This is a genomic window from Cryobacterium sp. MDB1-18-1 (genome assembly GCF_004402735.1).
GTDB classification, from domain to species: domain Bacteria; phylum Actinomycetota; class Actinomycetes; order Actinomycetales; family Microbacteriaceae; genus Cryobacterium; species Cryobacterium glucosi.
Genome location: NZ_SOFR01000011.1, coordinates 1 through 56,074, shown reverse-complemented (window position 1 = coordinate 56,074; position 56,074 = coordinate 1). Strand labels below are relative to the sequence as shown.

At 69.3% G+C, this 56,074-nt stretch carries 52 protein-coding genes, 3 tRNA genes and 1 pseudogene (1 of these 56 cut by a window edge); 20 read left to right on the top strand and 36 right to left on the bottom strand.

Annotation, left to right across the window (positions count from 1 at the left end; all coding sequences use genetic code 11):
- On the bottom strand, positions 1 to 1,343 hold the 5' portion of the coding sequence (locus E3O50_RS02500; protein ID WP_134446303.1) for an ATP-dependent Clp protease ATP-binding subunit. It extends 1,183 nt beyond the left edge of the window; 1,343 of the gene's 2,526 nt are visible here — the first part of the coding sequence; its start codon is at positions 1,341 to 1,343; its stop codon lies off the left edge, out of view.
- A gap of 207 nt (positions 1,344 to 1,550) precedes the next feature.
- On the opposite strand from E3O50_RS02500, the gene E3O50_RS02495 reads away from it, so the two are divergent.
- Positions 1,551 to 2,771: an AI-2E family transporter gene (locus E3O50_RS02495; protein WP_134446302.1), complete on the top strand. Its 1,221-nt coding sequence runs from the start codon at positions 1,551 to 1,553 to the stop codon at positions 2,769 to 2,771.
- 22 nt (positions 2,772 to 2,793) lie between these two features.
- On the opposite strand, the gene E3O50_RS02490 is transcribed toward E3O50_RS02495, so the two are convergent.
- Positions 2,794 to 4,119 (bottom strand): amidohydrolase, encoded by a 1,326-nt coding sequence (locus E3O50_RS02490; RefSeq protein ID WP_134560060.1) that lies wholly within the window; start codon positions 4,117 to 4,119, stop codon positions 2,794 to 2,796.
- A 125-nt stretch (positions 4,120 to 4,244) separates the two neighbouring features.
- On the opposite strand from E3O50_RS02490, the gene E3O50_RS02485 reads away from it, so the two are divergent.
- On the top strand, positions 4,245 to 5,399 hold the full coding sequence (locus E3O50_RS02485; protein ID WP_347233269.1) for a pirin family protein: 1,155 nt from the start codon (positions 4,245 to 4,247) through the stop codon (positions 5,397 to 5,399).
- Between the two features lie 41 nt (positions 5,400 to 5,440).
- On the opposite strand, the gene cls is transcribed toward E3O50_RS02485, so the two are convergent.
- The 16 genes from cls to tilS form a co-directional block, all read right to left on the bottom strand.
- Positions 5,441 to 6,904 (bottom strand): cardiolipin synthase, encoded by a 1,464-nt coding sequence (gene cls, locus E3O50_RS02480; RefSeq protein WP_134446300.1) that lies wholly within the window; start codon positions 6,902 to 6,904, stop codon positions 5,441 to 5,443.
- Between the two features lie 6 nt (positions 6,905 to 6,910).
- On the bottom strand, positions 6,911 to 7,084 hold the full coding sequence (locus tag E3O50_RS19010) for a hypothetical protein (protein ID WP_166787248.1): 174 nt from the start codon (positions 7,082 to 7,084) through the stop codon (positions 6,911 to 6,913).
- A 12-nt stretch (positions 7,085 to 7,096) separates the two neighbouring features.
- Positions 7,097 to 7,309 (bottom strand): hypothetical protein, encoded by a 213-nt coding sequence (locus tag E3O50_RS02475; RefSeq protein WP_134446299.1) that lies wholly within the window; start codon positions 7,307 to 7,309, stop codon positions 7,097 to 7,099.
- Positions 7,310 to 7,314: 5 nt separating this feature from the next.
- A complete protein-coding gene (gene lysS, locus E3O50_RS02470) occupies positions 7,315 to 8,880 on the bottom strand; it encodes a lysine--tRNA ligase (RefSeq protein WP_134446298.1) in 1,566 nt (521 codons plus the stop codon).
- A gap of 107 nt (positions 8,881 to 8,987) precedes the next feature.
- Positions 8,988 to 9,878: a pantoate--beta-alanine ligase gene (panC, locus tag E3O50_RS02465; protein WP_241975451.1), complete on the bottom strand. Its 891-nt coding sequence runs from the start codon at positions 9,876 to 9,878 to the stop codon at positions 8,988 to 8,990.
- Entirely contained in the window at positions 9,875 to 10,678 is an 804-nt protein-coding gene (locus tag E3O50_RS02460; protein WP_134560058.1) for a DUF2520 domain-containing protein, read from the bottom strand. Before E3O50_RS02460 ends, panC begins: the two co-directional genes overlap by 4 nt.
- Positions 10,675 to 12,378 (bottom strand): PH domain-containing protein, encoded by a 1,704-nt coding sequence (locus E3O50_RS02455; RefSeq protein ID WP_134446296.1) that lies wholly within the window; start codon positions 12,376 to 12,378, stop codon positions 10,675 to 10,677. The genes E3O50_RS02460 and E3O50_RS02455 overlap by 4 nt, the downstream gene beginning before the upstream one ends.
- Positions 12,375 to 12,845 carry a PH domain-containing protein gene (locus E3O50_RS02450; RefSeq protein WP_174774641.1) on the bottom strand — a complete coding sequence of 157 codons (471 nt, stop codon included), beginning with the start codon at positions 12,843 to 12,845 and terminating at the stop codon, positions 12,375 to 12,377. Before E3O50_RS02450 ends, E3O50_RS02455 begins: the two co-directional genes overlap by 4 nt.
- A 115-nt stretch (positions 12,846 to 12,960) precedes the next feature.
- Positions 12,961 to 13,446, bottom strand: a complete 486-nt coding sequence (locus E3O50_RS02445; protein ID WP_134446295.1) for a DUF3180 domain-containing protein — start codon at positions 13,444 to 13,446, stop codon at positions 12,961 to 12,963.
- Entirely contained in the window at positions 13,443 to 13,946 is a 504-nt protein-coding gene (folK, locus tag E3O50_RS02440) for a 2-amino-4-hydroxy-6-hydroxymethyldihydropteridine diphosphokinase (protein WP_134446385.1), read from the bottom strand. The genes E3O50_RS02445 and folK overlap by 4 nt, the downstream gene beginning before the upstream one ends.
- Positions 13,947 to 14,041: 95 nt before the next feature.
- Positions 14,042 to 14,407, bottom strand: coding sequence for a dihydroneopterin aldolase (gene folB / locus E3O50_RS02435; protein ID WP_134446294.1), 366 nt, complete (start codon positions 14,405 to 14,407; stop codon positions 14,042 to 14,044).
- Entirely contained in the window at positions 14,404 to 15,210 is an 807-nt protein-coding gene (gene folP, locus E3O50_RS02430) for a dihydropteroate synthase (RefSeq protein ID WP_134446293.1), read from the bottom strand. Before folP ends, folB begins: the two co-directional genes overlap by 4 nt.
- On the bottom strand, positions 15,207 to 15,776 hold the full coding sequence (gene folE, locus E3O50_RS02425; RefSeq protein WP_134560056.1) for a GTP cyclohydrolase I FolE: 570 nt from the start codon (positions 15,774 to 15,776) through the stop codon (positions 15,207 to 15,209). Before folE ends, folP begins: the two co-directional genes overlap by 4 nt.
- A 7-nt stretch (positions 15,777 to 15,783) precedes the next feature.
- Complete coding sequence (gene ftsH / locus E3O50_RS02420; RefSeq protein WP_134560054.1) at positions 15,784 to 17,796, bottom strand: ATP-dependent zinc metalloprotease FtsH; 2,013 nt, start codon at positions 17,794 to 17,796, stop codon at positions 15,784 to 15,786.
- Between the two features lie 87 nt (positions 17,797 to 17,883).
- A complete protein-coding gene (gene hpt / locus E3O50_RS02415; RefSeq protein ID WP_134560052.1) occupies positions 17,884 to 18,435 on the bottom strand; it encodes a hypoxanthine phosphoribosyltransferase in 552 nt (183 codons plus the stop codon).
- Positions 18,416 to 19,654 carry a tRNA lysidine(34) synthetase TilS gene (gene tilS, locus E3O50_RS02410; protein WP_134560050.1) on the bottom strand — a complete coding sequence of 413 codons (1,239 nt, stop codon included), beginning with the start codon at positions 19,652 to 19,654 and terminating at the stop codon, positions 18,416 to 18,418. Before tilS ends, hpt begins: the two co-directional genes overlap by 20 nt.
- A 45-nt stretch (positions 19,655 to 19,699) precedes the next feature.
- Between tilS and E3O50_RS02405 the strand changes: the two genes are divergently transcribed.
- Positions 19,700 to 20,191: an inorganic diphosphatase gene (locus tag E3O50_RS02405; RefSeq protein WP_134446288.1), complete on the top strand. Its 492-nt coding sequence runs from the start codon at positions 19,700 to 19,702 to the stop codon at positions 20,189 to 20,191.
- 217 nt (positions 20,192 to 20,408) lie between these two features.
- On the opposite strand, the gene E3O50_RS02400 is transcribed toward E3O50_RS02405, so the two are convergent.
- Together E3O50_RS02400 and E3O50_RS02395 are read right to left on the bottom strand one after the other, a co-directional pair.
- Positions 20,409 to 21,824, bottom strand: a complete 1,416-nt coding sequence (locus E3O50_RS02400; RefSeq protein WP_134561769.1) for a C40 family peptidase — start codon at positions 21,822 to 21,824, stop codon at positions 20,409 to 20,411.
- On the bottom strand, positions 21,817 to 23,214 hold the full coding sequence (locus tag E3O50_RS02395) for a M23 family metallopeptidase (RefSeq protein WP_134564544.1): 1,398 nt from the start codon (positions 23,212 to 23,214) through the stop codon (positions 21,817 to 21,819). The genes E3O50_RS02400 and E3O50_RS02395 overlap by 8 nt, the downstream gene beginning before the upstream one ends.
- 251 nt (positions 23,215 to 23,465) lie before the next feature.
- Here E3O50_RS02395 and E3O50_RS02390 point away from each other — a divergent pair.
- The 3 genes from E3O50_RS02390 (at position 23,466) to E3O50_RS02380 (ending at position 23,850) form a co-directional block, all read left to right on the top strand.
- Positions 23,466 to 23,538, top strand: a tRNA-Glu gene (locus E3O50_RS02390).
- A 97-nt stretch (positions 23,539 to 23,635) separates the two neighbouring features.
- A tRNA-Asp gene (locus tag E3O50_RS02385) sits at positions 23,636 to 23,709 on the top strand.
- A 68-nt stretch (positions 23,710 to 23,777) separates the two neighbouring features.
- Positions 23,778 to 23,850: transfer RNA gene (locus E3O50_RS02380), tRNA-Phe, on the top strand.
- Positions 23,851 to 24,153: 303 nt separating this feature from the next.
- Here E3O50_RS02380 and E3O50_RS02375 read toward each other — a convergent pair.
- Positions 24,154 to 24,333 (bottom strand): hypothetical protein, encoded by a 180-nt coding sequence (locus E3O50_RS02375; RefSeq protein WP_134559234.1) that lies wholly within the window; start codon positions 24,331 to 24,333, stop codon positions 24,154 to 24,156.
- 566 nt (positions 24,334 to 24,899) lie between these two features.
- Positions 24,900 to 25,205: a hypothetical protein gene (locus E3O50_RS02370; protein ID WP_134559232.1), complete on the bottom strand. Its 306-nt coding sequence runs from the start codon at positions 25,203 to 25,205 to the stop codon at positions 24,900 to 24,902.
- 207 nt (positions 25,206 to 25,412) lie between these two features.
- Between E3O50_RS02370 and E3O50_RS02365 the strand changes: the two genes are divergently transcribed.
- The gene (locus E3O50_RS02365; protein WP_134559230.1) at positions 25,413 to 25,826 is read left to right on the top strand and encodes a hypothetical protein; all 414 of its coding nucleotides are present in this window, start codon (positions 25,413 to 25,415) and stop codon (positions 25,824 to 25,826) included.
- 544 nt (positions 25,827 to 26,370) lie between these two features.
- Here E3O50_RS02365 and E3O50_RS02355 read toward each other — a convergent pair.
- Positions 26,371 to 27,423 carry a DMT family transporter gene (locus tag E3O50_RS02355; RefSeq protein ID WP_134559226.1) on the bottom strand — a complete coding sequence of 351 codons (1,053 nt, stop codon included), beginning with the start codon at positions 27,421 to 27,423 and terminating at the stop codon, positions 26,371 to 26,373.
- 72 nt (positions 27,424 to 27,495) lie between these two features.
- Between E3O50_RS02355 and E3O50_RS02350 the strand changes: the two genes are divergently transcribed.
- The 4 genes and pseudogenes from E3O50_RS02350 to E3O50_RS02340 all read left to right on the top strand — a co-directional run bounded on the left by E3O50_RS02350 (position 27,496) and on the right by E3O50_RS02340 (position 29,647).
- Positions 27,496 to 28,398: a LysR family transcriptional regulator gene (locus E3O50_RS02350; protein ID WP_134446279.1), complete on the top strand. Its 903-nt coding sequence runs from the start codon at positions 27,496 to 27,498 to the stop codon at positions 28,396 to 28,398.
- A gap of 65 nt (positions 28,399 to 28,463) precedes the next feature.
- Positions 28,464 to 28,610, top strand: a pseudogene (locus tag E3O50_RS19550) (sigma factor); the annotation flags it as partial.
- Between the two features lie 164 nt (positions 28,611 to 28,774).
- Complete coding sequence (locus E3O50_RS19545; protein WP_241975366.1) at positions 28,775 to 29,305, top strand: sigma factor-like helix-turn-helix DNA-binding protein; 531 nt, start codon at positions 28,775 to 28,777, stop codon at positions 29,303 to 29,305.
- 105 nt (positions 29,306 to 29,410) lie between these two features.
- Positions 29,411 to 29,647, top strand: coding sequence for a hypothetical protein (locus E3O50_RS02340; protein ID WP_134559224.1), 237 nt, complete (start codon positions 29,411 to 29,413; stop codon positions 29,645 to 29,647).
- 139 nt (positions 29,648 to 29,786) lie between these two features.
- Here the strand turns inward: E3O50_RS02340 and E3O50_RS02335 are convergent, their stop codons facing one another.
- Entirely contained in the window at positions 29,787 to 30,467 is a 681-nt protein-coding gene (locus E3O50_RS02335) for an NUDIX domain-containing protein (RefSeq protein ID WP_134559222.1), read from the bottom strand.
- A gap of 143 nt (positions 30,468 to 30,610) precedes the next feature.
- On the opposite strand from E3O50_RS02335, the gene E3O50_RS02330 reads away from it, so the two are divergent.
- Both E3O50_RS02330 and E3O50_RS02325 read left to right on the top strand, forming a co-directional pair.
- Positions 30,611 to 31,597 carry a DUF389 domain-containing protein gene (locus E3O50_RS02330; RefSeq protein WP_134559220.1) on the top strand — a complete coding sequence of 329 codons (987 nt, stop codon included), beginning with the start codon at positions 30,611 to 30,613 and terminating at the stop codon, positions 31,595 to 31,597.
- Positions 31,598 to 31,896: 299 nt separating this feature from the next.
- Positions 31,897 to 32,481: an acyltransferase gene (locus E3O50_RS02325; RefSeq protein WP_134559218.1), complete on the top strand. Its 585-nt coding sequence runs from the start codon at positions 31,897 to 31,899 to the stop codon at positions 32,479 to 32,481.
- 15 nt (positions 32,482 to 32,496) lie between these two features.
- Here the strand turns inward: E3O50_RS02325 and pip are convergent, their stop codons facing one another.
- From pip to E3O50_RS02275, 10 genes are all read right to left on the bottom strand, one after another.
- Complete coding sequence (gene pip / locus E3O50_RS02320; RefSeq protein ID WP_134559216.1) at positions 32,497 to 33,453, bottom strand: prolyl aminopeptidase; 957 nt, start codon at positions 33,451 to 33,453, stop codon at positions 32,497 to 32,499.
- Positions 33,454 to 33,471: 18 nt separating this feature from the next.
- Positions 33,472 to 34,200, bottom strand: a complete 729-nt coding sequence (locus E3O50_RS02315) for a response regulator transcription factor (protein WP_134559214.1) — start codon at positions 34,198 to 34,200, stop codon at positions 33,472 to 33,474.
- Complete coding sequence (locus E3O50_RS02310) at positions 34,197 to 35,546, bottom strand: histidine kinase (RefSeq protein ID WP_134559212.1); 1,350 nt, start codon at positions 35,544 to 35,546, stop codon at positions 34,197 to 34,199. The genes E3O50_RS02315 and E3O50_RS02310 overlap by 4 nt, the downstream gene beginning before the upstream one ends.
- A gap of 97 nt (positions 35,547 to 35,643) precedes the next feature.
- Positions 35,644 to 36,522 carry an ABC transporter permease subunit gene (locus E3O50_RS02305; RefSeq protein WP_134559210.1) on the bottom strand — a complete coding sequence of 293 codons (879 nt, stop codon included), beginning with the start codon at positions 36,520 to 36,522 and terminating at the stop codon, positions 35,644 to 35,646.
- A complete protein-coding gene (locus E3O50_RS02300) occupies positions 36,519 to 37,538 on the bottom strand; it encodes an ATP-binding cassette domain-containing protein (RefSeq protein WP_134559208.1) in 1,020 nt (339 codons plus the stop codon). The genes E3O50_RS02305 and E3O50_RS02300 overlap by 4 nt, the downstream gene beginning before the upstream one ends.
- A gap of 173 nt (positions 37,539 to 37,711) precedes the next feature.
- Positions 37,712 to 39,802: an acyl-CoA dehydrogenase gene (locus E3O50_RS02295; RefSeq protein ID WP_134446381.1), complete on the bottom strand. Its 2,091-nt coding sequence runs from the start codon at positions 39,800 to 39,802 to the stop codon at positions 37,712 to 37,714.
- A gap of 225 nt (positions 39,803 to 40,027) precedes the next feature.
- Entirely contained in the window at positions 40,028 to 41,830 is a 1,803-nt protein-coding gene (gene recQ / locus E3O50_RS02290; protein WP_241975367.1) for a DNA helicase RecQ, read from the bottom strand.
- 392 nt (positions 41,831 to 42,222) lie between these two features.
- Positions 42,223 to 42,852, bottom strand: a complete 630-nt coding sequence (locus E3O50_RS02285) for a copper resistance CopC family protein (RefSeq protein ID WP_134446270.1) — start codon at positions 42,850 to 42,852, stop codon at positions 42,223 to 42,225.
- Positions 42,853 to 42,861: 9 nt separating this feature from the next.
- Positions 42,862 to 43,578, bottom strand: coding sequence for a YcnI family protein (locus E3O50_RS02280; RefSeq protein ID WP_134559206.1), 717 nt, complete (start codon positions 43,576 to 43,578; stop codon positions 42,862 to 42,864).
- A 100-nt stretch (positions 43,579 to 43,678) separates the two neighbouring features.
- Positions 43,679 to 44,401 carry a hypothetical protein gene (locus E3O50_RS02275; protein WP_134559205.1) on the bottom strand — a complete coding sequence of 241 codons (723 nt, stop codon included), beginning with the start codon at positions 44,399 to 44,401 and terminating at the stop codon, positions 43,679 to 43,681.
- Between the two features lie 117 nt (positions 44,402 to 44,518).
- Between E3O50_RS02275 and E3O50_RS02270 the strand changes: the two genes are divergently transcribed.
- The gene (locus E3O50_RS02270; protein WP_241975365.1) at positions 44,519 to 45,493 is read left to right on the top strand and encodes an EamA family transporter; all 975 of its coding nucleotides are present in this window, start codon (positions 44,519 to 44,521) and stop codon (positions 45,491 to 45,493) included.
- Positions 45,494 to 45,671: 178 nt separating this feature from the next.
- On the opposite strand, the gene E3O50_RS02265 is transcribed toward E3O50_RS02270, so the two are convergent.
- Positions 45,672 to 47,912: a DEAD/DEAH box helicase gene (locus E3O50_RS02265; RefSeq protein WP_134559203.1), complete on the bottom strand. Its 2,241-nt coding sequence runs from the start codon at positions 47,910 to 47,912 to the stop codon at positions 45,672 to 45,674.
- A 318-nt stretch (positions 47,913 to 48,230) separates the two neighbouring features.
- Between E3O50_RS02265 and E3O50_RS02260 the strand changes: the two genes are divergently transcribed.
- From E3O50_RS02260 to E3O50_RS02250, 3 genes are all read left to right on the top strand, one after another.
- Entirely contained in the window at positions 48,231 to 49,355 is a 1,125-nt protein-coding gene (locus tag E3O50_RS02260) for an FUSC family protein (RefSeq protein ID WP_134446266.1), read from the top strand.
- Positions 49,356 to 49,512: 157 nt separating this feature from the next.
- Complete coding sequence (locus E3O50_RS02255) at positions 49,513 to 50,724, top strand: lytic transglycosylase domain-containing protein (protein WP_134564543.1); 1,212 nt, start codon at positions 49,513 to 49,515, stop codon at positions 50,722 to 50,724.
- A gap of 178 nt (positions 50,725 to 50,902) precedes the next feature.
- A complete protein-coding gene (locus E3O50_RS02250) occupies positions 50,903 to 51,277 on the top strand; it encodes a hypothetical protein (RefSeq protein WP_134446264.1) in 375 nt (124 codons plus the stop codon).
- An 8-nt stretch (positions 51,278 to 51,285) separates the two neighbouring features.
- Here E3O50_RS02250 and E3O50_RS02245 read toward each other — a convergent pair whose 3' ends face one another.
- Positions 51,286 to 52,068 (bottom strand): IclR family transcriptional regulator, encoded by a 783-nt coding sequence (locus E3O50_RS02245; protein ID WP_134560431.1) that lies wholly within the window; start codon positions 52,066 to 52,068, stop codon positions 51,286 to 51,288.
- Between the two features lie 107 nt (positions 52,069 to 52,175).
- Between E3O50_RS02245 and hutH the strand changes: the two genes are divergently transcribed.
- The 3 genes from hutH to E3O50_RS02230 all read left to right on the top strand — a co-directional run bounded on the left by hutH (position 52,176) and on the right by E3O50_RS02230 (position 55,948).
- Positions 52,176 to 53,801: a histidine ammonia-lyase gene (hutH, locus tag E3O50_RS02240; RefSeq protein ID WP_134560429.1), complete on the top strand. Its 1,626-nt coding sequence runs from the start codon at positions 52,176 to 52,178 to the stop codon at positions 53,799 to 53,801.
- Between the two features lie 138 nt (positions 53,802 to 53,939).
- Entirely contained in the window at positions 53,940 to 54,587 is a 648-nt protein-coding gene (locus E3O50_RS02235; protein WP_134560427.1) for a response regulator transcription factor, read from the top strand.
- Positions 54,588 to 54,601: 14 nt separating this feature from the next.
- Positions 54,602 to 55,948, top strand: coding sequence for a sensor histidine kinase (locus E3O50_RS02230; RefSeq protein WP_134560425.1), 1,347 nt, complete (start codon positions 54,602 to 54,604; stop codon positions 55,946 to 55,948).
- The last annotated feature ends 126 nt before the right edge of the window (positions 55,949 to 56,074 follow it).

The window sequence follows — 56,074 nt, the reverse complement described above, 5'->3', positions numbered from 1 at the left end:
CGCAGGCCGGCGGCCTTCTCGAAGTCCTGGTCCTCGATCGCGGTCTCCTTCGCGGCGCGGACGACGGCGATCTTCTCGTCGAATTCGCGCAGCTCGGGCGGGCTCGACAGGATCGAGAGGCGGAGGCGCGCGCCGGCCTCGTCGATCAGGTCGATGGCCTTGTCCGGGAGGAACCGGTCGGACACGTAGCGGTCGGCGAGGTTCGCCGCGGCCACGAGGGCGCCGTCGGTGATGGACACCTTGTGGTGCGCCTCGTACCGGTCGCGCAGTCCCTTGAGGATGTTGATGGTGTGAGGAAGGGACGGCTCCGCGACCTGGATCGGCTGGAAGCGGCGCTCGAGCGCGGCATCCTTCTCGAAGTGCTTGCGGTACTCGTCGATCGTCGTCGCACCGATCGTCTGCAGCTCACCGCGGGCGAGAAGCGGCTTGAGGATCGACGCCGCGTCGATGGCGCCCTCAGCGGCACCGGCACCGACGAGGGTGTGGATCTCGTCGATGAAGATGATGATGTCGCCGCGGGTGCGGATCTCCTTGGTGACCTTCTTCAGGCGCTCCTCGAAGTCACCGCGGTAGCGGCTTCCGGCGATGAGCGAGCCGAGGTCGAGCGAGTAGAGCTGCTTGTCCTTGAGCGTCTCGGGCACATCACCCTTGACGATGGCCTGGGCGAGGCCCTCGACGACAGCGGTCTTGCCGACGCCGGGCTCCCCGATCAGGACCGGGTTGTTCTTCGATCGCCGGGACAGGATCTGCATGACCCGTTCGATCTCTTTCTCACGACCGATCACGGGGTCGAGCTTGTTCTCGCGCGCGGCCTGGGTGAGGTTACGGCCGAACTGGTCGAGAATCTGGCTGCCCGCCGGTCCGCTCGCCGTCTCGTTGGCACCGACCTGGACCTGCTCCTTGCCCTGGTAGCCGGACAGGAGCTGGATGACCTGCTGGCGCACCCGGTTGAGGTCAGCGCCGAGCTTGACGAGCACCTGGGCGGCGACGCCTTCACCCTCGCGGATGAGGCCGAGCAGGATGTGCTCGGTGCCGATGTAGTTGTGGCCGAGCTGCAGGGCCTCACGGAGGCTCAGCTCGAGCACCTTCTTGGCGCGCGGCGTGAACGGGATGTGCCCGGTCGGCTGCTGCTGGCCCTGGCCGATGATGTCCTGGACCTGCTCGCGCACGGCGTCGAGCGAAATGCCCAGGCTCTCGAGGGCCTTGGCGGCGACGCCTTCACCCTCGTGGATCAGCCCGAGCAGGATGTGCTCGGTGCCGATGTAGTTGTGGTTGAGCATCTTGGCCTCTTCCTGGGCCAAAACGACGACACGACGAGCTCGGTCGGTAAATCTCTCAAACATGTGATCACTCCCTTGGCACCAGGGGCAGGTGTGGCGCCGATACATCGAGAGTAACGAGGGAAGCAACCAAAGCGCGCCTCTGTTCGCCGCAGGCGTGACGGATGTCTGCGGCCGGCAATCCTTGCGGCGTCGCTTGAGTGGGTAATACCCTCATCATCGGGTCCGTGCGGCAGCCGCACCGGGTCGACGGCGGCGAGAGGCAGCAGCATGGACGGCGTGGACAATCCGCAGGTCACGGCCCGGGCGAAAAACGGTCTCACGAAGAACCGGCCGCATGAGGCGGATGCCCGGAGCCGGGCGTCCCGGCCGCGCGTGACGCCGGGGGTGCGCTGGGGCCGCGTGGCGGCATCCGCTCGGCAGGACGAGCCGCTCGCGGTCGCCACGACGCTGCGATCGCCCTTCATCGCCGGATTCGTCGGGGCGCTCGGGGTGCTCTCTGCCGTGGTGCTCGGGGTCGCGCTTGCGTCGCTCTCGACGATCCTGATCTCGATCGGCGCCGCCCTGTTCATCGCCCTCGGCCTCGATCCCGTGGTGCGGCTGCTCGTCGGCAGGGGCCTGCGCCGCCCGCTCGCCATCGGGCTCGTGTTCGTGACCCTCACCGTCATCGCCGTGCTGCTCGTACTGCTCGTCGTTCCCGTGGTCGTGCGGCAGGTCGTGACCTTCGCCCAACTGGCGCCCGGCTACCTGGTCGGCCTGGAGCACCAGGACTGGTTCATCCTGTTGTCGGACCAGCTCGGGATCATCGACCTGCCCGCTCTCTTCGAGGGACTCATCGCCCTCGCGACCGACCCGGCGAGCTGGTTGTTCGTGGGCTCCGGCCTGGTCAAGGTCGGCGTCGGCCTCATCAACGGGATCACCGGCGGGATGATCGTGCTCATCCTGAGCCTGTACTTCCTCGCGTCGCTCGACCCGATGAAGAAGGCGTTGTACGCGCTCGTGCCACGCCCGCGCCGGCCGGGCTTCATCGACATCTCCGAGCAGATCACCGGCTCGATCGGCGGCTATGTGAACGGGATGCTGCTGCTCTCGTGCCTGAACTCGGGCCTCGGCCTCGTGGCGATGCTGATCATCGGCGTGCCGTTCGCGGGGGTGCTCGCGGTCGTGGTCTTCGCGCTCGCGCTCGTGCCGCTGATCGGCTCGGTGTTCGCCGCGGCGATCGTGGTCGCGGTCGCCCTGCTCGCCTCCCCCGCGACGGCACTCTGGATCGGCCTCTACTACCTCGTGTACCTGCAGATCGAGGCCTACGTGCTCACCCCGCGGGTGATGAACAAGGCGATCGCCGTGCCCGGCTCACTCGTGGTGATCGGGGCGATCGCCGGCGGGGCACTGCTCGGGATGCTCGGGGCGCTCATCGCGATCCCGGTCACGGCCTCGATCCTGCTGATCATCAAGACCGTCGTCGTGCCCCGGCAGGACCGCGCCCGCTGACCCTCCCGACCGACCCTGACGGTCAGCGGGCGAGGGCATGGCGGGCCGCGGCCACCATGGCCTCGACGCCGGTCTGGATCGTGGGGTCCTGTACCGGAGCGTAGAACGGCGAGTGGTTGAAGTGCACGTCCTGCATGCGGCCGGCGGCGATCGCGGCACGGAACGCGGCGGGGTCGCCGCCACCGGTGAACCAGAAGAAGGACGGGCAGCCTGCGCGGGTGCCCCAGAGGCCGAAGTCCTCGCTCGGCGCCGCCTGCGGGCCGACGCCCACCCGGCCGGCGCCGAAGCGTTCGGTGAACAGTGCAGCGAACTCGGCCGTCACGGCCGGCTCGTTGACCAGGGCCGGCACCGAGAAGGTGACCTCGATCTCCGGCGGGCGCGGCGAACCGGCCGCCTCGCACTCGCCGGTGACGATCCGGGTGATGGCGGCGAGCATCCGCTCACGCACGAGCGGTTCGTAGGTGCGCATGCTGATGCCGAGCTCGGCAGAGTCGGGGATGATGTTCTGCTTGGTGCCGGCGTGCAGGGTGCCGATCGTGAGCACGCCGAAGTCGGCGGCGGCGATCTCGCGCGACACGATCGTCTGCAGGCGCAAGACGACGGATGCCGCGAGCACGACGGGATCGACGGACTGCTCGGGGGTGGATCCGTGTGACCCCGTGCCGTGCAGCACGATGCGGATCGAATCGGCCGCGGTCATGACGCTCCCGGCACGGTAGAGCAGCTCGCCGGCCGGCCACGGGGTGACGTGCTGGCCGAGGGTGATGTCGGGCGTTCCGAAGCGGTCGAAGAAGCCGTCGTCGATCATCGCGGCGGCGCCGGCGCCGAGCTCCTCGGCGGGCTGGAACACGAGCTGAAGGGTGCCGGACCAGTCGGCGCGCTGCCCGGCGAGGATGGCGGCGGCGCCGATCAGCCAGGTGGCGTGCATGTCGTGGCCGCAGGCGTGCATGACCGGCGACTCCACGCCGTCGACGCCGACCTGGGTGATCGTGCTCGCATAGCGCAGCCCGGTGGCCTCAGCGACGGGCAGGGCGTCGATGTCGGCGCGCAGCAGCACGGTCGGCCCGGCGCCGTTGCGCAGGATACCGACAACGCCGGTACGGCCGACGCCTTCGGTCACCGCGTAGCCGAGGGAGCGTAACCGCCCGGCGAGCAGGGCAGCGGTGCGGTGCTCGGCGAAGGAGAGCTCGGGGTTCCGGTGCAGGTCCTCGTAGAGCGCGCCGAGCCCGGGGAGCAGGTCCTCGACGGCGGCAGGCGTCTCCCCCGTGCCGGGCGCTGCCGGAGGGGCCGTCGCGGGAGCGGGGGCGGGCGAAGCGTGGGCGGGCGCGGCTGGGGTCTGATCAGACATTGCGGCTCCTGGAGAGAGGCGTTTACGGACGCGACGATGACTCGACAGGTCCATCGTGACCGTTCGGGGGGGTGTGGCGCCAGTGCTTCGTGCGCCGGCGCCGCAGTTGCGCCTAGGCTGCGAGCGTGAGCAACCTCGAACGTGACCCCTCCGAGCTCGTGATCGCCGGCGCCGAGGGACCCGTGGCGACCACGGCTCCCTCCGGTTCGGTGGATGCGAGCACTGGCCCCGCTGGTGCGCGAACCGCCCCCGGCCACACGGCGGATGCCGGCGGCCCGGTGCTCCTGCTGCTCCCGCGGGACGTGCCGCTCGGCGGCCCCCGCGCCATGAACGTGCGCCGCACCCTGCCCCAACGCGGTCGGTCCACGATCGGGGCCTGGTGTTTCATCGACCACTACGGGCCAGACGAGATCGCACCCCCGATCGCCCTCGAAACTGCACAGGCGACCACAACCGGCACCGGCGCTCGCGAGGAGGCATCGGGAGACGGCGCGGACGGCGCCCGTCGCGGCATGGTCGTGCCGCCGCATCCGCACACCGGTCTGCAGACCGTCAGCTGGCTCTTCGAAGGGGAGATCGAGCACCGCGACAGCGCCGGCAGCCACGCGCCGGTGCTCCCCGGCGAGCTCAACCTGATGACCGCAGGGCGCGGCATCAGCCACTCCGAGGTGTCGACGCCGGAGACCCGCGTACTGCACGGCGTTCAGCTCTGGCTCGCACTGCCCGAGGAGCACCGGCACCAGGCGCCGCACTTCGAACACCACGAGGTTCCGCAGACGCCCCTCGGCGGCGGGGCGACCGCGCGGGTGTTCATCGGCACGCTCGGCCCCGTCGTCTCGGCGGCCCGGGTCTACAGCCCGGTGCTCGGCGCCCAGGTCGACCTCCCCTCCGGCGCGACGCTCGACCTGAACCTCGACCCCGCGTTCGAACACGGGGTGCTCGTCGATCGCGGCCCGGTGCTCCTCGAGGGCGTCACGCTCGCGCGCAGCGAGCTGGGCCACCTCGGGGCAGGGCGCGGCGGCATCCGCCTGGAGAATCACGCCAGGCACCCGGCCAGGGTGCTGTTGCTCGGCGGCGAACCGTTCCAGGAGCAGCTCGTGATGTGGTGGAACTTCATCGGCCGCAGCCACGAGGAGATCGCCGGGTGGCGGGCCGAGTGGCAGTCCGAGGTCATCGAGGGGGCGGATGCCGTCGGTCGTTTCGGCACGGTCGCCGGCTACCCGGGGCCCGCACTCCCCGCCCCCGAGCTCCCGACGGTGCGCCTCAAGCCCCGCGCCTGAGCCGCGCCCAGCAACTCAGCTCGCGAAAGCGGGGGCGGGGGCTACTGGACGGCGGAGGTGAGGCGGGCGAGGTTGTCGAGGATGGTGGAGCGCAGCGGCTGCTTCATCCAGTCATCGAGGGTGAGCAACTTGCTGTCGGCCCGGTAGCCGTCCTCGACCGCGCGCAGGTCGCGCACGAAGCTGCGGCCGCGCACCATCAGGGACACCTCGAAGTTGAGGCTGAACGAGCGCATGTCCATATTGCTCGACCCGATCACCGCGACCTCGTCGTCGATCGTGAAGTGCTTGGCGTGCAGCACGTACGGGGCCTTATACATGTAGATGATCACACCGGCCCGGAGCAGTTCCTCGTAGTACGACCGCTGGGCGTGGTAGACGAGGGCCTGGTCGCCGATCTCGGAGACGAAGAGCTCGACGTGCAGCCCGCGCTGGGTCGCGGTCGTGATCGCGTACATGATCGACTCGTCGGGCACGAAGTACGGGCTCGTGATCACGATGCGTTCCTGCGCGTAGTAGAGCAGCGCGAGGAAGAGCCGCAGGTTGTTCTCGCCCTCGAACCCCGGCCCGCTCGGCACGACCTGGCAGTCCAGGGTGTGCGGCGCCGTCGTGGGCTGCACCGCCTGGATGTCGCGGGTGAGGAGCTCGTTCGTCTCGCCGTACCAGTCGGTGATGAAGATCGCGTTGAGCCCGGCGACGATCGGGCCCTCGAGCCGGGTCATCAGGTCTTTCCACTTGAGCCCGCGCCGGATGTTCGACTTCATGTTGTAGGTGCGGTCGATGATGTTCTGCGAGCCCATGTAGCCGACGACGCCGTCGACGGTCACGAGCTTGCGATGGTTGCGGAGGTCCGGCCGTTGCCACTTGCCCTTGAACGGCTGCAACGGGAGCATGAGCTCCCACTTGACCCCGGATTCGGTGAGCCGGCGGAGGGTCTTGCGGTAGCCGGGCTTACGCATCGACTGGATGTGGTCCATCAGCACCCGCACGGTCACGCCGCGCTGCACCGCGCGCTCCATCGCGTCGAAGAACGGTGCGGTGGTCTTGTCGAGGGAGAGGATGTAGAACTCGACGTGCACCCATCTCTCGGCCTTGTCGATGTCGACGATCATCTCGGCGAAGGTCGCCTCGTAGTCGCCGAGCAGGCGCGCGGTGTTGCCGCCGACGAGCGGCATCGCCCCGAGGTTGCGGTTGAGCTCGACCACGGATTCGAGCCAGCCGGGCCACGGGTGGTCGCGACGCACCTGCTCGATCCCGTCGGTGCTCTCGAGGATGAACTGGTTGATCTCCTCCTGCATCTCCAGCCGCTTCTTCGGCAGGGTGCGGTAGCCGATCATCAGGAAGAGGAGGGCACCGATGTAGGGAATGAAGAAGATCGCGAGCAACCAGGCCATACCCGACGTCGGGCGACGGTTGCGGGGTACGACGATGATGGCGACGACGCGGATGGTGAAATCGACGACCAAGGCCACAATGAGGATGAAGGTCGAGATGTCGATGCCGAACATGCGAGGTTAGGTGACGGGCTTTTCGAGCCCGAGCTTCGCGCGCTCTTCGGCCTCGATCTCCGAATACACCTTCCGCTCGGTGCGGTCGGCCCTGAGGATCGAGCGCATGATGACCCAGAAGATCAATCCGAGCGCGACCGTCGGCAGGATCGAGAAGAACGCACCCCAGAAAAAGTCCATAGTTCCCTCAGACTACTTGACGAGGATGCCGTAGAGGCCGGTGCCGACAAAGTAGATCCCGATCGCGGCGACGATCACCCACAGCACGATGCGGTTGGTCGTGATCGGCTGGCGCTCCTTGGGCGCTTTGGGCTCGGAGGCCGAGTCCGTCGGAGCCTTGTCGATGGCATCCGCTGCCTGGGAAGGCTCGTCCGGGGTGGTGTCGTCCTGCGGCTGGGTGTTCATGGCCTTCACTTTACCAACGGGAAGAGGATGGTCTCGCGGATGCCGAGGCCGGAGAGGGCCATCAGCAGCCGGTCGATGCCCATGCCCATGCCACCGGTCGGCGGCATGCCGTACTCGAGGGCGCGCAGGAACTCTTCGTCGAGGCGCATCGCCTCCGGGTCGCCGCCGGCCGCGAGGCGGGCCTGCTCGACGAAACGCTCCCGCTGGATGACCGGGTCGACGAGCTCGGAGTACCCGGTCGCGAGTTCGAAGCCGCGCACGTAGAGGTCCCACTTCTCGACGACGCCGGCCACCGAACGGTGCCCGCGCACGAGCGGGCTCGTGTCGACGGGGAAGTCCATCACGAAGGTGGGCCGGGTGAGGCCGCCCTTGACGAAGTGCTCCCAGAGTTCCTCGACGTACTTGCCGTGGATGGGGTGCTCGACCGCGACGTCCTCCCTGGCCGCGAGCTCCTGCAGCTCGGCGAGGGGGGTCTCCGGGGAGATCGTGCGGCCGACCGCGGCGGACAGGCTGTCGTACATGCCGATCCGGTCCCAGTCGCCGCCGAGGTCGAACTCGGTGCCGTCCGCCCAGGTCACGACGTGCGAGCCCGAGACCGCCGTCGCCGCGTTCTGGATCAGCGTCTGGGTGAGGTCGGCGATCGAGTTGTAGTCTCCGTATGCCTCGTAGGCCTCGAGCATCGCGAATTCGGGAGAGTGCGTCGAGTCTGCACCCTCGTTGCGGAAGTTGCGGTTGATCTCGTAGACCCGGTCGATGCCGCCGACGACCGCGCGCTTGAGGAACAGCTCCGGCGCGATGCGCAGGAAGAGTTCGGTGTCGAAGGCGTTGCTGTGGGTCGAGAACGGGCGAGCGGATGCTCCGCCGTGCATCACCTGGAGCATCGGCGTCTCGATCTCCAGGAAGTTCCGGTCCGTGAAGGTCTTCCGCAGGCTCGCGACGGTCTGCGAGCGCTGGATGACGCTGCGGCGGGCCTGCTCGCGACTGATCAGGTCGAGGTAGCGGCTCCGCACCCGGGTCTCCTCGCTCAGCTCGGAGTGCAGGTTCGGCAGCGGCAGCAAGGCCTTCGCGGCGACCTGCCATTCGGTGACCATGATGGAGAGCTCGCCACGGCGGGAGGAGATGACCTCTCCGGCGACGAAGAGGTGGTCGCCGAGGTCGACGAGGTCCTTCCAGGCGGCGAGGGAGTCGACGCCGACGGCGGCGAGGGAGACCATGGCCTGGATCCGGCTGCCGTCGCCGGCCTGGAGACTCGCGAAGCACAGCTTGCCGGTGTTGCGGAGGAACACCACGCGGCCGGCGACGCCGACGGTGACGCCCGTGACGGCATCCGCTTCGAGGTCGCCGAAGCGGGCACGAACGGCGGGGATCGTGTCGGTGACGGGAACGCCGACCGGGTATGCCCCACCGCCGGGCGTGGTTGCCGCCTGGATGAGGCGGTCGCGCTTGGCGAGGCGCACGAGCTTCTGCTCGCTGTTCTCCTGCTCGACCCTGACCTGCTCGGCCTGCTCGGCCTGCACCGCCTGCTCGGCGGTCGGCTCGGTCGGCTCGGTCGTTTCGGTGTGCTGGCTCATGCGGATCTCCGTTGGCGATTCAGGTTCGTGCAGGTGCGAGGTCGTGCTCGTGCGGTCGTGCGCGTCGTGCGGTCATGCGGGTCGTGCGGATGCTTCGGGCGAGCGCTTCAGGCGGGTGCGCTTCCGAGGTCGATGGCCTCGTTGTCGATCAGCCGGATGCTGCCGACATGCGCGGCGACGAGCATCCGTGCCGGGCCGGTGAAGCCCGCCGCGACCGGCTGGAAGTCCTGCGGGCTCACGACCACGAGATAGTCCAGCTTAACCAGTGGCTGGGCGGCGAGGATCGTGTGCGCGGCGACCTGGGCCGCCTGCAGCCCGTCGGGGGCGGCTGCGACCGCGGCCGTGAGCGCCGCGGAGAGGGCCAGGGCCGCCTCTTTGTCCGCGGGTTCGAGCCGGCGGTTGCGGCTGGAGAGGGCCAGCCCGCTTGCCTCGCGCACGATCGGGACGACATCGATCTCGGTGCGCACGTTGAGGTCGGCGAACGCCTGCTGCACGAGGAAGACCTGCTGGGCGTCCTTCTGTCCGAAGACGACGACGTCGGGGCCGACGATGTTGATCAGCTTGGTCACGACCGTGAGCATGCCGTCGAAGTGGCCAGGGCGCACGGCGCCCTCGAGGAGGGCGGCGACCGGGCCGGCGGTGACGCGGGTGTCCGCGGCGCCGTCCGGGTACATCGTGGACACCTCGGGCGCGAACACGAACGCGACACCCTCAGCGGCGAGCGCCGCGACGTCGGCGTCGAGGGTGCGCGGGTAGGACGCGAGGTCCTCGGTGGGCCCGAACTGGAGCGGGTTGACGAAGATCGAGACCACGACGATGCCGCCGCGGGCGTGGGCGCGACGCACGAGCGACAGGTGCCCCGCGTGCAGGGCTCCCATGGTGGGGACGAGGACGACCCGCGCTGCCGGGCCGGGCTCTGCACGCCTCTTCGCGGCGGCGATGCGCTCGCGCAGCCCGTCGATGGTGCCGATGACTTCTGGTTTGATGAGCACGTTCACTCGTCCTCCGTTGTGGTGCGGTCGGTGCGGTCGTTCTGGCCGGTGGGGTCTTCGGGGTCGACGGCATCGTCGAGGTCGTCGAGGTCGTCGTCGAGTGCCGACAGGTCGAGGCGGTCCGGCGCGGTGCGGGAGAGGGCGTTCTCCATCGCGGAGCGCATCAGCGGGCCGATCACGCCGCCCGGCCGGTCGATGCCGATCGAGGTCAGCAGGGCTGCGGCCTGGTCGACGATGGACGTCGAGAACGCGGTGGCGATCTCGACGGCCTCGGCGTAGCGGGCCCGATCCCCCTCGGCGACGACGACGGGCTCCCCGCCCATCTCGACGACGAGCGCCTGCCCGATCGGGAGCACGGGGGTCGGCGCGGTGACGGCGAAATAGCTGTCGGCGAGGCGGGCGAGGTCGATGCTCGTGCCGGTGAAGCTCATCGCGGGGTGGATGGCGAGCGGGATCGCGCCCTGGGCGAGCGCCGGCGCGAGCACCCCGATGCCGAACCTCGCCGAGGTGTGCAGCACGAGCTGCCCGGCCTGCCACGTGTTCGTCGCGGCGAGCCCGGCGACGAGGCTCGCGAGCTGGGCGTCCGGCACGGCGAGGATCACGAGTTCGCTGCGTTCGACGATCTCGGGCACGGTCAGGATCGGCACGAACGGCAGGATCGCCTCCGCCCGGTCGCGGCTGGACTGCGAGATCGCCGAGATGCCGACGATCGCGTGGCCGGCTCCGGCGAGGGCGGCTCCGAGGATCGGGCCGACCCTGCCGGCACCGACGATGCCGATGCCGAGACGCCCGGGGCGGGCGCTCACAGCGCCGCCTCCGCTGCCGGTGCGAGGGTCTGCGCCGGCCGGTCTGGCATCGCCCGGTTCAGCGGATGCCCGGGGTCGGCCCAGTGATGACTGGTGTCGGCGCGAGCGGACGAGATCGCTCCCGCGGAGAGGCGCTCGAACAGGCGCTCCCCCTCTCGGACGTCGATGACCGGGAGGGTGGCGACGACCGGGCCGGCGACGGTGTGCACCCGGAGCTTCGCGAGGCGCAGCATCCGCTGGATCGGGCCCTGTTCGATCGCGATGCTCTGCAGCCGGGCGAGCGGCACGAGCGTGAGTTCCCGGCTGACGAAACCCCGGCGCAGGAGCACCGTGTCGGCTGCGACGGTGAAGCCCGTGCGCCGCCAGGAGAACGGACGGAGCCACGCGGCCCGGCGCGGCGCGTTGGTGTAGCCGTCGTCACCGCCGGGTGAGCGCACGCCGTGGTCGACGAGCAGCTTCTCCCGGCCGTTCTCGGAGCCGGAGTCGCTGTCGAAACCGGGCAGGATCAGTTCGAGCACCCTGGCGACGTCGGCGAGTGTGCCGACCGGGAGGGTGGTGGTGTGCGCCTCGCCGGCGGCGCCCTTGTTCGTGGAGTGGCCAGCGGTGTTGATGCGCACCTGCCACCAGCCGAACGGGCGCCAGATCAACGGCTGCGAGACCCGCACGGCATGGATGCGGCCGGGCGGGAGCGTCTCGTTGCTCACCGAGAGCAGGCCGAAGCCCACGCGCACCCCGTCCGGCGTGCCCGCGATGCTGTAGCGCAGGGACTTCGTGAAGCGGTTGACGTAGAAGCTGAGGCTCCCGATCAGTCCGGGGAAGATCGCGATGAGCAGCCAGCCGCTGCCGCCGGCGGAGACGCTCCAGATCAGCACCGCGATCGCGATCAGCACGAACACGGTGAAGCCGCTGAAGATCACGGAGCCGATCAGGCGACCCGGGGGGATCCGCACAACGGATTCGGGCGGCGCGGCGTCCGGGTCGAGCTCGGGGGCGAAGAACTCGTGGGCCCGGTCGGTCGCGAAGCCGCCGATCCCGCCGGCGATGCCGCCGGCCGCGGTGCCGATGGCACTGCCGAGGGACGGGCCGAGGGCACTGCCCGCCGCCCGGGTGCCCGCGTGCTCGACCCAGTCCTCGCCCTCCGCCGCGGCGTCGGGCGCGGCATCGGAGGGAAGTGCCGCGGCCGCGCGGGCTCCGGAGGCGAGGTGCAGGATGTCGCGGCGGAGGGCATCCGCTGCCGCGGAGCCGAGGTAGGCGAGGTGCACGTTGGCGTCCTGGCCGGCGACGCTGACTTCGAGTTTCGCTGCACCGAAGAGCCGCGGGATGAACGGGCGCACGATGTTGACGCCCTGGATGCGGTCGAGGCGGGCGCGGCGGTTGCTGCGGAAGACGAGCCCGCTGCGCACCTCGACGACCTCGCCGCTGACGCGGAAGGTGTGCATCCGCCACGACAGGTAGAAGGCGACCAGGATCACGACGAGGATAACGACGACCCCGAGCAGCGCCCAGCCGACCGCGCCACGGCGGAAGAGCTCGTCGATCGGGTCGTCGCCGTAGGTCGGCACGTGGAAGAAGAAGTCGATCAGGCGCTCACGGAGGTTGCTGATGATGAAACCGAGGATAGCCACGATGAAGAGTCCGCCGCGCAGCAGCGGGCTCGCCGGGTGCAGCCGGTGCCACTCCCCGTCGGCGAGGGTGGTCACAGTCCCGCCCGGCGACTCTCGGCGAGTTCGATGAGCCGGTCACGGAGCGCCTCGGCGTCATCGAAGGCGAGGCCGGGAACGAGCACGCCGGAGGATGCGGCGGCGGTGACGAACTTGAGGTCGGCGAGGCCGAGCCAGCGGGCGACCGGGCCGCGGGTGACGTCGATGAGCTGCATCCGGCCGTACGGCACCGAGACGAAACGCTGGAACATGATGCCGCGGCGAAAGAGGAGGTCGTCCTGCCGGAGCTGGTAGCCGATCGAGCGCACCCGGCGGGGCTCGAACAATACGACGACCAGGGTCACGACGACGATCAGGGCGAGCACGATCGGCGCCCAGGAGACCTCGGCGAGGAGCCAGAGGGCGGTCGCGCCGGCGCAGAGGACGAGTCCGAAGATCACCGTCCCGACGATTTCGACGACGACGTAACGCGGAGAGACCCGTTTCCACTCGCCGGCGACGGGCAGTTCGAGGCGACCGGCCGGGTCGAGGGTCTGGGCGAGTTCGGGTGCCGGTTCGGAAACCGACACGGCAACGGGTGCGGGGGCAGGGGGTACCGGGGCGGCGAATCCCTCAGTGGTGTCAGGCACGCACTTCTCCTCGTTTGCTGTTCTCGTCGTCGTCCGGAGGGAGAGTACAGAAATGCTCGGCAACCAAACCACTCACCAGGAGGACCGCTGCGCCGAACGCCATCCCAATGGTGAGCCATACCGATGCTACCGCCGGAGTCACCGAACGGGTCAGCAGATAGAGGCCGAGGCCGCCGGCGGCTCCGAGCAGCAAGGCCCCGCTGTACGCGGATGCCTTTGCGAGCGCGGCGACGCGAACCGCCATGAACGGGTTGACCGGCTTGCGCGGCTTGCCGTCCAGGGCGCCTCTCGTGGACTTCCGGATCGGCCAGGCCAGGCCGAAGACCACGATCGCGCAGAGCACGAGGGCGAGGGCGAGGCTCGCCGGCGGCAGCAGGATCGAACGGCCGGCGGCCGCGAGCGCAAGCTCGAGCAGCAGCCCGCCGACGAGGGCGCCGAGCACCCAGGCGACGATCACGGAAGCACGCGTGCGCTTCATCGGCTCGCCTCCTGGGCCGGATAGCGGCGCACGGTCGAACCGATCGCGGCGAGGAGACCGGACACGGGTCCGCGGCCCGGCAGCACCGCGTCCGGGTCGAGGTCGAGCCAGGGGGCGAGGACGAAGTCGCGGTCTGCCGCACGCGGGTGCGGGAGGGTGAGCCGTGCATCCGCCTGTTCGAGCGCCCCGAAGACGACGACGTCGATATCGAGGGTGCGGTCGCCCCAGCGCTCGGAGCGCACCCGGCCGTGCTCGTTTTCGATGGTGTTGACCGCGTCGAGCAGGGTGAGGGCGTCTCCGGTGAAGCGGATGCCGACGGCCAGGTTCAAGTACCGGGGAGCGTCCTCGTCGACCCCGTCCGGTTTCACGGCAGCGGACTCGTAGAGCGGAGATACCCCGGTGACGGAGAGCCCGGGCACCTTCCCGAGGTCTCGGACGGCGGCTTCGAGGGTCGCCTCCCGGTCACCCAGGTTGCTCCCGAGCGACAACACCGCGTCCACAGCCTCGTGAGGTGTCGCAAATCGACCTTCGCGAGCCTCGTGAACGTCGATTTGCGACACCTCAGGGGCGGGGTTCGGCGTCACGGGGGCGGGGTTCACGGCCGGGACCTCGTGATCTGCACGGAGACGTCGGTGAAGGGGACACTGATCGGGGCCTGCGGCTTGTGCACGGTGACCTGCACGGTCTCGGCGGCGGGGTGGGCGAGCACGACGCCCGCGATCCGCTCCGCGACCGTCTCGATCAGGTCGACCGGGTTGACCGCCGCCGCCTCCGTCACCTCGATCGCGAGTTCGCCGTAGTGGATGGTGCGGCTGACGTCGTCGCTCGACGCCGCGGCGTGCAGGTCGAGCCAGACGGTGACGTCGATCACGAAATCCTGGCCGTTCTCACGCTCGAAGTCGTAGACGCCGTGGTGAGCGGTGACCCGCAGCCCGGTGAGAGTGATGCAATCGCGGATCATGGCTCTATTCTGGCCGACTCCACGAGCGCAAGCACCTTCAGGGCCGCGCGGGTTGCCGCCACGTCATGCACGCGCACGGCCCAGGCGCCGGCCTGGGCGGCGAGCACGCTGACCACGGCGCTCGGCAGGTCACGGGCGGCGATCGGGGCGTCGTCCGGGAGCGCGGTCGCGAGGAAGCGTTTGCGGGAGGCGCCGATCATGACGGGAAGGCCGAGCATGTCGAAGGCCGCGAGGTTGGCGAGCAGGGCCCAGTTGTGGGCGGGGAGCTTGGAGAACCCCAGGCCGGGGTCGAGCACGATCCGCTCCCGTGGCACCCCTGCGGCGACGAGAGCCTCGACGCGCCAGGCGAGTTCGGCGCGGACGTCGGCGACGACGTCGCCGTAGACCGCGAGGTCGTCCATGGTACGTGCGTGGCCGCGCCAGTGCATCGCGATGAAAGTGAGTCCGCTCTCGGCGGCGACGCTGGCCATCAACGGGTCGGCGAGGCCACCGGAGACGTCGTTGATGATGCTCGCCCCCGCGGCCGCGGCCGCGCGGGCGGTCGAGGCGTTGAGGGTGTCGACGCTCAGCACGAGGCCCTGCCGGGCGAGCTCGGTGATCACGGGGATAACCCGGGCCTGTTCGACGGCGGGGGCCACGCGGCCGGCGCCCGGCCTCGTCGATTCGCCGCCGACGTCGATGACGTCCGCGCCTTCGGACCGGAGCAGGAGACCGTGCCGGATCGCGGCATCCGTCGACGCCCACTTGCCGCCGTCGCTGAAGGAATCGGGCGTGACATTGAGCACGCCCATGATGCGGGTCATGAGCCTGCGCCGATCAGGGCCATCACTTCGGCGCGGCGGGCCGGTTCGGCGAGTTCGCCGCGTACGGCGAGTGTGACGGTCGAGCTGTTGACCTGGCGGGCGCCGCGCATCGTGACGCACCCGTGCACGGCGTCGAGCACAACGAGGATGCCGCGGGGCTCCAGACCGGTCTGGAGCGCCTCCGCGATCTCCTCGGTCAGGCGTTCCTGTACCTGGGGGCGGGCGGCGAGGCAATCGACGAGGGCGGGCAGCCGGCCGAGGCCGACGACCTTCTCGCCGGGCAGGTAGGCGATGTGGGCGCGGCCGAGGAACGGGAGCAGGTGATGCTCGCAGACCGACCGGAAGTCGAGGTCGCGCACGAGCACGAGCTCGCTCGTCGTCGGGCCGACCGGGATGGTGTCGCGCAGCAGGTCGAGCGGGTCCGTTCCGAGCCCGGCGAAGAACTCCCCGTAGGACTCGGCGACGCGGCGCGGCGTGTCGGCGAGTCCCGGCCGGTTCGGATCGTCGCCGATCGCCGCGAGGAGCTCCGAGACGAGACCCTCGATTCGGGCCCTGTCGACTGCCACCCGGGGCCTAGGCGGTGGCGGGCCGCGGGGTGCGGGCGGGCGCGCGCTTGGGCTTGGTCTCTGCGGCGTCTCCACTGGACACTCCGCCGTCGACGATGCCCTCTTCGATGGGCGCCTTGGGCAGCGGCATCTCGATGGGCGGCACGTCGGAAACCGGGCGCTTGTCGCTCGAGAGCCACTGCGGGCGCGGCGGGAGCTTTTCGATGCCGGCGAAGATCGGCGCGAGTTCGGTCTGGCCGAGGGTCTCGTGCTCCAGCAGTTCCGCGGCGAGCGTGTCGAGAATGGCGCGGTTCTTGCCGAGCACCTCGTATGCCTCGTCGTGGGCGGCCTCGAGCAGCAGGCGAACTTCGGTGTCGACGCTCTCGGCGAGGCGCTCGGAGTAGTCGCGCTGGTGGCCCATGTCACGACCCAGGAACATCTCACCGGATGCCTGGCCCAGCTTGAGCGGGCCGACGGCGGCGCTCATGCCGAACTCGGTGACCATCTTGCGGGCGGTCGCCGTGGCCTTCTCGATGTCGTTGCTCGCGCCGGTGGTCGGGTCGTGGAAGATCATCTCTTCCGCGACACGGCCGCCCATCGCGTAGGCGAGCTGGTCGAGGAGTTCGTTGCGGGAGACGGAGTAGCGGTCTTCGAGCGGCATGACCATCGTGTAGCCGAGGGCACGGCCGCGGGGAAGGATGGTGATTTTCGTGACAGGGTCCGTGTTGTTCATTGCGCTCGCGACGAGGGCGTGGCCGCCCTCGTGATAGGCGGTGATCAGCTTTTCCTTGTCGCGCATGATGCGGGTGCGGCGCTGCGGGCCGGCCATCACCCGGTCGACGGCCTCATCGAGGGCGCGGTTGTCGATCAGCTGCGCGTTCGAGCGTGCGGTCAGCAGGGCGGCCTCGTTGAGGACGTTGGCGAGGTCAGCGCCGGTGAAGCCGGGGGTCTTGCGGGCGAGGACCTCGAGGTCGACTCCCTGCGCCATCGGCTTGCCCTTGGCGTGCACCTCGAGGATCTTCTTGCGGCCGAGCATGTCGGGGGCGTCGACGCCGATCTGGCGGTCGAAGCGGCCGGGGCGGAGCAGCGCGGGGTCGAGGATGTCTGGGCGGTTGGTCGCGGCGATCAGGATGACGTTCGCCTTGACGTCGAAGCCGTCCATCTCGACGAGCAACTGGTTGAGGGTCTGCTCGCGTTCGTCGTGCCCGCCGCCCATGCCGGCGCCGCGGTGGCGGCCGACGGCGTCGATCTCGTCGATGAAGATGATCGCGGGGGCGTTCTCCTTGGCCTGCTGGAACAGGTCGCGGACGCGGCTGGCGCCGACGCCGACGAACATCTCGACGAAGTCGGAGCCGGAGATCGAGTAGAACGGCACCCCGGCCTCGCCTGCGACGGCGCGGGCGAGCAGGGTCTTACCGGTTCCGGGAGGGCCGTAGAGCAGCACACCCTTGGGGATGCGCGCTCCGACGGCCTGGAACTTCGCGGGCCCCTTGAGGAAGTCCTTGATTTCTTCGAGCTCTTCGATGGCCTCGTCTGCGCCGGCGACGTCCGCGAAGGTGACCTGCGGGCTCTCCTTCGAGACGAGCTTGGCCTTCGACTTGCCGAACTGCATGACCTTGTTGCCGCCGCCCTGCATGCCCGAAAGCATCAGCCAGGCGAACCCGCCGATCAGGATCACGGGGAGCAGGTAGCCGAGCAGGGTCACGAACCAGTTGGTCTGCGGCACCTCATCGGTGAAGCCGCCGGACAGGTCGGCGCTCGTGACGGCGTTGACGACCTCGGTGCCACGCGGAGCGACGTAGTAGAACTGCACCTTGGTGCCGAGCTTGTCGTCGGCCTGGGACAGTGTGAGGTCGACGCGCTGCTCGCCGTCGACGATCTTGGCCTCCGAGACCTTTCCGTCCTTGAGGAACTGGAGTCCCTGTGCGGTCGGAATCTCTCGGAACCCGGACATGGTGATCAGACTCGACCCTATCCAGACGGCGATAATCGCCAGAATGATGTAGAGGAGTGGCCCGCGGAGTAGCTTCTTGACGTTCATCGTGTTGTCAGGCTACCGTGCCCGCACTGAGCGGTCACCGTGTGTTCGCCCTGAGCGCGATGCGAGGCCGAGGCAGGCATCCGCTTCTCAGGAGTAGATGTGCGGGGCGAGCACGGCAACGGAACGCAGGTTGCGGTACTTCTCGGCATAATCGAGGCCGTAACCGACGACGAACTGGTTCGGGATGTCGAAGCCGAGGTACTTGACGTCGATGTTGACCCGGGCGGCGTCCGGCTTGCGGAGCAGCGCGCAGATCTCGACGGATTCCGGCTGGCGGGACTTGAGGTTCGCGATCAGCCAGGAAAGGGTCAGGCCGGAGTCGATGATGTCCTCGACGATGAGCACGTTGCGGCCGTGCAGGTCGGTGTCGAGGTCCTTGAGGATCCGGACGACGCCGCTCGACTGGGTTCCGGAGCCGTATGAGCTCACCGCCATCCAGTCCATCGCGATCGGATGCTTGAGTTCGCGGGCCAGGTCGGCCATCACCATCACTGCGCCTTTGAGGACACCGACGAGCAGGAGATCCTTGCCCGCGTAGTCGGCTTCGATCCGGCGGCAGAGTTCGGCGAGGCGGCCGTGGATCTGCTCTTCTTCGATCAGGATTTCGGTGAGGTCGCCATCAATGTCGCGGGGTTCCATGGGGGAGGGAGGGTCCTTTGCTTTGTGCGTATTCAGTTGGCCGTGCGTGCCGTGCGAGGCCGGGCCCGGTGAAGACGAGCCAGCCATCGTGCCGTACAACTCTAACGCCTGGCAGGTCGAGCGGGCCCTGGCCGTGCCAATCGGTCACGAGCCGGCCGACGGCCAGGGTCGCCCCGCGGGGCAGGGCCATCACGACGGTGCCAGCGCCGGCACCGGCGGCGCGTAGGACTGTGCGTGCCGCCGCGAGCCGGATCAGCCGGTTCCGGAGCGCGGCGGGCTGTTCGGCGAGCACCTCGACGGGCACACGGATACCGCCTGCGACGATCTCGAAGGATCCGCCGGCGAGCTCCGCCGCGCGTTCGTCGAGGGCTGCGGCGTCTTCCCGCAACAGGTCCGCGGTGCGGGCGAGTGCCTCGGCGACACCGGGTCCGAGCTCGCGCTCGAGCGCCGGCAGGACCGTGTCGCGCACCCTGACGCGGGCGAACCGGTGTTCCGCGTTGTGCGGGTCCGTCCAGGGGGTGAGGCCGGCATCCGTGCAGGCGGCGACGGTCTGGGCGCGGCGGATCCCGAGCAGGGGGCGGAGGTACGCGCCGCTGACCCGCAGCATGCCGTGCAGGCTGACCGGGCCGGAGCCGCGGGCGAGGCCGAGCAGCACGGTTTCGGCCTGGTCGTCGAGCGTGTGACCGAGCAGCACGTGGCTCGCGCCGGTGTCGGCGAGTGCACGGACGAACGCGGCATAGCGGCCGGTGCGGGCCGCGGCCTCCGGGCCGCTGTAGGTCTCGGCGGGGTCGGTGTCTGCGGCACTCCCCCGGTGGTTCTCGCCGTGGTCGACGGTGATGCGCACGACGAGCACGGGGTCGAGGCCGAGGGCCGCTGCCTGCCGGGCGGCCTCGGCGGCGACGTCCGCGGACCCGGGCTGCAGGGCGTGGTCGACGATCACGGCCCCGGCGCGGAGTCCCGCCCGCGCTGCCTCGAAGGCAGTCCCGGCCGCGAGCGCGAGCGAATCCGGGCCGCCGCTGAGGCCGACGAGGACGAGGCCGCGCGTTTCGGCGTCTGGTGCGGATGCACCGGGGACGGAGGCGCCCGGGGCGGAGGGTTCGGACCCGGAAGCCTGCGGCGTCACTGAGGAGCCGAGCCCGGCGTCCGCCAGCACGGCGCGGATCGCCCGGCGGATGTCGGCGATCTCCGGTGTCAGTCTCGGGCGGCGCGTTGACTCCATCCAGTAACGTTATCCGGAGACTGTGAACAAGGGAGAGACCAGGCCATGGCCGCATATGACGCAGTAATCGAAATTCCCCGGGGAAGCCGCAACAAGTACGAGGTCGACCACGAGACCGGACGGGTCTACCTCGACCGTGTGCTCTACACGAGCTTCGTGTACCCGACGGACTACGGGTTCTTCGAGAACACCCTCGGCCTCGACGGCGATCCCGTCGACGTTCTCGTGCTGCTCGACTTCCCGCTGTTCCCCGGCGTCGGCGTCTCGGTGCGTCCGGTCGGTGTCTTCAACATGACGGATGACGGCGGCTCTGACGCCAAGGTCATCGCCGTTCCCGCGGGCGACCCCCGCTGGGACCACATCCAGGACGTCCTCGACATCCCGGAGTACACCCGCAAGGAGATCGAGCACTTCTTCGAGCACTACAAGGACCTCGAACCGAACAAGTGGGTCAAGACGGAGGGCTGGGGCGACGCCGCCGAAGCCAACCAGATCGTCGAAGACGGCATCAAGAAGCTCGCCGCCGAGGGCCACTGACCTCTAGCGCGCTTCGTGCGTCGCGCTCGCGCGCTGCCGCACCACGAAGGCCTCCCGGATCGCTCCGGGGGGCCTTTCTGCGTCGCGGACCCCCCGGCATCCGCTCTCGCGCGCCACGTGCGCCACTGCGCGCCAGGCATGCCGGCAGCGTAGCGGCGGAAATGGCGCGCGGGAGGGTGCGAGCGCTGCGGGACGGGACGGGCGAGGGGCGGTCGGGTCAGCCGGTGGGGCGGCCCACGTAGGACGCGACGTCGCCGGGCGACCAGATTGAGTGGATGCGCACGGGCTTGCCGACGTCGGGGGCCTCGAGAACCTGGCCACCGCCGACGTAGATGGCCACGTGGTAGTAGTCGCCGCCGCTGCCCCAGAAGACGAGGTCCCCGACCTGCACGTTACTGAAGGAGACGAGCCGGCCCTGGCTGGCCATGGTGTTGTACTGGTTCGTGGCGGAATGGGTGCCGATGTAGACCCCGGCCGCGGCATAGGCGGCCTTGGTCAGACCGGAGCAGTCCCACGCGTCGGGGCCCGAGCCGCCGAGGAGGTAGCGGTCGCCGAGCTGAGCGCGGGCGAAGGCGATTGCGGTCTGCACGGCGCTCGCGTTCGGAGCGGGCGCGGTCGCCGCGCCGCCGCCCGAGGACGAGCCGGATCCCGAGCTGCCGGAGCCGGAGCTGCTGCCGGATCCCGAACTGCCGGACCCGGAGCTGCCGGATCCCGAATTGCTCCCGCCCCCCGCGGCCGGAGCCTGGGCTTGAGCCGCAGCAGCAGCAGACGCGGCTGCAGCCCGCGCGGCCGACGCCGCCTGGTCTGCGGCAGCCCTGGCCGCTGCCGCGGACTGCGCCGCAGCGAGCGCGGCCGCCGCAGCCGCGGCATCCACACCGGCCTGGTAGGAACGCTCGGTGTCTGCCGTGGTGTCCTTGAGGAGGGCGAGCTGCCCGTAGAGATCGTTCGACTTCTGCTGCTCGGCCTCGAGGGCGGCTTCCGCGGCCTGGGCCGCGCCACTTGCCGCATCGAACTTCGTCATGGACTCGCCCGTGAGCCGGGTGCGCTCGACGGTCGCCGCGGCGGCCTGCCCGCCGAGGGACTCTGCCGAGTTCTTGTCCTGGACGGCCTCCCGGTAGATGGTCTCGGACTGCTCGCTGAGCTTGCTCGCGGTTCCGAGCTGCTCGAGGAGGTCGTCGGCGCTGCTGCCGTTCAGGAACAGGTTGAGCGAGAGGTCCTGCGCGCCGGTCTTGGCCAGGTGCGCGGCGATCAGGCCGGCCCGCATCTTCGAGGTGTCCGCCTTCTTCGACGCGGTCGCGGCCTGTTCGGTCAAGCTCGTCTCACGCAGGGTGGCGGCGTCGAGCTCGTCCTGGGAGACCCGGTACGCCTCGGCGGCGACTTGTGAGGCCTTGGACGCGGCATCCGCCGCCGTTTGCAGGCCCGTCAGCAGCGCCGTGATCTTCTCGATCTCGGCCTGCTTCGTCGCCTCATTGGCTTTCGCGTTCTGTACGTCGTCCCAGCTAGGGTAACCCTGGTCGCCGTAGGCGGCGGGAGCGATGATGCCGACGGATGCCGAGACCGCGCCGATCGCGACGGCCGCGGCGAAGAGGCGCACGGGCTTCCGTTTCGTGAAGGACGTGCCGTCGTTAGCCAAGTGGTGCTCCCTTGCTTGCCATGAAGGGCACGGCGTTGGACTTGACGCCGTTGATCCGCACTTCGAAGTGGAGATGGCAGCCATCTGCGGCCCCGGTCATCCCGACGCTGCCGATGTTCTGTCCAGCGCTGACGCTCTGGCCGTTCGACACGAAGATGCCGCCGGGACGAATGTGCGCGTACCCGGTCGAAATTCCGCCGCCGTTGTTGATCTGGATGTAGTTGCCGTACGTACCATTGGGGCCGGCGTATTCAACGACACCGTCGTGGGCTGCGTAAATCGGAGCGCCACAGCTGGCGCCGAGGTCGGTACCGTAGTGGAATGTTCCGCTGCAGCCGGTCGAGCCGCAGATGGATGCGCGCGGGCCGAATCCATCGGTGATGCGCCCGCTGGCCGGAACGGCCCAGCCCTGGGAGCTGATGTACCCGCCGCCGAGGCCGGCTCCGGCGCTGCCGGTTGCCCCGCCGCTCGAGTTGCCGCGGTTGGCTGCGGCGGCCGCGGCAGCAGCCGCCGCCGCCCGGGCGGCTTCGATCGCCGCGAGACGGGCGCGCTCGGCGACGCCGGCCTCATAGCCCGCGGTGGTGGACGCCTGCGCGTCCTGCATGAAGGCGAGCTGGGCGGCGAGTTCGACACTCTTGGACTCTGACTCGGCGAGAGCGCTCGCGGCGGCCTCTGCGGCCGCCTGCGCGGCGACCATCGCGGCCTGCGCAGCGACATTCAGGGTCTCGCGTTCGGTCTGGGCAATCTTGGCCTGGTCTCCGAGCGCCTGGGCGGAGTTCGTGGCGGCCTGGGCCTCCTCGTGGACGCCGGTGCTGCGCTCGACCATCTTGCTCATGCTGCCGAGCTTGGCGAGCAGGGCGTCGGCGCCCTGGCCGCTCGCATCACCGTCGAGGAAGAGGTTGACGGTGAGGTCGGTGCCTCCCGTGCGGTAGAGCTGGGCCGCGAGCTGACCGGCCTGCTTCGTCGCGGCGTCCGCTGTCGCCTTGCTCGTATCGGCCTGCGCCTGGAGGTCGGATGCGCGCCGGGTGGCGTCGTCGTAGTTCTGCTGGGCGACCTGGAGTTCGGCGCCGCGCTTCTCGGACTCGGCCTGGGTCTGGGCGACCTGGGTCTGAAGATTCGAGATCAGATTCTGGATTTCGGTGACCTTGGCGGACGCGGCGGCCGTGTTCGACTTCGCGTTCTGCACGTCCTGCCAGCTCGGGTAGTCGACCGCCTGGGCGCCGCCGGCGGGAATCACGAGCGTCACGATGAGGGCGAGGGCCGTTGCGAGGGCCGTTGCGGCGGTGCCTCTGAACAGGCCCCGATGACTGTGAACGCGGCGTCCGCCGGCCGGCCGGAGTGGACCCGACTGTTCGCTGGCCCCGCGGTCACTCGTCACTGCCTTGCGCATAGAACTCCCTGATTGGGCACCGCGTGAACACACTGGTCACGATGCCACTCTTTTCACAGTAACAAGTTCGCGCCAGTATCGCCCGCTATCGCACCCGAATCTAACCCCCAACCGGGCGGATCGGCCGCCATTCGCGGGCGCGCCGGGGCGCGGGCGACACGCCGCGGGCATCGGTCCACGTGCCGATTTGGGGTTTTCACCCAAGAGACCGTATGCTTACTCGTCGGTAGCCATGATGTTTATGGCGTCTCGGCCCCATCGTTTAGAGGCCTAGGACGGCGCCCTTTCACGGCGTTAACACGGGTTCGAATCCCGTTGGGGCTACGCAACCTGCCTAACTGAATGTGCAACAATAAGCAGGTAGTAAATCAGTACAAGTAACACCGAATAAATGAAAACGTACGTTTGGTTCTCATTGTGAGGCCCTGTAGCGCAGTTGGTTAGCGCGCCGCCCTGTCACGGCGGAGGTCGCCGGTTCAAGTCCGGTCAGGGTCGCAAAGGTAAAACGCCCTTTCGCGAGAGAGGGTTTTTTCCTTGGAAAGCGACTTCTCGAGTTACTTTCTGGCCCTGTAGCTCAGTTGGTAGAGCGTTCGACTGAAAATCGAGAGGTCACGGGATCGACGCCCGTCGGGGCCACCCGCTGAAATCCCCGGTTATCCGGGGTTTTTCTCGTTAACGGATGTCTTTTCTCCGGACTCGAATTCGGCCTTTGGCCAGATTCTGCCCACACTTCAAATAGTCGCGTGGTCATCGAAGGCCGGTGAAACGGTCCCCAATTGGCTTCGCGGGCCGACGCGACCGAGGCATGGATGAGGGCGATCGAGCTCACTTCAGTGCCGCCCCACTGCGCAGCCTGGACACTACGACCCACGATCTCCATGGCCCCAACGACCAGAGCCGTGGCTGCCGTTGCGACCCCGGCTTGCGTGACCGTATCCTCTACCCTTCCCCGCACCCGGACTTGGCTGGACAGCCTATGATCCGCCGCAGATCTTCGGCAATCCTCGCGATTTCCGCATCAGGCACGGCGCGCAACCAGTTGCCTCGACGGCGCATCGGTATCACCGGGAGCGACACGGACCCTTCGATGGTGGCGACCTCGATGGTGATCGAAGTCATCGTCCGCATTCCAACAAGTGCCGATCCAAGGACGACACTCCTCACCCGATCCGAGGGGAAGACTGCGGCAGGAGCCCCAGAAACCCGGCCCGCCAGGACGTGCACGTCTTGCCCATCCGCGACCAGCGTCGCGTATGTAGTCGGCTTCACTCGAGAGCGTGCCAGCTCTAAAGCAGTCGTAAGCACATTAAGGCGTTCGGCGAGAAGCGGTGCAACGACCATCGGAACGACGACGGCGGAAGGGAAGGTCTGTTCTGCTCGCGCCAAACGGCGTGCGTTCTGGAAGCCGAAGACGGCGAACACTCCGAAAACAAACAGAAGAGGGGTGCCTACCGCAAGAACACTCATTCCACCAAGGCCGCCGTTGGAAGCACGAATGACGCGGTACACCAACAACACGGCGCACGCACTCACGCCGCAGACTCCCAACCAGAAGCTCGGTCGCTGTCGTCGCCGCGTCAATTCCGGCTCATTTGAGTGCGTCGCGAACGACTCATCCTCAACATGGCGCCTCTTTCCCCGGGCTGAACGAGTTGAGCCTAGCGGCACCCGAGTGTCGCAAAGACTCAGAGTCCACCCATGAGGCTGCAGGTGTAGACGCCGTCGCTTGTCTTTACCCGGATGGTCGTTGTCGCCTCGGCGCTCGAAGAGTAGATCTCACCGCCGCCGGCGGTGAGCCCACGCAAGCTGAGCCCGTCGACCGTTTCGCCCCACAACGTCTGCTCAGGCATGCAGTCGAAGTGGCGTCCGGCGAATGAGACCTTCGAGGGGACGGCGTGGGGCCAGAAGTCCCAGTCGCCTGTCGCGTCATGCACGGACCAGCGTTGGATTCCGGCGCCAATGACGGCGAGCATTGCCAGTGCGAGAATCACATTCCCCCACTCGGCTCTCCGAACGCTCATACGATGCACTCCCCCGTGTACTTGAGCCTCGATGGGCGGCGGACGGACACACTCCGCGCATCAGATCGCCCCGGTCACTCCTCCGGTTCCACAGAGCATTCGGCCGGGCCTTTGGCTTGAGACTATTCTGCCCACCTGCAAGGCCCGATCGGCGCCCGAGAGTGCGACACTACGGATATGTGCGCAACGGATAGGGTCATCGTCTCGACTCTCGACGGGCAACTATTCGTCGAGGTCTGGCTCGTCGAGGACGATGAATTCAATCGCGCCAAGGAATTCTTCGAGGCAGCACTGCGTGACGGACGGTTCGAAGATCAGGCGGCAAGTCTGCGAATGTCAGACTGGTCGGTCCAGGCCACCAATACAGGCGGAGCCAAGCTGTCTATCATGCGTAAGACATCGGGCGGCACGGGCACGGACGCCGAGATGGAATGGACCCTATGGCCTCTCTCGGGGCCACTCGTTGACCTCACAATCCGCAACCGAGGCGAAGTCGTGTGGTCGGTTCTGGCATGCGCACCAGCAGTGAACGAGCACAAGCAGCCACTATCGGCCGGGTCTTTGGAAAGCCTTCGACCGATGCCTGACTGACTCACCCGGGCCCAGCGGTACTCAATAACAGTTCAAGCGCTCAGGCCGGCGGGAAGGCCGACGCGAGCGCTCGGTGGATCTGCCGCAACATCGGCTCGTCGAGAGGCCCCGTCACCGGATGGCAGGGCGGGCCGTCGCTAGGCTCGATTCATGAGTATCCGGCTTCGAGGGGCGAGCGCCCGCCAGTCCCCCGCGTTCCGCACCGGTAGTGCTGCTGACACCGCGGAGTGCGTCGCGCTGTGGGTCCGGGCCTGCGCCACGCGCGATGGGGCGGCCGTCGCAGGAGTGGCCGAACGGGCTCGACCGAAGTTCGACCACGCCGAGAGTTGGATCGTGGCTGAGGAAACCGGTGCCGGAATCCGGGGCTTCGTTCTCGCAACAACGCCGAAGAGAGGGCTACCGACCGATCCACCCGACGCTGCGGTGGTGAGCCTGCTCGCCGTTGCACCAGACGCGCAGGGACGTGGGCTCGGGAGAGCGCTTCTGGTCAGTGTTGCCGAGGAACTCAAGCACCACGGTCACAAGCACGCTGTCCTGCCCGTCCTCACGGACAACCACCCTGCTGTCGATCTCTATCGGCATGAGGGATGGCGGCCGTTGGGAGAGCCGTTCCAACACTCACTTCTGAAGAGGCCTGCGCAAACCTATGCGCTCGACCTGGATTCACGCGCGAAGGGCTGATCCGTTGACGCGAGAACGATGAGGCCAGGCGGTGCCGTTGCTCGACGGACCGGCCCCAGGCGGTTCCGGCGAGGATGAGGGCGATACCGACGTATCCGGCGACGGCCACCGGGTCATGGGCGACGGCGATTCCGACAAGTGCAGCCCAGACCGGCTCAGTTCCGAGGAGGAGGCTCACTCTGGAGGGCGAGGTGCGTCGGACGGCCCAGGTTTGGATCAGGAACGCGAAGACGGTGCACGCGACGACGAGGTAGAGGAACAGGACCGTACGTCCGGGGTCGAGACGAGCCAGAAAGTGCGGGATCGAGTCGCCGTAGAACAGTGACGCCGCCGAGAAGATCATCGCGCAGGTCGAGAGTTGCACCGTGGTGAGGTGGAGCGAGTTCATCGGAGTGTTGCCCGTGAGCCTGGACATCGACGTGACGTGGATGGCACGGATGATGGCCGCGGCGAGCATGAGCAGGTCGCCGAGGCTCGGCGCCTGGAAGACACCGCCGCTGGCGAGCAGGGCGACTCCACCGATGGCGATCAGCGCGGCCAGGAAGAACCTGCCGGGCAGCCGGCGACCCGAGACGGCGGAATCCAGAATCGGCGTGAATACGATCGTCAGGCTGATGATGACTCCGGCATTCGTGGCCGATGTGTGGGCGATCCCGAAGGTTTCGAAGGCGAACACGGCAGCCAGCACAATCCCGAGCAGTATCCCGGATCGCAATTCCGCTTGCGTGATCCGGTGCCGCCGTGCGGCGACGAGGGCCGCCATGATGACCGCAGCGAGCAGCATCCGTGTTGCGAGCAGGGCGACGACGGATTGGGGCGTGACCAGTTCTTTGGCGACGAGGTACGTGGATCCCCACGCGGCGGCCACCAGGAGCAGGAGCAGGTCGACGCGGAATCGACTGAGGAGGGCGGGCATTCCTCCATCGTCCGGCCTGACTTCACGTAATACAAGAGAGCACTTTAGTGTCGAATGCATTAGTTTCAACTTATGGAACTCGGTCAGCTTCGCGCGTTGCGAGAGCTGGGTGACCGGGGCAGCATTGCTGCCGTCGCGGCGGCGATGCACGTCACGCCGTCGTCGGTGTCCCAGCAGATCAGTGCCCTGCAACGTCAGTCGCCCGCTCCCTTGACCTTCAGGGACGGCAGAAGGACGGCACTCACGGATGCCGGGCGCGCCCTCGCGCTGGCGGCGATCGACGTCGAGGTGGCACTCGAACGCGCCGCGCAGGCGGTGGCGCGTTTCCAGGGCGATCACCTGGGCACCGTTTCCGTGACCGCCTTCCATAGCGTGGGCCTGGCCGTCTTCGGATCGTTGATCGCGGCCTGCCGGAGGCCCGACCTGCCCGGCGTTCGGCTGAGCGATTTTGATGTGGCCCAGGAGGACTTCCCCCTTCTCACCATCGATCATGATCTTGTGCTCGCCCATCGGCTGGTCGGCAGCCCCGCATGGCCGGGGTCGGTTCGGGTGGAACCCCTCCTGTACGAGCCCCTGGATATCGCGGTCCGACACGATCACCGACTCGCAGCGAAAGCCGCAATCGAGCCGGCGGATCTTCGCGACGAGGAATGGGTCGCGGTGCACGAAGGCTTTCCGCTCACGCAGGCTCTCGCCCTGATCGCGGGAATCGGAGGGAACGAGGCGCGGATCCTGCACCGGATCAACGAATTCTCGGTAGCCGCGTCCATCGTCGACGCGAGCGGATGCGTCGCCCTGATGCCTCGTTACACAACCGACCTGCGCGACCACCCGGGGTTGGTCCTTCGTCCGCTGGCCTACCCCGGACTCGGACGGCACATCGATTGCCTTGCCCGGCCGGAGACCCTCGAGCGCGCCAACGCGCAGGCGGTACTGGCGCAGATCAAGGCGATAACCGAGACTCTCACCCAGTGATCTTTCCGTTTCACGGCCCGACGCCCACAGGTCAGCCATAACATGAGACCTCCACTGAAAGCGTGATGATCATGGACGAGACAGCAGTTTTCGAGCGAGAGCGTCCCCGGCTGTTGCGTATTGCCGGACGCATCCTGCGCGATGGCGCGGAAGCCGAAGACATCGTCCAGCAGGCCTGGCTGCGGCTTCACGCCACAGAGGCCGTGATCGACAATCTGCCGGCCTGGCTGACCACGGTCACGACACGGCTGTGCCTGGACAGACTGCGCGTCGAGAAACCCATTCTCGTTGACGACCTCGAGTCCCCGTCGCGAACCGCCGATCCAGCGATGAGCTCGCCCTCGCCGACACGGTCGGGATCGCCCTCCAGGTGGTGTTGGACCGCCTCACGCCTACGGAGCGTGTCGCGTTCGTCCTTCACGACAGCTTCAGCATTGACTTTCCCACGATCGCCGCAATCCTCGGGAGCACTCCAGCCGCTGCACGCAAGCTCGCTTCGAGGGCGCGAAGCAAGATCCGCCCGCAGGGCCAGGAGCACGGCCGCGCCGACTGGAAAGTCGTGGACGCATTCCTCGCCGCCTCGCGGCAAGGCGATTTCGAGCAACTCCTCAAGCTGCTGGCACCGAACGTAGTGGTCGTCGGCGATGACGCGGCCATAGCGGCGGGGACCCCGTCGCGGATCGAAGGGCGGACAGCGGTGGCAACGATGTTCAACGGCGCAGCCAAGGCCGCTCTCCCCGTCTTTGTTGACGGGCGCGCCGGGGCCGCATGGTTTCATCGCGGTTCCCCCCGTGTTGCGTTTGACTTCACGGTCCTCGACGGCGTCGTGTCTCGAATCGACTTCCGCGCAGACCCGGAGGTCCTGGAACACATCATCCGGCGTGAAGCGGGAGCGAGCCGAGATTGACCTGCGACCGTCCACCACGGCAGCGGTCACACTTGGAGCCGATCGATCGTCATATAGATAGCGGGCCTCAAACGGGGACCGCCTTTACAGTGAGGACCCGAATCGATGAAGACCATGACCTGCCGCCAGCTGGGTGGACCGTGCGATCAACCGCTGCACGGCGAGACCGCCGATGACGTCATCAAGGCCCAGAACCGCCATCTCAAGGACGCGGTCAAAGCCGGAGACGCCACTCATGAGCAAGCCCACAATGAGATGAAAGCTCGTTGGAGGCATCCGAAGCAGTCGATGGATTGGTACACCTCAGCGAAGAAGGAGTTTGCCGAAATCCCAGGGGCGTGACCGTTGGATAGCGTTCGAACCTGACTCCAGAACGCGGACGACGGACTGCTGGAACAAACGCCCGCGGATGATGAACGGACGACGCTCGGCGGCATGCGCCCCTGCTGCAACCGGCATCCGCCCAGAGTCGCCGAGCGAGTCAGAGAAGGCCGGCCAGGGCGGCCCACTGCAGGAGGAGCACGGTCTTGCCGTCGACGATGCGGCCGTCGGCGACCATGGCCAGGGCTTTACCGGAGGGGATCTCGAGGACTTCGATCTCCTCGCCCTCCTCGGGGAGGCCGCCTCCTGCCGACACCCGGTCGGAAGGGCCGTAGGCGGCGACGTAGAAGTGCACGCGCTCGGTGACCGAACCCGGGCTCATGTAGAGATCGAACACGTGCCGCAGCTCCCCGACCGTCACGCCGAGCTCCTCGCTCGTCTCCCTCCGGATCGCGACCTCGGGCGAGTCCTCGTCGAGAAGGCCGGCCGCGGTTTCGATGAGCATGCCGTCGGGGTGATCGTTGACGTAGGCGGGATACCGGAACTGGCGCGTCAGCAGGACCGTCCTGCGATCCGGGTCGTAGAGCAGGATCGTGGCACCGTTGCCGCGATCGTAGGTTTCGCGCTGCTGGCTGGTCTGCTTCCCGTTGCGTCCGCGGTACCGGAAGGTGGTGCGGCGCAGAACGTGCCAGCCGTCGGAGGTCACCTCCACGCGGTCCACGGTGACGTCAGGGTTCCCGTGCAGGTCGGCTCCGACCCGATCCAGGCCGGTTCTGCCCCGGCCGTCCGGGGTGTCCTCGCCGGGCCGGCCGGGCAGGGGAAGGGTCGGAAGAGAAGTCATGACTACAAACGTACGGTGATGCGCCCAGGCGGCACCATCGAGCGAAGTGCCCCTGCCGCTGACCCGGGATTCTCCCTAGGATCACTGCATGCCCCCACCGACGTCCCGCATGCCAGGCCTCGCGACAGCGGGAGGGCGGCACCGTGCTGGATGAGGCCCGCTTCAACACCGTCGCGAACATGCGCGCGTCGGTGTTCTTCGACGGCCCGGACGTGCGCAGCCGCTACAGCCGCTTCTGGATGCTGCTCGTTCTGTCCGCGGTCATTGCCTCGGCCGGGATCGTCGGCGACTCCACGGCGACCGTGATCGGGGCGATGATCGTCGCCCCACTGATGACGCCGATCATGGGCACCATGCTCGCGACGGTGATCGGAGACCGGGCGAACCTGCTCCGATCGCTGCTCCTGGTCGTCACAGGCGCCGCGACGGCGGTCGCGATCGGGTACATGGTCGGCTTCCTCGTCGTCAACGACGTGCTCGCGGAGACGAACGCACAGGTCTCCGCCCGGGTCACGCCCGGCCTCATCGACCTGCTCGCGGCGCTCGGCACCGGCCTTGTCGGGTCGGTCGCACTCGTGCGCAAGGACATCTCGGACACCCTGCCCGGCGTTGCGATCGCGATCTCGCTCGTCCCGCCGCTCACCGTTGCGGGCCTCGCCCTCGAGTCCGGCTCCGTCGCCCAGTCGCTCGGCGCCCTGCTGCTCTTCGTGACCAATGTCGTGGCCATCATCGGGACGGGCGTTGTCGTGATGTCGGTCTACGGGGTGACCCGGCTCGCGCGCGACCCCCTGGCGGGTGAACCGCACCGGGGAATGGGCCGCACCATCGCCCTGCTCACCGTCATGTTCCTCGTGATCGGCGTGCCGCTCGCGATCACCAGCATCGGCATCAGTGCGCGCGCCATCGTCGAGCAGGGCGTCCATCGGGTCGCGGAGACCTGGGCGCAGTCGGTCGGCTGGGAGGTCGACACCGTGAGCACACGGGACGCCGACGTCTACATCCGCCTCGAAGGCCCGCTCCCGGTGCCCGACACGGCGACCCTCAAGGCGCTGCTGGATGCCGCGGGCGTCGACACGAGGAAGGTCACGGTCAACCTCGTCCCCATTTACTCGGTGAAGCTCGCAAATTAACGGATGTCCCCCCGAGGGGTACTAGCGTGTCGCGGCAGTTGCGGGGTACGTTCCGTTCGTGACCGCCGGGAACGGCGGCCACGACGCATCCGTTCCTCGTACCGTCCGCTTCCTCCTGTACACCCGAGCACAGGGACTGCCGTGAATACGACCTCATCGCATCGACTACCCCGTCGACCCCGATCCACCGCCTCACACGCGGCCATGCGCCCGCGCGGCACGACCAGCGCACGCGATTCGCGTCGCGGCACACCGGGCGCCACCGCTCCGGGCGCCACCGCAGTGACGACGGGCCCGCGATGAACGTCACCGATCCCGCTGAAGTCGACCCGAGCGCGGTCATCGGCGCGGGCGCACTCATCGCCGACCTGGTGCGGGTGCGCGAGTACGCCCGGATCGGACCGGGCAGCATTCTCGGCCGCGGCGCGTACGTCGGACCCGGCGTTGTGGTGGGCCGCAACTGCATCGTGCAGGAATACGCGGTCGTCTACGAACCCGCGCTGCTCGAGGACGGGGTCTTCGTCGGGGCGGCGGCCGTGTTCACGAACGACCCGCACCCCCGTGCGATCAATGCCGACGGCTCGGCCAGGCCGGTCAGTGAGCGGTCGACGCTGGGCGTCACCGTGCGGACAGGGGCCTCTGTCGGGGCACACGCTGTATGCCTCGCCCCGCTGACGATCGGGCGCTGGGCGATGGTGGCCGCCGGCGCGATCGTGACCGCGAATGTGCCCGACTTCGCGCTCATGGTCGGGGTCCCCGCCGAGCGGGTGGGCTGGGTCGGCCGTAGCGGCGCGACCCTCGAGCACGTCGGCGACGGCGTATGGGTTTGCCCCGTCACCGGTGAGCGCTACCGGCAGCACGACGGGCAGCTCACGCTCGAGTGAGCCGCCCCGCGCGGTTCAGGCGGCGAAGCGGTCGGTCGCCTCGATGATCGCGTCGAGGTTGCCGGGTTCCTCGAAGGAGTGCCCGGCGTCTGGAATCATGCGGAAGTCGGCCTCCGGCCAGTTCTTGTGCAGTTCCCAGGCGGTGAACGCCGGAGTGCACATGTCGTAGCGGCCCTGCACGATGACGCCGGGGATCTCGCTCAGCCGGCCGGCGTCACGGATCAGCTGCCCGGGCTCGAACCAGCCGAGGTTGCGGAAGTAGTGGTTCTCGATGCGCGCGAACGCGACCGCGAAGTCGGGCTCGGTGAACCGGGCGATCGTCGCGGGCTGCTGCAGCAGCGTGATCGTCGACGATTCCCACGTCGACCAGGCAACGCCGGCGCGCTCCCGCACGTAGCGGTCGGGGTCGTGCAGCAGGCGGCCGTAGGCCTCGATGAGCTTGCCGCGCTCGTCGACGGGGACCGGCGCGAGGAAACCCTCCCACAGGTCGGGGTAGATCGCCGCGGCACCGCCCTCGTAGAACCAGTCGAGCTCGACGGGCCGCAGGGTGAAGATGCCGCGCAGGATGAGCTCGGTCACCCGCTCCGGGTGGGTTTCGGCGTAGGCGAGGCCGAGGGAACTGCCCCAGGATCCACCGCAGACCTGCCAGCGGTCGATGCCGAGGTGCTCGCGCAGTCGTTCGATGTCGGCGACCAGGTGCCACGTCGTGTTCGCGCTGAGGTCGGCATCCGCTGTGCTCGCGTGCGGGGTGCTCTTGCCGCAGCCGCGCTGGTCGAAGAGGATGATGCGGTACTTCTCCGGGTCGAACACGCGGCGCTGCTGGGGGCTCGATCCGCCGCCGGGACCGCCGTGCAGGTAGACCGCCGGCTTGCCGTCCGGGTTGCCGGATGCCTCCCAGTAGATGGACTGGCCGTCACCGACCTCGAGCATCCCGGTTTCGTAGGGTTCCAGGTCGGGGTAGAAGGTGCGCATCTCCCGAGCCTACGGCGTTCAGGGACGGGTCAGGCCCTGCTCGTAGGCGAGGATGACGATGTGCACCCGGTCGCGGAGGCCGAGTTTCTGCAGAATCCGGCCGACGTGGGTCTTCACCGTGGACTCGGAGAGGAAGAACCGCTCGGCGAGCTCGGTGTTGGAGAGGCCCTCGGCGATGGCGAAGAAGACCTCTCGTTCCCGGTCGGTCAGCACGTCGATGCGCGCGGCATCCGCTTCGGGGTCCTCGCCGGTCTCGGAGCCGCCCGTCCCCTCGGCGGGGAGCCTGGACCCGAACAACTCGAGCATCCGGCGCGTGACCCGGGGCGACACGGATGCCTCCCCCGAGGCGACCGCCCGGATCGCGGCGGTCAGTTCGCTCGGTTGGGCGTCTTTGAGCAGGAAGCCGCGGGCGCCGGCCTTGAGACCGCCGAACGCATACTCGTCGAGGTCGAACGTCGTGAGGATGATGATCCGGATCCCGGGGTGCGCCGCGGTGATCAGCCGGGTAGCCTCGATCCCGTCGACGCCGGGCATCCGCACGTCCATCAGGATGACGTCGGGCAGCATGCTCGCGGCGAGCCGCACGGCCGCGGCGCCGTCGCCGGCCTCGGCGACGACGGTGAAGTCATCCTCGGCCTCGAGCACCATCCGGAACCCCATCCGGAGCAGGGCCTGGTCGTCGACGAGCATGATCCGGGTCGGAGCCAGCGTGTGGTCGTGGGGAGCCGGGTCGTGGAGACCGGTCATGCGGAGGCCTGCCCCTCGTCGAGACTCATCGTCGCGCGCACCCGCCAGCCGCCGCCGCGGATCGGGCCGGCCTCGAGGGTACCGCCGTAGAGCGCGACCCGCTCGCCGAGGCCGATGATGCCGCGCCGGCCGCCCACGCTCGGCTGGGGGGCCCGCGCGTGGCCGTCGTCGTCGATGACGACCTCGACCCGGTCGGGCGACGAGGAGAGCCGCACCGAGACGATGCTCGGTTGCGACGCGTAGCGCAGGGCATTGGTCAGGGATTCCTGCACGACCCGGTAGATCGTGAGCTGCACGCCGGGGCTGCCGGGCACGCGCCCGCTCAGCTCGAGCCGGGCCGGGAGCCCCGCGGAACGGAAGGAGTCCACGAGGTCGACGAGCTGGTCGGCGCCGGGCTGCGGGGCGAGCGGGGCGGTGGTCGCGGTGGTCGTTGCCGTGGCCGTCGTGGTGCCGGCCCCTGGCCCTGGTGCGGCCTGCCCGGGGGCGGATGCCGCGGCATCCGCCGTCTCGTCGTCGTCGCCGAGCACGCCGAGGAGCCTGCGCATCTCGGCCATCGAGCCGCGGCCGGTGGAGGCGACCTCACGCATCGCGGCGCGGGAGCGTTCGGGGTCGCGGACCGCGAGGGCGTCCGCGCCGTCGGCGAGCGCGACCATGACCGAGAGGCTGTGGGCGACGATGTCGTGCAGTTCGCGGGCGATCCGGGCGCGTTCGGAGCTGCGGGCGAGCTGGGCCTGCCGGTCGCGGTCGTGGGCGAGCTGGGCGGCGAGGCTGACGAGGGAGGCGACGTAGCGCATCCGGTCGCCCACGCTCACGCCGATCACGGTCGCCACGATGAGCAGGACCGCGTCCTGCGAGGCGACGCTCACCCAGGAGATGAAGGGGTTGCCCGAGCCGAAATAGGCACCGAGGGTGGAGATGCCGACCGCGGCCGCGAGGCCGATCCAGGCGCTGCGCACGTTGCGGTACACGGCGACCGCATAGAGGGCGATCATCACGGGCAGGGTGTCGCCCTGGCCGTGGTTCGGGAACGACGGGAGCAGCGCCGTGCAGGAGATGGCGAGGGCGAGCAGCGGGGCGTGCCTGCGGAAGAGCAACGCTCCGGCAATCAGTGCGGTGAGGAGCAGCGCCGAGACGATGGCGACCGGGGCGGGTCCGCCGCCCGGGCGGGTCGCGTCGACCAGGAGCACGATCGCGGTCGGGACGAGGTAGACGGCCGCGACGAGGGAATCGACGAACCAGGGGTGCCGCGCCCAGAACCGGCGGGTGACCCCCGGAGGCGTCGGTAAACGCAGGCCAGCCCCGTCCGCGAGGGGGGTCGCGGCGGGGCTGGGACTGGTGGAGGTCATGCTTGGGACTCTACTTGCTGCGAACTGGGCGGATGCCGGTCACCGGTCGGTGCCGGCAGCCGGCCCTGCCTGCTCGGTCCTGTTCATTGCCGCCCGGTTACGCGTCGCGGCGCTTCAGCAGCACCGCGGCGGTGCCGAGGCTCACGACAACCCAGACGAGGACGATGATCAGGTCGACCGACCAGTCGAGTGGCACCTTGGCGAACTGCATGAGGCCGAACATGCTGATACCCGCTGACGAGATCAGGTACGGGAGCACGTCGCTCGCCCACGTGGCCGGGATCATCTGGAGTACGACCGGGAGGAGCAGGATCACGCCGAGCGCGACGGCAATGCTGCCGGCCCCGCTCCGCACGATCGTGCCGATGCCGAGTGCGAAGACCGCGACGAGGGCCAGGTACAGCGAACCGCCGAGCACGGGGAGGATGACCTCCGGGGCGAAGAGGCTCGCGTGCAGGCCCTGGCCGGAGACGATCGAGACCGTGACGACGTAAGCCGCGATGTTACTGACGAGGCCGGCGACGAAGGTCGCGACGAACAGCACGAGGGCCTTGGCCCACAGGGCCGGCAGGCGCTTCGGCACCGCGGTCAGGGTCGAGCGGATCATGCCCGTCGTGAACTCGCCGGTGACGGCGAGCGCGCCGAGTACGGCGACGATGAGCTGGCCGAAGAACACGCCGAAGGTCGAGGCCTGCGCCACGAACCGGGCCTGGTCGGTGCCCGGAACCGTCGTGATGTCGGTCCCGGTGAGGTCGAGCGCGAGCGACATGATCGCGGCGAGCCCCATCGACACGACGAGGAGCACCGCGAAGCACCAGATCGTCGAGCGAACGGTGCTGAGCTTGATCCACTCCGAGCGGATGATGCCGAGCGCGCTGAGGTGCGGACCGGCCGGTGTCGTCGCGGGCACGAATTCCGTGCCGATGTCGGCGAGGGCTTCCGGGGTACCGGCAACCAGGATCGTGGGGGTGCTCATCGTGCTGCCTCCTGCAGTTCGGTCTCGCGCGGGTCCGGATCGTCGTTCGCGGCGGCATCCGTTGCGGCGTCTGTCGTGTCGGAATCGTCGTCGTCGAATTCCTCGTCGCCGGTGCCGCCGGTGCGGTACTCGACCTCGTTCCGGGTGAGGGACATGTACGCGTCCTCGAGGGAGGCGCTGACGCTCGTGAGTTCGTGCAGCACGATGCCGGCGGCTGCGGCCTGGTCGCCGATCTCGGCGGCCGTGATCCCGGTGATCTGGAGCACGTCCTGTTCGAGGTTCACGACGGTGACCTCGGCCTGCGCGAGCAGGGTGGCGAGTCGGGTCGCGTGCGGGCTGCGCACGCGGACGGTCGCTCCGCCGGCCTGGCCGATGATCTCGGCGACGGGGGCGTCGGCGATGACCCGGCCTCGGCCGAGCATGATGATGTGGTCGGCGGTGAGCGCCATCTCACTCATCAGGTGTGAGGAGAGCAGCACGGTGCGGCCTTCGCCGGCGAGGTGCCGCATCAGCTTGCGCACCCACTGCACGCCCTCGGGGTCGAGCCCGTTGACGGGTTCGTCGAGGATCAGGATGCCCGGGTCTCCGAGGAGGGCCGCGGCGATGCCGAGGCGCTGTCCCATGCCGAGGGAGTAGCCTCCGACGCGCTTGCGGGCGACGGAGGTGAGTCCGGTGAGCTCGATCACGTCGTCGACGCGGCTCTTCGGGATGTTGTGGGTCGCGGCCATCGCGAGCAGGTGGTTGCGCGCCGAGCGGCCCGTGTGGATCGCCTTCGCGTCGAGCAGCACCCCGACCTCGCGGAGCGGGGCACGGAGGTCCTGGTAGCGCTGGCCGTTGACGAGGACCGAGCCGGAGTCCGGCCGGTCGAGGCCGACGATCATCCGCATCGTCGTGGTCTTGCCTGCGCCGTTCGGGCCCAGCAGGCCGGTCACGGTTCCGGGCTGGATGGTGAAGTCGATCGCGTCGACCGCGACCTTGCTTCCGTAGCGTTTGGTCAGGGACTGTGCCTGAATCATCCGTCTCCTCATTCGCATCGTTGGCGGGGCCAGGCGTCGGTGGACGTCGGCCCCGCATTCACGATACGCAGGGCGCCTCACGGGGCACATCGGTCGAACGGATGCTTACCGGCCGCGGCGCGTAGTACCCCGGTACGACGGATGCCCGCCCTCGCGCCGGTTTGCGCAGGCCGCTACTTCTTGCGCGGCGCCTTCTCGTCTGCCGGGGCGTTGCCGGAGGCGCGCAGCGCGGTGTAGTAGTCGCGGGCCTCGTCCTGGCGTTCCTGCTCCGCTCCGGAGGCGATCTTCGCGCGCAGGTGCTCGGGGCTGTACCCGAAGGAGTCCACGAGGTCCTGGGCGAAGGGGCGCAGGCGGGCGATGATCCGGTCGATGTACGCCGTGACCGACTGGGCGCGCTGGGCGGACAGGCGTCCGTTGATCAGGTACCAGGCGAGGTGCTTCTCGACGAGTCCGAGCCCGAACAGGTCGCGCAGCCAGGTCAGGACCTGCTTGTTGCCGGCATCCGTCGTGTGCTCGACGGCCCGGGTGAATGCCTCCCACTGGAGGAGCTCGCCGTGCGCGCGGGCCGCCTCGATGAGTTCGTCCTGGTGCGCGTTGAACACGTCGGCGGACTGCTGCGGAGAGAGCTTGCTCGCCGGGCGGAGCTTGCCGGCGATGTCGCGGATCATGGTCTCGACCCGGTCGGTGAGCAGCTCCCGCTGCACGTTCGTCTCCCGGAGCTGGCCGACAGAGCGCGCTGTCGAACCGAAGTCGGCGACGGCCTGGCCGAGAGTGCGGAGGCCGGTGTTGTGCAGGGCACGGTCGGTGGCCTGCTGCACGACATAGCGGGCGAGGACCCCGCTGCCGGCGTCGGCGAACTTGCGGCTGAAGTCGGTGAGGAGCCGCTTGGCGACGAGCTGGAGCAGGACGGTGTTGTCGCCCTCGAACGTCGCGTAGACGTCGAGGTCGGCGCGGAGGCCGACGAGGCGGTTCTCGGCGAGGAAGCCGGCGCCGCCGCAGGCCTCCCTGGCCTCCTGGATGGTGTCCAGTGCTGCCCAGGTCGACAGCGGCTTGAGGGCTGCGGCGAGGGTTTCCAGGTCCTGGCGGTCGGCATCCGTGTCTGCGATGCCGCTGAAGACCTTGTCGAACGCGACCAGGAACTCGTCGTGGGCGAAGGTCTGCGCGTACGTCGTCGCGATGCGCGGCAGCAGCCGGCGCTGGTGGCGCTGGTAGTCGAGGATGACCTGTTCGGCCTCGCCGCCGGCCGTGAACTGGCGGCGCTGGCTGCCGTAGGTGACGGCGATGGTGAGGGCCATGGCGGATGCCTGGGTCGCGGCCCCGTCGAGGGACACCCGGCCCTGCACAAGGGTTCCGAGCATCGTGAAGAACCGGCGGCCGGGGCTGGAAATGGCGCTCGAGTACGTGCCGTCTTCGGCGACATCGCCGTAGCGGTTGAGCAGGTTCTCGCGGGGGATGCGGACGTTGTCGAAGGCGAGCCGACCGTTGTCGATGCCGTTGAGGCCGCCCTTGAGGCCGTCGTCCTCGCCGCTGACGCCGGGCAGGAACGCACCGGTCTCGTCGCGGAGGGGCATCCAGAAGGCGTGCACGCCGTGGTTCACGCCGCCCGTGATGAGCTGGGCGAAGAGCACGGCCGCGATGCCGTCGTTCGCGGCGTTGCCGAGGTAGTCCTTCCAGGCCGCGCGGAACGGGGTGTGCACGACGAATTCCTGGGTCTCGGCGTCGTAGGTCGCCGTGGTGGCGATGCTCGCGACGTCGGAGCCGTGGCCGGTTTCGGTCATCGCGAAGACGCCGGGGGTGGCGAGGCTCATGATGCCGGGCAGGTAGGCGTCGTGGTGCTTGCGGGTGCCGAGGTGCATCACGGCGGAGCCGAAGAGGCCCCACTGCACGCCGGCCTTGATCTGCAGGCTCGGGTCGGCGGTGACGAGCTCTTCGAACCCGGCGATGTTGCCGCCGTGGTTGTCTTCGCCGCCGAGGTGCACCGGGAAGGCACGGTGCACGTGGCCTTCGACGGCGAGCAGTCTCAACTGCTCGAGCACGCGCAGCCGGTGCTCGGCCATCGACAGGCCGGGGACGCCCTGGAGCTCGGGGCGTGCGGTGAGCTTGCGGGCCTCGATCCGGATCTCCGGCCAGCTGCCGAGCAGCTGGCGGCTGAGCGCCGGGACGTTGATCGTGGGGATGGGGGTGAAGGTGCCGGTGGGCTTGGGGGCGGCCGGGGAGGGCGTCGCCGGTGCGGAGGGTGCGGAGCGCTGGGCAGTGTCAACCATCATTGGTCCTTTGTTCTCGCTCGAACTCGAAGTTTCCTGCATGGAAGCTTCCTGCGCGGAAGATCGTGTAGGCAGAATTTTTCTAAACACTAGGGCGGCTCGGCGACGGCCGGAAATAGTGCATGACGAGGCTACAAAGGCGGGTGCCGCGCCCGGCATCCGTCTTGTAGCTTTCCACAGGCGCCGCGCTCGAACGAGTGCCCTTAGGCACAAAAACGAGTAATCCTAAGCGCCCGCCGCCGCGACGACCTCGAGCACGCCGGCTCCGTAGGCCTCGAGTTTCTTGGCGCCGACGCCGGAGATGCCGTCGAGGTCGCCGATACCGCCGGGGTTCGCGACCGCGATCGCGATCAGGGTCGCGTCGCCGAAGACGATGTACGCGGGCACGCCCTGCTCCTTGGACACGCTCGAGCGCCAGGCCCGGAGCGCCTGGAACAACGCCTCCTGCTGCGGGGTGAGGTCGGCGGCTGCGGCCTTCGCGGCGCCGGTGCGGGCGGAGGAGGTGGATCGTGCCGCGCGCTCGGGCTCGCTGCGGAGCTCGACGGTGCGATGGCCGGCGAGGACCTCTGTGGCGATCGGGGTGAGCACGAGGGTGCCGTATTCCCCGGAGGTGGCGAGGATGCCCTGGGCGAGCAGCTGACGGACGACGCCGCGCCACTGTTGGTCGGAAAGGTCGGCGCCGATGCCCCAGGTCGCGAGCTGTTCGTGGTGGTGCTGAGTCGTGCGCGGTGTGGTCTTGCCGCGCAGGATGTCGACGATCTGGCCGGCGCCAAAACGCTGGTTGCGCTCGCGCAGCAGGCGCACGATGGTGGAGAGCAGCTTCTGGGCCGGCACGGTGCCATCCCAGCCGACGGGCGGTTCGAGGCACGTGTCGCAGTTGCCGCACGGCTCGCTCGCCTGGCCGAAGTAGCGCAGCAGGTTGACCCTGCGGCAGTGCACCGTCTCGCAGAGGGCCAGCATGGCGTCGAGGTGCGCGGAGAGCTTGCGGCGGTGGGCGAGGTCGCCGGGCGACTCGTCGATCATGCGGCGCTGCTGCACGACGTCCTGCAGGCCGTAGGCGAGCCAGCCGGTCGAGGGCAGGCCGTCACGGCCGGCCCGGCCCGTCTCCTGGTAGTAGCCCTCGACGGACTTGGGCAGGTCGATGTGGGCGACGAAGCGCACGTCAGGCTTGTCGATGCCCATGCCGAACGCGATGGTCGCGACGATGATCACGGCCTCCTCGCGGAGGAACCGGGACTGGTTGCGGGCGCGCACCGCCTGGTCGAGGCCGGCGTGGTACGGCAGCGCGTTGAGGCCGTTGGCGCGCAGGAATTCGGCGGTCGCCTCGACGCTCTTGCGGCTGAGCGCGTAGACGATGCCGGCGTCGTGCGGGTGCTCCGTCTTGATAAAGGAGAGCAGCTGCTTGCGCGGTTCGGCCTTCGCGACGATCCGGTACTGGATGTTCGGACGGTCGAAGCTCGCGACGAAGTGACGCGCCCCCTCGAGCTGCAGGCGCTGCGTGAGTTCCTGGTGCGTCGCATCCGTCGCCGTGGCCGTGAGCGCGATGCGCGGCACGTCGGGCCAGCGGCCGGCGAGTTCGGACAGGGCGAGATAGTCGGGGCGGAAGTCGTGGCCCCACTGCGAGACACAGTGGGCCTCGTCGATCGCGAAGAGCGCGATGGTGCCGCGCTCGAGGAAGCGCTTGGTGGCCTCGGAGGAGAGCCGCTCGGGGGCGACGTAGAGCAGGTCGAGGTTGCCGGCGAGGTAGTCGCGTTCGACGCGGGAGCGTTCGGCGGAGTCCTGGCTCGAGTTGAGGAATTCGGCGCGGACACCCACCGCGGTGAGGGCGTCGACCTGGTCCTGCATGAGCGCGATCAGCGGGGAGATGACGATGCCGGTGCCCTCGCGCACGAGGGACGGGATCTGGTAGCAGAGGCTCTTGCCGCCGCCGGTGGGCATCAGCACGACGGCGTCGCCGCCCCCGATGACCTGGTCGATGATGGCGGCCTGCTCGCCGCGGAACGAGTCGTAGCCGAACACCGTGCGCAGCGCCTCGGCGGCGGTCGCGAACTTCGCGGTGGCGCGCCGGGGCGGGGCGGATGCCTGCGCGAACGACGTGCGGATGGGTCCGGATCCGCCGGCACCGGCGCCCGGGTCGACTCGGGAGCCGTAGTCGGAGCTGTTTCCCTGGCCGTCGCCCGCTCCGTAGTCCGGGGGCGGCGGAGCGTCGTAGTCCTCTGGCGCATCGCGGTCGTCGGGCACCCACTCGTCCGGTTCACGGGGCAATTCGGCAGTCCAACTCACCCAGCGAGTCTACCGGCGACCCCGGACACCCTCACCGGCTTTCCCCACCCCGCCCGTCTCGCGAGAGTACGAAATGTGCCCCTTCCCGTAGCGGGAAGGGGCACTTTCTCCGCTTTCGCGAGCCGGGGTGGGGCGGGTTAGGGGGTGGGGCGGCGGCGGGTGAGGAGGAGGGTTGCGGCTACGGCGAGGATGACGGCAGCGGCGGCGCCGGCGATCCAGAGCAGGTCGGTGGGGGCGACCGCGCTTTGCGCGGCGCCGGGGGCGGCGGACGCGTCGGCGGCGGCACCTGGGGTGTCCGTGGGGGTGGCGGCGCCGCAGGTCGGGGCGGCGGCGAGGCCCTGCGCGAGCACCTGACCGGTGGCGGGCTGCCAGGTGAAGGTGTAGCTGCCCGAGACCGGGTGGCCGTCGGTCGAGACGACCTGCCAGGTCACCGTGTACTCCCCCGGCTGGCCGAGCTGGGCCGTGGTCTCGAGCTTCGGGCCGAAGAGGGTGACGCATCCGTCGCCGTAATAGAGAGGTGCGGAGGTCGGACCGCTGATGCGCATGGCGTTGCCGGTTCCGGTGCCGTCTAGGTTCAGCAGGGCGTCGTTGGTGGTGATGGTGAAGTGGCCTGGCTGCTCGGTCACGACCGAGTTCTCCGCGGGCGCGTACCCGACCGGATAGTTGTGCGCGGACGCCGGGGCGGCGGAGAACCCCAGCGTCGCGGCAACCACGGCCGCGACACCGAGCGCGCGCAGGGACCAGTCGCGGACGTGGTTGCTTCGCATGGTTCTCTCCTAAGCCGAGTGCTTGCGACGGGCGGTGATCGCGAGCACGAGGCCCACGACGCCGACGACAAGGCCGCCGACTCCGAGCACCCGGGCGAGCACGTCGGGGGCGGATGCCGCGGCATCGGCCGATTCGGAGCTCGCTTCGGTGGTGGTGTCGGTGTGGGCGGCGCCGTGCTCATCGGAGGCGACGGCCGCGGTGACGGCGATCGACGGCGCCGGGTGCTCCGGTTCGGCCTCACCCTCGACGGTGTGGGCGTCCCAGTTCGTCGAACCGGTGACACAGGTCTGCACGACGGGGAACTCGAGGGTCGTGCCGGCCGCATCCGTGGGGATCTGCAGGCTGAGGTCGAACGTCGTGCGCAGGCCGTCGGCCATCGGGGTGATCGCCGTGTAGACGACGGCGCCGATCCTGTCGGTGATCGAGGTGCCGTCCTCGTCCGTCAGCGGGGTCGCGAGCGGAGTGGAGGTCTTCTCGACGGTCCAATTGGGGTTGACCGTCGGCGTGACACTGACGACGCTCTCCGGGATGGCGATGCTGATGGAGGTCGTGGGTGATCCGGCGCAGCCGTGCGGGAGCGCGAAGCTCAGCACGGAGTACGAGCCGGCCGCGGCCGAGGACGGGTCGATGTCGATGTGGGCGCTCGCGGAGAGCGGCGCGGCAAGGGCGAGAATGCCGCCGGCGAGCAGGGCGGATGCCGCGAGGGCGGTGGTCTTGAACGTCACTGTGGTTCCTTAGATAGTTGGCGGCACCGAACAACCGGGGCATCGGGCTGCAGCGCACGCGACTGCCCCTGGTTCGGAGCGAAAAGCAAAACGGTCTGGTCTAGGCGAAACGCAGGGTCTCCGGCGGGCCGCGGTGCCGCATCACGGACAGGAGCACCCCGAGGTCTCGGGGCAGGAAGACGAGCGTCGGCGCCGGGACGCGGTGCGCCGTGCGAGCGCGGACCGGCAGGCTGCTGGCGACCAGGACCCTGCGGACGACGAGTCGCGCCGCCGCGACGAGGATGCCGAACGCACGTTCGCCATGCCGGAGGGCGACGATCGTCACGACGGCCGCCAGCAGGTGCGCGAGCGACATCAGGGCCGCGTCGAGGGGGGCTGCGGACATGCCGGTCATGCCGGCCATCGGCAGGGCTGCGTGGGCGCCGGACAGTCCGGGGACGCCGGACAGTCCGGAGACGCCGGACAGTCCGGGCGCGGTCGTCGCGCCCGACTGCACCGAGAGCAGGGCGGAACCCGCCGCGTGACTGTGGGCGGGCAGGGTGCCGGCCGGGGCATCCGTTCGCAGGGAACCGCCGGATGCGCCGAGGGAGAACAGGCCGTGGAAGATCAGCTGGCTCGTGAGCACGGCCGCCGTGGTACGCCAGAGGGAGGCAGCGCGGCCGGCGAGGCCGATGCAGACGATGCCGGCGAACGCGAGGGAGATGACGACGGGAAGGAGACCGGGGGCTGCGCCGCCACCGAGGGTGTGCGACAGTGCCGCGACGAAGGTCGCGAAACCTGCGATATACCAGCCGCGAGCGAACCGTGCCCAGCGTGCGGTCATCGTTCCTCCTCCGGCCGTGTCGCTCCCACCATACCTGTGCCGGAATCGCCGGCGTGTGCCCGGTGCGTGCGCCCGGTGCATGAGCCTGGGCCTGGCTGCGCAGCTCGCATAGGCTGGATGCCTATGCTCACCGCCCTGGTCGGACTCGCCGGCGCCCTCATCTACGGGAGCGCCGACTTTCTCGGCGGCCTCGCGGCCAAGCGGCTCAGTTCGGTGCTCGTCACCGCGGTCGCCGCGAGCTCCGGGCTGCTGGTCCTGCTCGTCGCCCTGCCGTTCGTGGGAGGCGTCTGGTCGCCGGACGCCGTGCTCTGGGGTGCGCTCTCGGGGGTGACCGGTGCGATCGCGATCTCCCTCCTGTATGCGTGCCTCGCGATCGGTCCGATGAGCATCCTCTCGCCCCTGACCGCCGTGGTCTCGGCGGTCGTGCCGATGACCGCCGGCCTCGTCGGCGGCGAACGGCTCGCGCCGGTCGGATACGCCGCCCTCGGTCTCGCGCTCGTCGCGGTCGTGCTCGTGGGCTTCGTGCCGGAGAAGGGCGCGGTGCGGCCGACGACTCTCGGGGTGCTGATGGCGATCGGGTCCGGCGTCATGATCGGCGCGTTCCTGATCCTGATCGACCTGACCCCCGACGACAGCGGCCTCGTACCGCTCGTGCTCAACCGGGCGGTCAACGCCGCGATTATGTTCTCGATCGTGGGTGTGCTCGCCGTCGTCGCCGCGCGCCGGCGGCGGGTGCTCGCGGGGGCCGGCAGTACGGGCGTGGCCGTCGCCGGTTTCGGGGCGACGGATGCCACTGCTCGCGCAACAGACCCGGCCGCGGTTCCCGCTCACACCGGTCGGCGCTCCCGGTCCACCCTCACGATCGGCCTGACGCTCGCCGCGGTCTGCGGTCTCGTCGACGTCGCCGCGAACTTCCTGCTGCTCATCGGGATCCGGATCGGCGACCTCAGCGTGATCAGCGTGCTGACGGCGATGTACCCGGCCGGGACGATCCTGCTCGCAGCGGTCGTGCTCAGGGAGCGGATCGCGCCGGTGCAGTGGGTCGGCCTCGGTCTTGCGCTCGCGGCGGCCGCGATGCTCGCACTCGCCTGACCCGCGGCATCCGCTCACCCCTCGCCCCGAACCGTCTCGCGAGAGTACATTTTTGGCCCCTAAAACCGCGTTTTAGGGGCCAAAAATGTACTCTCGCGGGACACGGGGGCGGGGTTAACGGCCGCAGGGCACCCACCGGATGGTGAGTGCCCTGCGGGGGGTGCGAGTGGAGCGGGTGTTACAGGCCGGCGAGCTCGCGGACGGCTGCGTCGCCGGGGGCGGCGTTCATGAAGCTGGCTTCGATGTCGGCGCGCTCGAGGAGCTCGTCCATGCGGCGACGACGCTGCTTCGGGATCAGCGTGACGACGGTGCCGGACTTGCCTGCACGGCCGGTACGACCGGAGCGGTGCAGGTAGGTCTTGTACTCGTCGGGGGCGTCGGCCTGGATGACCAGGTCGATGTCGTCCACGTGGATGCCGCGGGCCGCGACATCCGTCGCCACCAGCACGTTCACGCGACCGCTGGTCAGCATCTGCAGGTTGCGGGTACGGCGGGCCTGGTTCAGGTCGCCGTGCAGGCTCGTCGCCTTCACGCCGGCGTCTTCGAGCTGCTCGGCGAGCTGCTCGGCGTACGCACGGGTGCGGGAGAAGATCAGCGTCTTGCCCTGGCGGTCGACGAGCTGGCCGATGATGGCGCTCTTGTCGCGGTGCTCGATGACGAGGACCTTGTGGTCGATCGTGGAGGAGGCCTGGTCTTCACCGGCGACCTCGTGGACGGCCGGGTTCGTCAGGAACTCCTTGACGAGCGAGGCGACGCCCTTGTCGAGGGTTGCCGAGAAGAGCAGCTTCTGGCCGCCCTTCTTGGTCTGGCGCAGGATGCGCTGGACGGGCTCGAGGAAGCCCAGGTCGCACATGTAGTCGGCTTCGTCGAGGACGGTGACGACGACCTCGCTGAGGTCGAGGCGACCCTGTTCGATGAGGTCCTCGATGCGGCCGGCGGTGCCGATGATGATGTCCACGCCGCGCTGGAGGGCGCTGACCTGGCGGTACTGCGGAACGCCGCCGTAGATCTGGGTGGTGAAGAGGCCGACGCTGCGGGCGATGGGCTGCACGGTGCGGTCGATCTGCAGCGCGAGCTCGCGGGTCGGGGCCAGGATGAGCGCGCGGGGCTTGCGGGCCATCTTGCGGTCCTTGGCGCCGTTGTTCTCCATCAGCTTCTCCACGAGGGGAGCGCCGAAGGCGATCGTCTTGCCGGAGCCGGTCTTGCCACGGCCGAGCACGTCGCGCCCGGCGAGCACGTCCGGGATGGTCGCGGCCTGGATCGGGAACGGGCTGGCGGCACCGAGGGCGCCGAGCTCGCGGACGATGTTCTCGCCCAGGCCCAGGTCGCCGAAGGTCACGCCGACAACTTCGGCAGCCGTCGTCGCGATGGCTTCGAGGCGCTCGAGGACGACGTCGTCACCGGCGGCGAAGTGCGCCTTGGTGTCGCGGCTCGGGTAGAAGTTGCTGGAGTGGCCGCCGTCGTCGTGCGCGGAACGGTTGCTGCGGTCGGAGTGCGAACGGTCCGGGCGGTCGCCGTACGAGGGACGCTCGGTGCGAGCCGCACGGTCGGGGCGGTCGCCGTAGGAGGGACGCTCAGTGCGGGCCGGACGGTCGCCGTAGGACGGGCGGTCGGAGTGCGAACGCTCGGGACGGTCGCCGTACGAGGGACGCTCAGTGCGGGCCGGACGGTCACCGTAGGAGGGACGCTCGGTGCGGGCTGCACGGTCGCCGTAGGACGGGCGGTCGTTGTTGTAGGCCGGACGGTCGGTACGGGGACGGTCGTTGTTGTAGGCCGGACGGTCCGTGCGGGCCGGACGGTCACCGTAGGACGTGCGGTCGTTGTTATAGGTCGGACGGTCCGTGCGGGGACGGTCGTTGTTGTACGCCGGACGATCCGTGCGGGCCGGACGGTCACCGTAGGAGGGACGGTCCTTGTTATACGCCGGACGGTCGGTGCGCGGGGCGCGGTCGCCGTAGGACGGACGGTCGTTGTTGTACGACGGACGGTCGGTGCGGGGACGGTCGCTGTTGTACGACGGACGCTCAGAGCGGGCGTTGTACGTGGGGCGATCGGTATTGCTGTGCGTCGGGCGATCGGTGCGCGAGGCGCCGTTGTACGACGGACGGTCGTTGTTGTACGACGGGCGGTCGTTGCCGCGGGCGGGACGGTCGCCATAGGCGGGACGGTCATTGCTGCGGGCCGGACGGTCACCGTAGGCCGGGCGGTCGTTGGTGGGGCGTCCTGCGGCGCGGTCGGCGCGTTCGCCGGCGTTCCAGCGGGCCTTCTTGGGGGCGCCCGCATCGGCCTGATAGCCGCGGTGGCCCGGGCTCTTGCTGCCGTTGTTGGATCCTCCGCGGGAGGGTCCGCCCTTGGCGGCGTACTTCGGGTCGAAGTTCTTGTTGGATCGGCTGACAGCCGGATTGTTGCTCGTAGGCATAGAAAATTCCTGGGTTGTATTGGGTACATGGCAGAACAACGACGCACATGCATCGCAACCTGAGAACCCGGGCAGTCTATGGCCGGGGCCGTTCACATACAGTGATTTTTCACCAGCGGATTACTGGGAAACCGGCCCATCCTGACTTACAAACCCATCCGCGCATACAAATTCACACGGTGTCAAGAGCCGACCTGTCAACGTTACCGGATAGTCCCCCAAAAGTCACGGACCAGTTTCGGGGCACCCCGGGTTCGGTCGCCTACCGGCAGAAGAACCGGTTCGGGAGGTACCGTGTCGTGACAGAAGGAGACGGAGATGACGCGATCGGGCGTACGGCGGACCGTGCGGCACGCGCCCCGGTGGGTGGGATCGCAGCTGACCGCGGCTCGGCTGCTGGCCGCGGCGAAGGCCGCCCTCGCCGTGGCCATCGCGTGGACGGTCGCCGGATACCTGCCGGGGGTCGCAAACGAGTATCCCTATTACGCGCCGCTCGGAGCGCTCGTCAGCATGTACCCGACGCTGATGAGTTCGGTTCGAAACTCACTGCAGACCCTCGGCGGCCTCTTCGTCGCGATCGTGCTCGCGGGTGCGGTGCTGCTCGTGAGCGGTCCGAACGTGCTGACCATATCGCTGGCCGTCGGTGTGGGCGCGCTCGTCGCCGCGACAGGGGTGTTCGGCGCGAACCGGGAGTACATCCCGGTGACGGCCCTGTTCGTGCTCATCATCGGGGGACCGAATGCGGACGGGTACTCGATCGGTTACCTCGAGCAGGTGTCCCTGGGCATCGTGATCGGCCTTGCCGTGAACCTCCTGATCCTGCCGCCCCTGACCCTCGACGCGGTCGGCCGCCAGTTGTCGCACTACCGCGGCAGGCTCGCCGGCCACCTCTCCGACCTGGCCGAGGCCCTCACCGAGAACTGGCCGCCCGAACGCGACGACTGGGCGAGCCGCGGCGACGAACTCATCAGACTCGTGCGCGACGTTCACGATGCCCTGTTCCACGCGGAAGACAGCCGCAAGGGCAACCCTCGGGCCCGCATCCACCGGCGCGACCTGGCCAGTGACCGGGACGACCTCGCCGCGCTCGAGACCGTCACGTTCCACGTGCGCGACCTCACCGATGTGCTCGCCGGGGTCGCCTGGGGGGCTCCGATCGCCCTCGAACTGCATCCAGAGCTCAGGCCGCCACTCGCCCGGGCCCTGCTCGCGGTCGCCGCAGTGCTGACCGAGTGGGAGTCCGGCCGGGACGGAGACGCCGTCCTGACGGACTCTGGCGCATTCGAGACGGCCGAGACCGCCGTGGCCCAGCTGACGGCCGAGTTGGACACCCGGCACGACGCCACTCCCGCGACGGCGATGGGCGCCGCGACCGCGATTTCGCTGGACCTGACCCGGATCCTCGCCGCCCTCCGCCCTCGACTGGCCCGGACCGCGACCTGATGCGGGCTGTTCCGGCGGATGCCCGGACCCGGCCTCCCGATGTCGCCGCCCGGGAATCCGCCCGGGAATCCGGCCGGGACAGTCCAAGGACCGCGAACTACACTCGGTAGACGGCGGGCGGAGACAGGTGCGATCGAGAGTGCGGGCATGGAGCGTGATGGCGGCCGTCATCGCGCTGCTCGGTGCGTCCGTGACCGTCGCCATTCCCGCCCAGGCCGACGACTATCCGAGCTGGGCCGACGTCGAGGCCGCCCGCGCCTCGACCGCTGCGACCGAGGCGGAGGTGACCCGGATCGGCACCCTGCTGACCGGGCTCGAAACCCAGGCCGCGACGCTCGGAGACGCGGCGATCACCGCGAGCGCGGCATCCGCCACCGCCGACACAGAATCACGCGCGGCCGCTGCGCACGCCGAGGACCTCGCGCGCCAGCTCGCGACCGCGACCGAGAAGGCCCAGACAGCGGATGTCCAGCTCGGGCTTCTGGGTGCGCAGCTGTACCGCTCCGGGGCGAGCGACGCCGTCGCCACCCTGCTCCTGGTTCCGGGCCAGGCGAGCGACCTGCTGTCGGCCCTCAGCACCTCGACCCGGCTGAGCGAACTGACCTCCGGCATCCGCGACCGGGCGCTCGCGCAACGCAATCTCGTGCAGAGCCTCGAGGAACAAGCCGCCGTGGCGTCGACGGAACGCGACCGCCTCGCCGTCGAGGCGAAGGATCGTGCGGCGGCCGCGGCCGAGGCCCAGCGCGCCGCCGATGCGCAGCTCGCCGAGCAGCGCACACGCTCGGACGTGCTCGACGCCCAGCTCGCGAGCCTGAAGAACACGACGGCCGAGACGGAGCGCTCCTACCGGGCCGGCGTCGCCGCGGCCGCGGCATACCAGAAGCAACAGGAAGAGGCCGCGCGGGCGGCTGCGGCGAGCGCGGCGGCCCAGGCCGCTGCGGCAGCGGTGGCCGCTCAACCGGCGGCGGCGAGCGGGTCGGGCGGCTCAGGCTCGAGCGGATCCTCCGGTTCCGGCTCCTCAGGCGCGGGCTCGACCACGGCTCCCCCGACCGCAACCGTGTCGTCTCCGGCTGCGGCCCGGGCGTACGCGGCGGGCGCGGTCAGCGCGCGCGGCTGGGGCGGCAACGAGTACACCTGCCTGGTGTCGCTCTGGAACAAGGAGTCCGGCTGGCGGGCCGACGCCTACAACGCGAGCTCCGGGGCGTACGGCATCCCCCAGTCGCTACCGGGAAGCAAGATGGCGTCCGCCGGCTCCGACTGGCGCACGAACGCCGCGACCCAGGTCGACTGGGGCCTCGGCTACATCGCCGCCGTCTACGGAACGCCCTGCGGTGCCTGGGCGCATTCGGTCAGCGTCGGCTGGTACTGAGCCGGGCATCCGCTGCGCTACGGGCTCCCTGGAGTGACCGATGCGGACAACTGGTGCCCGTGCACCGGCCACAGTTGTCGGCAACGGCCGCAGTTGCGACCGGTGGGCCCGCGGGTGCATGCGCCGCGCGAGAATGGACGCAGGTCGCCCGTCCGCGGCGACCGGAGTGGAGCCCCGCATGACCGAATCCGAGCTCGTCAACCTCTGGATCAAGACCCGCTGGCACGTCATCGTGTCCCAGGTCGCCCCGACCTTCCTGCTCACGGCACTGGTGGGTTTCCTGTCCCTGGGCCTGGCCGAAGCCGCACCGAGCGTGCGGGTCGCGGCGGCCGGTGTGCTCCTGGCCTCCGGGATCCTCGGTGCCCTCGTACAGATCAACGCAGCCAATGAGGCCCTCGCTGTCATCGCCGACCTGCGAGCCGTGGGAAGCACGTCAGCCGTGACCCTGCGCATCCTGTCGGCGGCGCCGTGGGTGAACGTGGTGCGGTTCGTGACACCGGCCGTCTTCGTCGTCGTCTACGTTGCCCTGCTGATCGCCCTGTTCGCGCACTGAGGCGGATGTCACGGACGGCCGTGGATGCGGCGGGAGAGTTCCGCGGCGGTGCCGGCGAGCTCGGCGGCCAGCGCGGGCCACAGGTCTTCGGCGATCCGCTCGCGGGGGAAGGTCACGGCGATCCCGGCGGCGGGCCAGCCCGCGTGGTCCCGCACTGCGACGGCGACGGATGCCATCCCCGGCGTGATCTCCCCGTCCTCGCGGGCGAAGCCGTCGGCACGCACCGTCGCCAGCAGCGCACGCAGCTCGGACGAGCTCCGCGGCCCCTGCCCCGGCCCCTCCCCCTGCCGACGCGCGAAGGCCGCCTTGTCCGGATACAGCGCACGCAGCTGGGCCGCGGGCAGCGCGGCGAGGAGCGCGCGCCCGCTCGCGGTGAGGTGGCTCGGGAGGCGGACGCCGACATCCGTGACGAGGGAGGGCCGCCGCGGCGCGCGCTCCTCGACGAGGTAGACCACGTCCCGGCCGTGCAGCACGACGAGGTGCGCGCTCTCGCCGAGCCGGTCGACGAGCTGCGCGACGAGGGGGCGGCCGAGGTGGGACAGCGGCTGCTGGCGGGAGAATCCGGTGCTGAGCTCGAAGGCCGCGACGCCGAGGCCGTAGCGGCGTTCCTCGGGGAGGTGCACGACGAAACCCTGCTCGACGAGCACGGCGAGCAGCTGGTACACCGTCGACCGCGGCAGGTCGAGGGCCGTCGCGATCGCGCTCGCCCGGGCCGGACCTCGCTGGGCGGCAAGGTGGGAGAGTAGCCGCAGGGTGTTCCGGGCGGCAGGGACCTTCGGTGTGACCACCATCCGGTTGCCCCTTTCCTGCCGGCCTCGTGCGCCAGATGTCCGGTATACCGGACAGATTCGAGTGTATCCGTGTCCCCTGGCGGCCGCGCAGGGTGTGCAATCGAAACATGAGCCACACCGAAGAATCCGTCACCGCGGGCATCCACCCGGCCGCAGCATCCACCGCCACACGCATCACAGCCACAGCCACAGCCACAGCCACGGTCACCGTCGGAGCTGGCGCGGTCTCGTTCGCCGACGTCGTCGCCGTCGCCCGCCTCGACGCGCGCATCGTGCTCGATCCGGCCGCGCTCGCCGGCGTTGCGGAAACCCGTGCCATCATCGACGGGCTTGCGAGCGACGTGAATCCGCACTACGGCATCTCCACCGGCTTCGGCGCGCTCGCGTCGACGTTCATCACGAGCGACCGCCGCGCCCAGCTGCAGGCGAGCCTCGTGCGCTCCCACGCCGCCGGCAGCGGGCCGGAGGTCGAACGCGAGGTCGTGCGCTCGCTCATGCTGCTGCGGCTCTCGACCCTGATGACCGGACGCACCGGAGTGCGCCCCGCGACGGCCGAGGCCTATGCCGCCGTGCTCAACGCCGGCATCACCCCGGTCGTGCACGAATACGGGTCGCTCGGTTGCTCGGGCGACCTCGCCCCGCTCGCCCACTGCGCCCTCGCGGTGATGGGCGAGGGCCGGGTGCGCGACGCCAGCGGCACACTGATGGGCGGCGGGGAGGCCCTCGCCGCGGCCGGAATCACCCCGGTCGTGCTCGCCGAGAAGGAGGGCCTCGCCCTGATCAACGGCACCGACGGCATGCTCGGAATGCTCGTCCTCGCCCTGACCGACCTGAGCCGACTCCTCACGACCGCCGATATCGCCGCGGCGATGAGCGTCGAGGCGCTGCTCGGCACGGATGCGACCTTCGCCGCCGACCTGCAGGCACTGCGGCCCCAGCTCGGCCAGGCCGCGAGCGCCGGCAACCTCCGCGCGATCCTCGCGGGCTCCCCCCTGCTCGCCTTCCACGCCGGCCCGGAGGACCCCACCGTCCAGGACGCCTACTCGCTGCGCTGCTCCCCGCAGGTGCACGGCGCCGCCCGCGACACCGCAGACCACGCCGCCCTGATCGCCGGGCGCGAACTCGCGAGCGCGGTCGACAACCCGGTGGTCACCCTCGACGGCCGGGTGATGTCCAACGGCAACTTCCACGGCGCCCCGGTCGGCTACGTGCTCGACTTCCTCGCGATCGCCGCCGCGGACGTCGCGAGCATGAGCGAGCGCCGCACCGACCGTCACCTCGACGCGCACCGTAACAAGGGCCTGCCGCCGTTCCTCGCGCACGAGGTCGGCGTCGACTCCGGCCTGATGATCGCGCAGTACACCGCCGCCGGGATCGTCTCGGAGCTCAAGCGCCTCGCCGTGCCGGCCTCTGTCGACTCGATCCCGTCCTCGGCGATGCAGGAGGACCACGTCTCGATGGGGTGGGCCGCAGCCCGCAAGCTCCGCCGCTCCCTCGACGGTCTCGAGCGGGTGCTCGCGATCGAGATCATGACTGCCGCCCGGTCGCTCGACCTGCGCGCGCCGCTCATGCCGGGGGCCGCGACCGGCGCCGTGCGCGACCTCGTCCGCACCGTTGCCGAGGGTCCGGGGCACGACCGCTTCCTCTCCCCCGAGATCGAAGCCGTCGTTCAGATCGTCGCGACGGGCGCGGTCGCGGATGCCGCGGCATCCGTCACGGGGCCGCTGGCCTGAGTGCTCGACGGGCGCCCGGTTCGTCCCGAACGGGGGTATCGCGACGCATGGACGAACCGGCCAGGTGAGGCCATGATGATCACCTGATCACGCAGGTAGTCCAGTTCCCGACAGGGCAGCGACCGACCCGGGGGAACAATGATTCGCATCCTGCTCGCCGACGACCACACCACGTTCACCGAGCTGCTCGCAGGCGCGCTCAACCGGGAACCGGATCTCTGCACGGTTGGGACAGCCCAGAGCGCACGAAGAGCCGTCGAGTTGAGCCGGGAGCTCCAGCCCGATCTCATCGTCCTCGATTACCACCTGACGGACGGCAGCGGACTCGCCGCCGTCGCACTCATCCTCGCCCAGCGGCCGTCGACCCGGATTGTGATGCTCACCGGCGATCCCAGCCCGGAGGTGATCGAGCAGGCGGCGGCGCTCGGCGTGTGCGCCTTCCTCCCCAAGGATGGGTCCCTCGCCGGGCTCGTCGACACGATCCGTCACGCGCGGATCGGCTCCTTCTCGCTACACCCCTCCCTCATGGTTCAGCTCAGCACCCAACGGCAGTCCCGGATCCTGGAACAGCCGTCAACGTCGCTCACACGTCGCGAGCTGGACGTACTCGCCCTGATGGCCGAGGGCACTGAGGTTCGGGTCAACGCCCAGATCCTCGGAATCTCCGAAAACACCTGCCGCGGCTATGTGAAGTCGATTCTCGCCAAGCTCGACGCGCACTCGCAGCTTCAGGCCGTGGTCAACGCGACGAAACTGGGCCTCCTGGAGGTGCGGGAGCATGCGTAGTCCAGCATGCGACGATGGCTAAGATCCGTCATCGCCGCGACGCACGCGACCGGGGATGGCTCCGCGACCGGGGTGGGGCCGCTGATTCATCGGAGGTGCGGAGCGCCGTCCTGCGTTTCCTCGCCATCGGTGTGATCACACTCGTTGCCGTCCTGATTCCGGTGTACGCCTGGATCCACGGCCAGGCCGAGCAGCGTGCCCTCGCCGAAGCCATACTGCGCACTCATCAACTCGCCGATTTCACGGTGGGCCCGCTCCTGGACAGAGACGTCCGGGCCGGAGACGCATCGGCGATCAGTCGTGTGGATTCCGGGGTCAGGCCGTGGATGGCAGACGGCTCCCTGGTGCGGGTCAAGATCTGGAGCGGCGACGGGAAGATCCTGTATTCGGACAGCGCGGACCTGATCGGCGACACGTATCCCCTCCCGGCGTGGAGCCCCGACCTCCTCTCCGGGGGGCGGGAACACGCCTGGCTCGGCCAGCCGAACGGCCTGGACACCGTGAACGAGGCGGCGGCAGGCGAGCTGGTCGAGATCAACGTCCGCGCAACGGATGCCGCGGGATGGCCGGTCATCTTCGAGGCGTATTTTGACGATGAGGCCGTTCAGAACGCCCAATCCCGGCTGATGCTGGACGTGCTCCCGGTGCTCGTGGTCTCGCTCGTCCTGCTGCAGATGGCGCAGCTCCTTCCTGCGATCGGACTTGCCCGCCGGATCCAGGCCGGCCAGACATCCCGAAGGCGCCTGGTACAACACGCCATCGTCGCGTCCGACTTCGAAAGAAGAAGAATCGCCCGGGAGCTCCACGACGAGGTGATCCAGGACCTCGCCGGCCTGTCGTACGCCCTGGAAGCGGAGGAGAGGCATGGTGCGAGTGAGCGGCGCGCGCTCACCGGGCAGGCCCGTGGGATCCTCCTGCGGAATCTGCGTACCCTGCGCGCCATCACCACCGAACTGTATCCGCCGGACCTGGAGCGCCTCGGTCTCAACGAGGCGCTCCGGCGCCTTCTTGACCACGTGGCCGATACCGGCATTGTCGTGCACTCCGAGTTGTCGCCGGATGTCCCGTCAGACAAGGACCGGATCGCCGTGCTGTACCGCGTCGCCAGGGAGGCCCTCGCCAACGTCGTCAAGCATTCCCGCGCCTCCGTCGTCGACCTCGTCATCACCGGGGACGCTGTGACGACGAGCCTGTCGATCCGGGACAACGGTCGTGGCTTCGACCCGGCGGCGGCGGCCCCCGGTGGGCACCTGGGACTGCGGATCATGCGCGACACGGTGCAGATGACGGAAGGGTCCCTCTCCATCACGTCCGCCGTCGGAGAGGGAACCACCGTCCTGGTGCGGATTCGCCGGGCCTGACCAGAACCGGCCCCCGCACGGCCTCTCCGCTACGGGACATCGAAGGCGTCCAGGTCCTGGTTGGCGGTGGTGAGGCCGTGGGCGGTGCCATCGAAGTAGACCGACCAGGTGCCCGCGTTGTAGTAG

Excerpts from the sequence above, each read along its gene's own strand:
- E3O50_RS02495 (WP_134446302.1), top strand. The coding sequence starts at position 1,551 with ATGGACGGCGTGGACAATCCGCAGGTCACGGCCCGGGCGAAAAACGGT.
- E3O50_RS02490 (WP_134560060.1), bottom strand. The coding sequence starts at position 4,119 with ATGTCTGATCAGACCCCAGCCGCGCCCGCCCACGCTTCGCCCGCCCCC.
- cls (WP_134446300.1), bottom strand. The coding sequence starts at position 6,904 with ATGTTCGGCATCGACATCTCGACCTTCATCCTCATTGTGGCCTTGGTC.
- E3O50_RS19010 (WP_166787248.1), bottom strand. The coding sequence starts at position 7,084 with ATGGACTTTTTCTGGGGTGCGTTCTTCTCGATCCTGCCGACGGTCGCG.
- E3O50_RS02475 (WP_134446299.1), bottom strand. The coding sequence starts at position 7,309 with ATGAACACCCAGCCGCAGGACGACACCACCCCGGACGAGCCTTCCCAG.
- lysS (WP_134446298.1), bottom strand. The coding sequence starts at position 8,880 with ATGAGCCAGCACACCGAAACGACCGAGCCGACCGAGCCGACCGCCGAG.
- E3O50_RS02445 (WP_134446295.1), bottom strand. The coding sequence starts at position 13,446 with ATGAAGCGCACGCGTGCTTCCGTGATCGTCGCCTGGGTGCTCGGCGCC.
- folB (WP_134446294.1), bottom strand. The coding sequence starts at position 14,407 with ATGATCCGCGATTGCATCACTCTCACCGGGCTGCGGGTCACCGCTCAC.
- folP (WP_134446293.1), bottom strand. The coding sequence starts at position 15,210 with ATGACCCGCATCATGGGCGTGCTCAATGTCACGCCCGATTCCTTCAGC.
- ftsH (WP_134560054.1), bottom strand. The coding sequence starts at position 17,796 with ATGAACGTCAAGAAGCTACTCCGCGGGCCACTCCTCTACATCATTCTG.
- hpt (WP_134560052.1), bottom strand. The coding sequence starts at position 18,435 with ATGGAACCCCGCGACATTGATGGCGACCTCACCGAAATCCTGATCGAA.
- tilS (WP_134560050.1), bottom strand. The coding sequence starts at position 19,654 with ATGGAGTCAACGCGCCGCCCGAGACTGACACCGGAGATCGCCGACATC.
- E3O50_RS02405 (WP_134446288.1), top strand. The coding sequence starts at position 19,700 with ATGGCCGCATATGACGCAGTAATCGAAATTCCCCGGGGAAGCCGCAAC.
- E3O50_RS02395 (WP_134564544.1), bottom strand. The coding sequence starts at position 23,214 with ATGCGCAAGGCAGTGACGAGTGACCGCGGGGCCAGCGAACAGTCGGGT.
- E3O50_RS02375 (WP_134559234.1), bottom strand. The coding sequence starts at position 24,333 with ATGACTTCGATCACCATCGAGGTCGCCACCATCGAAGGGTCCGTGTCG.
- E3O50_RS02365 (WP_134559230.1), top strand. The coding sequence starts at position 25,413 with ATGTGCGCAACGGATAGGGTCATCGTCTCGACTCTCGACGGGCAACTA.
- E3O50_RS02355 (WP_134559226.1), bottom strand. The coding sequence starts at position 27,423 with ATGCCCGCCCTCCTCAGTCGATTCCGCGTCGACCTGCTCCTGCTCCTG.
- E3O50_RS02350 (WP_134446279.1), top strand. The coding sequence starts at position 27,496 with ATGGAACTCGGTCAGCTTCGCGCGTTGCGAGAGCTGGGTGACCGGGGC.
- E3O50_RS02340 (WP_134559224.1), top strand. The coding sequence starts at position 29,411 with ATGAAGACCATGACCTGCCGCCAGCTGGGTGGACCGTGCGATCAACCG.
- E3O50_RS02335 (WP_134559222.1), bottom strand. The coding sequence starts at position 30,467 with ATGACTTCTCTTCCGACCCTTCCCCTGCCCGGCCGGCCCGGCGAGGAC.
- E3O50_RS02325 (WP_134559218.1), top strand. The coding sequence starts at position 31,897 with ATGAACGTCACCGATCCCGCTGAAGTCGACCCGAGCGCGGTCATCGGC.
- pip (WP_134559216.1), bottom strand. The coding sequence starts at position 33,453 with ATGCGCACCTTCTACCCCGACCTGGAACCCTACGAAACCGGGATGCTC.
- E3O50_RS02315 (WP_134559214.1), bottom strand. The coding sequence starts at position 34,200 with ATGACCGGTCTCCACGACCCGGCTCCCCACGACCACACGCTGGCTCCG.
- E3O50_RS02310 (WP_134559212.1), bottom strand. The coding sequence starts at position 35,546 with ATGACCTCCACCAGTCCCAGCCCCGCCGCGACCCCCCTCGCGGACGGG.
- E3O50_RS02305 (WP_134559210.1), bottom strand. The coding sequence starts at position 36,522 with ATGAGCACCCCCACGATCCTGGTTGCCGGTACCCCGGAAGCCCTCGCC.
- E3O50_RS02300 (WP_134559208.1), bottom strand. The coding sequence starts at position 37,538 with ATGATTCAGGCACAGTCCCTGACCAAACGCTACGGAAGCAAGGTCGCG.
- E3O50_RS02295 (WP_134446381.1), bottom strand. The coding sequence starts at position 39,802 with ATGGTTGACACTGCCCAGCGCTCCGCACCCTCCGCACCGGCGACGCCC.
- E3O50_RS02285 (WP_134446270.1), bottom strand. The coding sequence starts at position 42,852 with ATGCGAAGCAACCACGTCCGCGACTGGTCCCTGCGCGCGCTCGGTGTC.
- E3O50_RS02275 (WP_134559205.1), bottom strand. The coding sequence starts at position 44,401 with ATGACCGCACGCTGGGCACGGTTCGCTCGCGGCTGGTATATCGCAGGT.
- E3O50_RS02270 (WP_241975365.1), top strand. The coding sequence starts at position 44,519 with ATGCCTATGCTCACCGCCCTGGTCGGACTCGCCGGCGCCCTCATCTAC.
- E3O50_RS02265 (WP_134559203.1), bottom strand. The coding sequence starts at position 47,912 with ATGCCTACGAGCAACAATCCGGCTGTCAGCCGATCCAACAAGAACTTC.
- E3O50_RS02260 (WP_134446266.1), top strand. The coding sequence starts at position 48,231 with ATGACGCGATCGGGCGTACGGCGGACCGTGCGGCACGCGCCCCGGTGG.
- E3O50_RS02255 (WP_134564543.1), top strand. The coding sequence starts at position 49,513 with ATGGCGGCCGTCATCGCGCTGCTCGGTGCGTCCGTGACCGTCGCCATT.
- E3O50_RS02250 (WP_134446264.1), top strand. The coding sequence starts at position 50,903 with ATGACCGAATCCGAGCTCGTCAACCTCTGGATCAAGACCCGCTGGCAC.
- E3O50_RS02245 (WP_134560431.1), bottom strand. The coding sequence starts at position 52,068 with ATGGTGGTCACACCGAAGGTCCCTGCCGCCCGGAACACCCTGCGGCTA.
- hutH (WP_134560429.1), top strand. The coding sequence starts at position 52,176 with ATGAGCCACACCGAAGAATCCGTCACCGCGGGCATCCACCCGGCCGCA.
- E3O50_RS02235 (WP_134560427.1), top strand. The coding sequence starts at position 53,940 with ATGATTCGCATCCTGCTCGCCGACGACCACACCACGTTCACCGAGCTG.
- E3O50_RS02230 (WP_134560425.1), top strand. The coding sequence starts at position 54,602 with ATGGCTAAGATCCGTCATCGCCGCGACGCACGCGACCGGGGATGGCTC.